Genomic DNA, 57,265 nt, shown 5'->3' with positions numbered 1-57,265 from the left:
CAGCGTGGTCAGCGCGGCCGTTTGCGCGGTGGTCAGCGCGACGATCTGGTCGGTGCTCAGCGCGGCGAATTGCTTGGTGGTCAGCGCGGCGATCTGCGTGGTCTTCAACGCGGCAAAGCCGCCGGTGCCCAGCGCGGCCAGCTGGTCGCTGCCGAGGGCGCCGATCTGCTGGGTCGCCAGGCTGCCGGCCTGGGCGGTGCTCAAGGCGGCCACCTGGCCGGTGGTCAGCGCGCCAAGCAGGCTGGTGCCGAGGGCGACCAGCTGCTGCGTGGCCAGCGCGGCGATGTCTTCGGTGTCGAAGCTGGTCAGCTGGCCGGTGGTCAGTGCTGCGATCTGGTTGGTCTTCAGGGCGGCGCTCTGGCTGCTGCCCAGCGCTGCGATCTGGTCGGTGCGCAGGCCGCGCAGCTGCTGGGTGCTGAGCGAGGCCAGCGCTTGCGTCTTCAGCGCGGCGATGTCGCCGGTGCTGAGCAGGGCCAGCTGTCCGCTGCCCAGCGTGGCCAGTTGAGCGGTCGCCAGCGCGGCGAACTGGGTGGTGGTCAGGCCGTTGACCAGCTGGTTGGTCGTCAGGCTGAGCAACTGCCCGGTCGACAGCGCCTGGATTTGTTGGGTGGTGATGCCATACCCGAGCTGCTGGGTGTTCAGCGCCTGCAGGTTCTGCGTGGACAGCGCGCGCAGCTGGTTGGTACCAAAGTAGCCGAGCTGCTCGGTGCTCCATGCGGTCATTTGCAGGGTCGTGAGCAGTTGCATGTCCGCAGTCGTCAGCGCGGCGATCTGCGTGGACTGAAGGCTGACGATTTGGTCGGTGGTTAAACCAGGTACGAGTGATGGCATGTTAAGTAATCTCCTTACGGAAATATATCTTACCGCCAAACGGCCTCATAAAGAGAGAAGAGCCCTAAAAGTAGTGTAAATCTTGGTCTGAAAACAATGACTTAGCGCGTTTTATGTCATCAGATTGTCATCAATTCTCACCGTTAAAATAATCATTTAGGAAACACTGTAAGATCATGTTTCGTGATTAACCCAGAACTAGCCTGCCATGCTGCTGACGCCCGCCACATTTTCCCCCATGATCCGCCCGCAAGACCATGCGCGACCGTTGACTTTTGTGTTCCATCGCGGGGAGTTGCTTTTGCGCAACGAAATCCTGGGTTTGCCGGACCCGGATGCGGTGGCGGCGCTGAATTTGCCGGCCGAACGCGTGCATGCGCTGGGCGTCTGGGAGGGCCGCTACTACCAGCTGGCGTGGCTGGAGCAGCCCGAGCTGCCGGGGCCGGACTACGGTTATCACGGCCTGCGCTCGCTGTTCGGCGTGGTGGACGACGGCTTCCTCGGGCTGGCCGGACGGGCGTTCCAGCTGGCCGAGTGGGCGCGCACGCATCGCTACTGCGGCGTCTGCGCCACGCCGATGGCGCAGCTGGAGGGCGAGCGCTGCTACAAATGCCCGAACTGCGGCCACTCCGCCTATCCGCGCATCTCGCCGGCGATGATGGTGCTGATCCGCAAGGGCGACTCGGTGCTGCTGGCCATGCACACCAATTCGCCGTACAAGCGCTACACGGCGCTGGCCGGTTTCCTGGAGGCGGGCGAGTCGATCGAGGAAGCGATCCACCGCGAGGTGTACGAGGAAGTCGGGCTGCGGGTGCACAACCTGAAATACTTCGGCAGCCAGTCGTGGCCGTTTCCGCATTCGCTGATGATCGCCTACACCGCCGACTATCTCGATGGCGAAATCCGCGTCGACGAAAGCGAAATCGCCGACGCGCGCTGGTTCGGGCCGGACGATGAATGGCCGGACTTGCCGATCACGGTATCGATCGCGGCGCAGCTCTTAAAGGCCCATCGGCCCCAACGCCAGTCCTGATGCGGTGCCGGCATTTTCTATATACTGTCGGCAATCGTAAAAAAAAGGTGTTTCATCATGTCTCATAAAGAATTCTCGGAAGGCGACTGGCGCCGTCTGATCGCCAGTTTCGGCGAAGATCCGGACCGTCCCGGCCTGCTGGAAACGCCCGCCCGCGTCAGCAAGGCATGGAAACACTGGACCTCCGGCTACGGCCAGGACCCGGTCGAGCTGTTGAAGGCGTTTGAGGACGGCGCCGAGCAATACAACGAATTGATCGTGGTGCGCGGCATCCCGGTCTACAGCCACTGCGAACACCACCTGGCGCCGTTCTTCGGCAAGGCCACGGTCGGCTATGTCCCGAACGGCAAGATCGTCGGCCTGTCCAAGCTGACCCGCCTGGTGGACTGCTTCGCCAAGCGCCTGCAGGTGCAGGAACGCATGACCATGCAGATCGCCAATGCGCTGATGGAAGTGCTGGAGCCGAAGGCGGTCGGCGTGGTGGTCAAGTGCCGCCACCTGTGCATGGAAAGCCGCGGCATCCGCACGCCGGGCGAGGAAACCGTCACCTCCGCGATGCTTGGCGAGCTGCAGCCCAATCTGGCGATGCGCACGGAGTTCCTGGCCCTGGCGCGCGAGTCGTAAGCAACATGGCGGCGATCGAATGGCAGCACGGCGGCCTGGATGCCGTCTTCGCACTGGCGCGTGAACAGCGGCGTCCGGTATTCCTGTACTGGGGCGCGGTCTGGTGCCCGCCGTGCAACCGGGTCAAGTCCGACATCTTTGCCCGCGACGAATTCATCGCGCGCTCGCGCCAGGTGCTGTGCGTGCACGTGGATGGCGACAGCCCCGGCGCGCAGGCGCTGGCTGAGCGGTACAAGTTGCGCAGCTATCCAACGCTGGTGCTGTACGCGCCGGACGGCGGCGAAATCACGCGCCTGCCGTGCGAGCTGGACGGCGAATTGTTCGTCGCCGCGTTCGACGAGGCGCTGGCCGTGCATGGGGCCGGATCGTCGGCCGCGCCGGCGCTGCAAGCGGCGCTGTCGGGCGAGCGGACGCTCAGCGTGGGCGAATGGTCGCTGCTGAGCCATTATTCCTGGGACACCGACGAAGGCCAACTGCTGGGCGCGCGCGATCTGGCGGCGACCCTGCTAGCGCTGGTGCGCGTTTGCGACTCCGCGGATGCGGCGGCGCGCCTCGGCCTGCACGCGCAACTGGCTGCCGCCGGCAAGGACGTCGACGCGGCGGCCAACGCTGGCGCCTTGCTGGCGGTATTTGCGGATGCGCGGTTGGCGCGATCCAATATGGACATCCTCGGCAACAGCGGCATCAACCTGATCAAGCATGCCAGCCGGCGCGAAGAGCTGGTGGCCGCGCTGGGCGGCGTTGCCGCGCAATGGGCCGACGATTTCTGGCTCAGCGCCTCGGACCGTCTGACGGCGGTGCGCCTGCGGATGCGCCTGGCGCGCCTGGTGGCGCCGACGCAGGGCTTGCAGGAGCAGGTGCGTGAGCGGGTCGAGCAGGCATTGGCGGAATCGACCGATCCGTATGAGCGTCACACGCTGGTCAACACAGCGGTCAGCGCGTTGAACGATGCGGGCCTGGCGGCGCAAGCCGAGCAAGTGCTGCTGGCCGAACTGCCGCGTTCGCATTCACCGTATTATTTCATGCTGAGCCTGGCGTCCAGCGCCAAGCGGCGTGGCGACACGGCGGGCGTGCTGGAATGGTACGGCAAGGCCGCGCAAGCGGCGGTGGGACCGGCGACGCGGCTGCAATGGAGCGTCACCTACCTGCTCAGCCTGTTGGACCTGGCGCCGCAGGACAGCACCCGCATCGCGCAAGCGAAGCTGGCGCTGGAAGCCGACATCGCCGCCGCCGGCGCGGATGCCCATCATCAACGCAACCGGTCGCAACTCCAAAAAATCAGCGCTTGAACTCGGCGCCTTCTTTCCACTGGGGCGCGTCCTTGCCTTGGGCGGCCTGGTAGCCGGCCTGGAACAGCAGTTCGATGTCTTCCACCGCGCCGCGCGGGTCCCATTTGGGGTCCACCACGTCGTTGACCGTGTGGTAGCGCTGGGTAGCATATTGCAGCAGCTTGTCGCGGCCGTAGTTGGCAGGCTTGCCGACGAAGTCCACGCTCTTGCCCAGGAAGATCACCGGCACGCCGGCCTTGGCCAGCTCGAACTGGTCGCCACGATAGAAGGTGCCCTGGTCGGTGTTGCTGTCCGCGTGGACCGTGCGGCCCTGTGTACGCGCGACGTTCGTCACAATGGCATCCGCCGTCGACTTGCCCATGCCGCGCAGCTCCACCGTGCGCGTGCGGCCCCACACATTCATGCTGTCGAGATTGATGTCGAGCAGCGTCTTGTTCAACGGGTACAGCGGATTGCGCGCGTAGTACTTGGCGCCCAGCAGGCCGCGTTCCTCGCCGGTGGTCAGCAGGAACACGATGGTGCGCTTGGGCGCGACCGGCAGCGCCTTGTAGGCCTTGGCGATTTCCAGCAGCCCGGCCACGCCGGTGGCGTTGTCCTGCGCGCCGTGGAAGATCTGCTGCGTGCGCGTTCCCGGCAGGCTCTCGTCGATGCCGAAATGATCCCAGTGCGCGGTGTAGAGGATGACCTCGTTCTTCAGCTGCGGGTCCGACCCGGGTATCCTGGCCACGACGTTGTGCGACGGCAGTTCGCGCCATGCGTTCAGCTCGGTCACGTTCAGTTTGACACCCAGCGGCACCGGCTTGAAGCCGCGCGACGCCGCCTGTTTCTTCAGCGCCTCGAAATCCTGGCCGGCGATCTTGAACAGTTCGCGCGCGCGATCGCCTTGCAGCCAGCCCGGCACCGCCGGAAAGTCCGGCAGCGGCGTCTTGCTCTTGATGGTGAAGTTCTCGCGGTCCCAGCTGTTGCGCACCACTTCCCATGGATAGGTCGCGGCCTTGGTCTCGTGCACGACCAGCGCGGCGGCGGCACCCATCTTCGCCGCCATCTCGAACTTGTAGGTCCAGCGGCCGTAATAGCTCATGGTGCTGCCGCCGAAGACGGCCGGGTCCAGTTGCGACGGCTTTTTCGGGTCCGGTACCGGCGGGTCGTTGATCAGCATGACCAGCGTCTTGCCCTTCAGGTCGACGCCCTTGTAGTCGTCCCACTGGAATTCCGGCGCCTGCACGCCGTAGCCGACAAACACCAGCTCCGAGTTGCCGACCTCGATTTTCTTTTCCATGCGGGTGGTCCACGCAACGTAGTCGTCGCCGAATTTCAGCGGCGTGACCTGCCCGTCCTTGCTGTAACTTAGCGTTGGATGGCTGGAGATGCCGACCATAGGCACCGTTTGCAGATAGGTTCCGTCCGGGTTGCCCGGCTCCAGGCCCATCCGTTTGAACTGCTGCAGCAGATAATCGACGGTAACGGTTTCGCCATGCGTGCCGGGTGCGCGGCCCTCGAACTCGTCCGACGCCAAGGTCGTTACGTGCTCCAGCCAGGTGGCGCCATCGATCTTTTGCAGAGCGGACTCGACTGGAGAGAGTTTGGCCGCCTGGGTAGGGCCGGCACACAAGGCCAGCAGCGCCATCGGCAGGAGCAGTTTCATGAGGAAATAATTGTTAAGAGGGAATTCCTCATTTTGACACAGTTTGTTACTTCAGAACACCAGTCAACCAATCTACGAAGACCCGCACCCGCGGCGACAGGTGGCGGTTGTGCGAATAAACGATGTTCAGCGGCAGCGGCGCCGGCCGCCATTGCGGCAGGACTTCCTCCAGTTGGCCCGATTCCAGCAGTGGCGCCAGGCCCTGGCGCGGCGCCTGGATCAGGCCGAGGCCGGCCACGCAGCTGGCCAGGAGGGCTTCGGTGCCGCTGACCGAGACCTGGCTGCGCATGGGCAGGGTGCGTTCGACGCCGTCGGCGTCCACGTATTCCCAGTCGAGGTCGCGCCCGGTCTGGCTGGAGAAGAAATTGACCGCCGTGTGGTGGCGCAGGTCGTCCAGCGTCTGCGGCCGGCCGCAGCGGTCGAGGTAGGCGCGCGAGGCGACGTTGATCTGCTCCATCGAGGCGATATGGCGCGCCACCAGGGTCGAATCGCGCAAGGTGCCGCCGCGCACCGCGCAATCGATGCCCTCGCCGACCAGGTCGGCAAAGCGGTCGTTGGAACCCAGCCGCACCTGGATATTCGGATGGCGCTGGAGAAATTCCGGCAGCCGGGGAATGACGATCAGGTGCGCCAGCCGCTCCGGCAGGTCGACCCGCACCACGCCGCTGAGCAGGCGGCCGTCGCCGGCAAACAAGCCGTTGATGTTTTCCAGGTCGTTGAGCAGCGCGCTGCAGCGCTCCAGGTACAGCGATCCTTCCACCGTCAGGCTGACCTTGCGCGTGGTGCGCTGGAGCAGGCGCACGCCCAGCTGCTGCTCGATCGCCTGCACGGCGTTGGTGACGGTGGGTTTGGGCAGGTCCAGTTGCTCGGCCGCCTGCGTGAAACTCTTGCAGTCGGCTACCGCCTTGAAGATCTGCATAACCTTAAATTGATCCATAAAGCTGATCCATTGTTATTTATTTTCGAATAAAGTAATAGGATAACCTGTATTTATTACCTTTATCGATAAAAGCATAATGGCTCCACCTCACTGACTGGAGATCACTATGCAAACCCGCAAACTTGGCCGCACCGGCCCGCAAGTCGCCCAACTGGGCTTGGGCCTGATGGGCATGTCGGACCTGTACGGTCCGGCCGACCGCGGCGAAAGCCTGGCCACCATCCGCGCCGCGCTCGACGCCGGCGTCACCCTGCTCGACACCGGCGATTTCTACGGCATGGGCCACAACGAACTGCTGCTGCGCGAGGCGCTGGCCGCCGGCGGCCGCGACCGGGTGCAGATCAGCGTCAAATACGGCGCCATGCGCGATCCCGCCGGCAACTGGGTCGGCATGGACACGCGCCCTGCGGCCACCAAGAACTTCGCCGCGTATTCGTTGAAGCGGCTGGGCGTCGAGCACATCGATATCTACCGCCCGGCGCGGCTGGATCCGAATGTGCCGATCGAAGAAACCATGGCCGGGCTGGCCGAGCTGGTCAAGGCCGGTTACGTCAAGCACATCGGCCTGTCCGAGGTCGGCAGCGAGACCCTGCGCCGCGCCCATGCCGTGCATCCGGTCGCCGACCTGCAGATCGAATATTCGCTGATTTCACGCGGCATCGAGAACGGCATCCTGCAGACCTGCCGCGAACTGGGCATCGGCATCACCGCCTACGGCGTGCTGTCGCGCGGCCTGATCAGCGGCCACTGGAGCAAGCAGCGCGAGGGCGAGCAGGATTTCCGCGGCCTGGCCAGTCCCCGTTTCCAGGGCGCGAACCTGGACCGCAACCTGGCACTGGTCGAGAAGCTGCGCGCCATCGCCGGCGAGCTGGGCGTGTCGGTGGCGCAGGTGGCCATCGCGTGGGTGGCGGCGCAGGGGGATGACATCGTGCCGCTGGTCGGCGCCCGCACCCGCGTCCGCCTGCAGGAGGCGCTGGCCTCGACCACGCTGCGGCTGTCGGCGTCCGACCTGGCGCGGCTGGAACAGGCGGTGCCGGCCGATGCCGCCGCCGGCGACCGCTATGGCGCCCATTCGGCATCCTCGCTGGATAGTGAGAAGGGCTGAGCACGCCATTGATCGGATAAGCGGATGGGTTTGTACGGAATATTGCGCTTTTTTATCAGAAAATTTAATACTAAGATGGGTTCATCGACGAAGCAAATGCCGGTAAGCACTCAAAACCGAGCGCTAAACTCAATCTGACAAGGAGCATCAAAATGAACGCCAAATCCATCATTGCATCGGTTTCTCTCCTGGTTGCCGCTGGTGCCGCTTTCGCAGCGCCTACCGACAACGAAGCCACCTTCGACTCCGCTTTCCGCAACCAGGGCGTCAGCACGCTGACCCGCGAGCAGGTCAAGTCCGAGACCATCGCCGCCCTGAAATCTGGCGCACTGGACCGCAACGAAGCGACCGACGACATCGCCTTCCAGGCACCGCGCTCGAAAACGCCTGAGGTCAAGGCGCAGCTGGCAGCGAAGGCAGTCAAGGGCACCGCACAGCAATAATTCGCGCAGTTTTTGCAAGCGGACGCGGCAATTTCCATTGCCACGTCCGCTTATTTTTTTGGCTTGCAAATAAACGACAGTGGCCCTTGACGTCAGTGCCATGTCAGCAGTTTGAATGTATTCTGGTTCCCATAAAAAATATTAGGAGACTGGGGACCATGAACAAACTATCGTTTCAGCAGAAACTTTGGGTACCGTTGATTTGCAGCCTGCTGTGCATCGCGGCGATCTTCATCTACGAAACCATCCAGGCGCGCAACGTGCGGATCGAGGAGCGCAGCAACGACCTGCGCAATATCGACGATGCCGGCCTCAGCATTCTCAAGCTGTTCGGCGACCGGGCAGCCGCCGGCACACTAAGCAAGGAAGAGGCGCAGAAGCAGGCGATGGCCGTGATCAAGGGCCTGCGCTACGGCAAGGACGGCTACATCACCATCACCAGCGGCACGCGCGCGGTGATGAACCCGTTCAAGGCTGAAAACGACGGCAAGGACATGGTCGATTTCAAGGATCCCAATGGCACCTACCTGTACCGCGACATCCAGGCGGCCGGCGCCTCGCCTACCGGCGAAGGCTTCGTCCGCTACCACTGGGCGCGGCCGGGCGCCAAGGACCCGGTGCCGAAGATGAGCCGGGTGATCCACTATGCGCCATGGAACTGGGACCTGGTCACCGGCGTCTACATGGACGACATCGACGCCGCCTTCCGCGAGTCGCTGCTCAAGTCGGCCGGCGTGCTGGCGCTGGTGTGCGCGGTGCTGTGGGCCATCGTCAGCATGGTCAACAAGAGCCTGCGGCACACGATAGGCGGCGACCCCGAATACGTGGGCGAGATCGCGCGGCGCATCGCCGAGGGCGACCTGAGCGCCGCGATCAAGACGCATGAGGCGGACAAGGCCAGCATCTTGTTCGGCATGAAATCGATGCAGCTGCGGCTGGCCGACACGATAGGCGAAATCCGCCGCAGCGCCGACACCATCGCCACCGCGTCAAGCGAGATCGCCTCGGGCAATATGGACTTGTCGGCGCGCACGGAGTCGCAGGCCAGTTCGCTGGAAGAGACTGCGGCCTCGATGGAGGAGCTGACGTCGACGGTCAACCAGAACGCAGACAACGCGGTGCAGGCCAACCAGCTGGTGATGTCGGCCTCGGCGGTGGCGGAGAAAGGCGGGCGCGTGGTGTCGCAGGTGGTGCAGACGATGGACACCATCAACGCCTCGGCCACGCGCATCGTCGATATCATCTCGGTCATCGACGGCATCGCTTTCCAGACCAACATCCTGGCGCTGAACGCGGCGGTGGAAGCGGCGCGCGCGGGCGAGCAGGGCCGCGGCTTCGCGGTGGTGGCGTCCGAGGTGCGCAACCTGGCGCAGCGTTCGGCGGCGGCGGCCAAGGAAATCAAGGAGCTGATCAACGCCTCGGTGGACAGCATCAGCGCCGGCAGCACGCTGGTGGCCGAGGCGGGCACGACGATGGACCAGGTGGTGGCCAGCGTGTCGCGGGTGACGCAGATCATGGCGGCGATCACGGAAGCATCGAGCGAGCAGAGCACGGGCATCGGCCACGTCAACATGGCGATCACGGAGATGGATTCGGTGACGCAGCAAAACGCCGCGCTGGTGGAGCAGGCCGCCGCCGCGGCGGGCAGCATGCAGGAGCAGGCCGGCATGCTGGCCGAGCTGGTGTGCCGCTTCAAGCTCAACGGCGACCAGCAGCCCCCCGCCGGCCGCCCGGCCCGCCTGGCGCTGCGCTAAAATCCGGGGTCAGATCCGACATTTGGACACGAGCTCTGCCGTAACGGCCGTTACGGCAGAGCTCGTGTCCAAATGTCGGATCTGACCCCGGGTTTATTTGACGGGTTCGAGGACGGCGGCTTCGAAGACCAGCTTGCCGCCGTCGGCGCGGAATACGCCGATCAGCTCGCCGCCGTCGCCCTTCACGTCCGGATATTGCGTGCAGGTTTGTGTTTCGACCTGCCACATCTGCTTGCCGGCGCGTAGCGTCCACACGTTGTCGCCGCCGGACAGCAGCTCGATCTCCACCTCGTCGGCCGGCATCTCGTCGAGCTGGATGCGGCGCAGGCAGTCCGGCAGCCGCTGCATGATCAGCTCGACGCTACTGGCGCTGCTCCAGAAATGCTTCTGCGAGCGGTGGATGGTCAACGCGTGATTGCCGCTGCTGTCCGCATAGTACGACGCCGAATCGTCGACGCAGGCGGTCAGCATCAATGAGGTCAGGACAATCAGGATCTTGCGCATGGGCCGGCTTCCGTTGGTGTGTGCTATCGAGTATGCAACATTATAGCGGTCCCCGGCGCCGCCCCGGTTTTGAAGAAGCCCACCACCGCCGCCAGCGCCGCCGCCTGCTCCTGCATGCTTTGCGATGCCGCAGCCGCCTGTTCCACCAGCGCCGCGTTCTGCTGTGTCACTTCATCCATCTGCGTGATGGCCATGTTGATCTGCTCGATGCCGATGGTCTGCTCGTTGCTGGCAGAGGTGATCTCGCCCATGATGTCGGTCACGCGCCGGATGCTGTCGACGATGTCGCCCATCGTCTGCCCGGCTTCGTTGACCAGCCGCGAGCCGTCGTCGACGTTGGCCACCGAGGCCGAGATCAGTTCCTTGATCTCCTTGGCCGCCGCCGCCGAACGCTGCGCCAGGTTGCGCACCTCGGACGCCACCACCGCGAAACCGCGTCCCTGCTCGCCTGCGCGCGCCGCCTCCACCGCCGCGTTCAGCGCCAGGATATTGGTCTGGAAGGCGATGCCGTCGATGACCGCGATGATGTCGACGATCTTGCGCGACGAGCTGTTGATGCTGCCCATGGTGTCGACCACCTGGGCCACGATGGCGCCGCCCTTGGTCGCCACTTCCGACGCGCTGCGCGCCAGCGTGTTGGCCTGGCGCGCGTTGTCGGCGTTCTGCTTGACGGTGCTGGTCAGCTCCTCCATCGACGACGCGGTTTCCTCCAGCGAGCTGGCCTGGCCCTCGGTGCGCGCCGACAGATCCATATTGCCGGCGGCGATTTCATTCGATGCGGTGGCGATGGTGTCGGTGCCTTGCCTCACCTGGCCGACCACCTTCAGCAGGCTGTCGTTCATCGACTTGAGGGCGCCGAGCAGGCGGCCTGTTTCGTCGGTCGCATGCACGTCGATGCGCGTCGACAGGTCGCCGCCGGCCACCGTCTCGGCCAGGTCCACCGCCGCGTTCAGCGGCACCGTGATCGAGCGCGTGATGAACCACGCCACGCCGCCGCCCAGCGCCAGTGCCAGCGCGCCGAGGCCGATCTGCACCATCTGCGCGGTGCGCAGCACCGACTCGACTTCGTCGCTGGCCTGCCTGGCCTGCGCGGTTTCATAGACCAGGATATCGTCCAGCGCCTTCAGCACGCCGCGCAGGCTGGGTGCGGCGGTCTGCGTCAAATAGGACGTGGCGTCCTGGATCTCGCCGTCCTTGCGCAGTTCGATGACCTTGTTGTTCTTTGCGGCGCCTTCCTTCAGCAGGCCGTCCAGCGTCGCCAGCATGGCTTTTTCCTTGTCGTCGATGGCGCGCCCGGTGAGGATCTTCTTGGCCTCGCCATACTTCTTGCGCGACTCGGCGATTTTTTCCACCTCGGCGTTCACTTCCGGCGTGCTCGGTACGACCACGATATTGGTCACCGACAGCGTGATGTTGCGCACGTTGTCGACCATGTGATTAACGGCCTCCATCTTGACGTTCTTGTCGTCGACGATGTCGCGCGTGCGGCTGCCGATGCGGGTCATCGAGCTGAGTCCCAGCACGATCACGGCCACCAGCAGCACCAGCACGATGGCGAAGCCGAAGCCGAGGCGGGTTCCGATTTTGACGTGGTCGAATGACATGGCGGCTATCCTTCACTAAGAAGCGAAAACGGGCACTCAGGGAACTTGATTGTTCCTCAAATTGCCCGCGCATGTCACCTTAATGCTGGGAATGTCGCCATGGAGCAACGTTAGGCGTAGCGCACCAGGTTCAGCACCGGCAGCGGACCGCCGGGGAATTGCGCCAGGCGTCCGCCGCCATCGAGCGTGCCGAGATCGATGCCGGCAAAGCCGAGTTTCTCGATCAGCTGGCCGACGGTGTGCTTGGCATCGGCGTCGTCGCCCGAGTAGAACAGCACGCGGCGGCCGCCTTCCGCTTGCGGATCCGCGGCCAGCAGCGCCGCGACCAGATGGTTGAAGGCCTTGACCACGCGCGCGCCGGGCAGCAGTTCCGCCACCACGGCGCTGGAGGCGCGTCCGCGCAGGTCGACGGCCTTGAACGACGGCGCCTCAATGGCGTTGTTGGCGTCGATGACGATGCGGCCGTTCCAGGCCGGCAGCTCGCGCACGGCGTCCGCGATGCGGCTCCACTGCACGGCGATGAATATCACGTCGGCCTTGGCGGCTTCCTCGAAGGTGACGGCCTTGATCTGCGGGCCCAGTTCCGCGGTCAGCGCGGCCAGCGATTCCGGGCCGCGGCTGTTGGCGATGGAGGCGGCGATGCCGGCGCGGGACAGTTGGCGTGCGATGGCGGTGCCGATGGCGCCCGCGCCGATGATGGCGATGTTCATATTAGCTCCTTGATGTGAGGGTTGGTATGAACCCAGTATGGCCATGCCGGCCTGATAGCAGTAGTATCAGGTATTTAGTATCACTTTCAATCAAACGTTGAAATGTAACGCATGGAAACCCTGTCCAATCTGGAATCCTTCGTCCGCAGCGCGGAATCGGCCAGTTTCTCGGCGGCCGCCCGGCGGCTGGGGCTGACGCCGGCCGCCGTCAGCCGCAACGTGGCGCAGCTGGAGCGCAACCTCGGCGTGCGCCTGTTCCAGCGCAGCACGCGCGGCCTGAAACTGACCGAGGCCGGCGAGCGCTTCCTGCAGTCGGTCGGCGCGGGGCTGGACAGCATCCAGGGCGCCATCGCCGAAGTGACGGCCAAGGCGGGCGAACCGGCCGGCGTGCTGAAACTGAGCGTGGCGCCGCGTTTCGGCCGCGAACAGATACTGCCGCTGATGCCGGCCTTCATGGCGCGCTATCCGGGTGTGACGCCGGACCTGAGTTTCGACAACCGCCCCGTCGATCTGATCGCCGGCGGTTTCGACGCGGCCATCGGCGGTGGCTTCGAGCTGACGCCGGGCGTGGTGGCGCGCGAGCTGGCGCCGGCACATGTGATACTGGTGGCGTCGCCGTCCTATCTGGAGGGGCGCGAACTGCCCGCCACGCCGGCCGGCCTGGCTTCGCTCGATGCGATTGCGATGCGCTCGCCGCACAGCGGCCGCGTGAAGGTACGCATGCTGCGCAACCGTCACGGCGAGGAGATGGCGGCGCAGCTGAAGCCGCGCGTGTTCATCAACGATCCCGATGCGATCTGCGGCGCGGCCTTGCTGGGGATGGGCGTGGCGCCGCTGGTGGTGGCGGACGTGGCGCAGCACCTGGAGAGCGGCGCCTTGCAGCGCGTGCTGCCGGACTGGTATGAGGACATGGGCCCGATCGCGCTCTACTTCACGAGCCAGAAACTGCTGCCCGCCAAAACGCGGGCCTTCGTGGATTTCCTGACCGAGGCGTTGCGCCAGCAAGGACTGGCCCAACGCTACTCGGCTATCTGACTCAGAAGCGGTAGCCGACGCCGACGCCGACCATCAGCGGATCGACCTTGACGCGGCTGGCCTTGGCGCCGCTGATGAAGACGTCGCTGCGGATCTGCACTTTCTTCACGTCGAAGTTGAGCGACCATTTCTTATCGATGGCGTAGTCAACGCCCGCCTGCAGCGCGAGGCCGAAGCTGTCATGTTCCAGGCCGCCCTTGCCGCCGAGGAGATCGACCTTGGACATCGTGGTGTAGTTCACGCCCGCGCCGACGTACGGCTTGACCGGCGCGTCGAGCACGAAGTGATACTGCAGCAGCAGCGTGGGTGGCAGGTGCTTGAAGCTGCCGATTTTCGCGCCGTCCAGCGACACGTCATGCTTTTGCGGATAGGTGAGCACCAGCTCCGCCGCCAGGTTGGGCGTGAAGAAGTAGGACACGTCGAATTCCGGAATCGTCTTGCTGCTCACGCTGAGGCGGTCGAAGGCGCCGGTGCCGCCGACCGGATCGGATTTGTCGGCGGGGTCCAGGTGCACTGCGCGCACGCGCACCAGCCACGGGGTTTCTTCCGCCATCGCTGCGCTGCCTGCGACCAGGCTCAGGGTGGTCAACACTGCTGCTGCTAAAGACTTGCTCATTTCACTTCCTCTTTTGTCGTCGTTAAGTAACGAGACCAAGTCTATTGACGCGGCGCAGTAAAAACTTTGATCCAAGTCAAAATTGAAAAAATATTTTGTGGCGTGTGTAAGTAATGCGGACATGGCGGCGACAGAGGCATGCAGCACCAACCCAACTTACTTTTTGGAGAACCACATGAACAACATCACCCGTTTCGCAGCAATGGCAGCCACCGTCGCAACCATGGCCATGTCGGCATCGGCGATCGCCGCCACGTCGACCGTCAGCGCCGACGACACCGTGCACTGCGCCGGCATCAACAGCTGCAAGGGCCAGAGCGATTGCGCCACCGCCGAAAACGCATGCAAGGGCCAGAACTCCTGCAAGGGCCACGGCTTCCTCGCCACCAAGGCCGGCGCCTGCTTCGCCAAGAAGGGCAAGATCGTCGACCTGGACAAGTAATTTCAATAGCGCCGGCCCGGCCGGCGCTGATCCGCTGATCATCCATGAACACTACACTGTCATCGCCGGGCTTCGGCCTCGGGCTGCGCCCCGCGCACTACCAGGAAATCATCGACGCGCCGTCCGGCGGGCATGACATCGACTGGTTCGAGATCCTGTCCGAGAACTACATGGTCCCCGGCGGCAAGCCGCTGGCCATGCTGGACCGCATCCGCTGGGACTATCCGATGGCGATGCATGGCGTGTCGATGTCCATCGGTACGCCGCAAGGTCCGTCGCAAGACTATCTGCGCGAGTTGAAGAAGCTGATGCAGCGCGTGCAGCCGCTGTGGGTATCCGACCATCTGTGCTGGACCGGCACGCACGGCACCAATATGCACGACCTGTTCCCGTTGCCTTACACCGAGGAAGCCGTGGCCACCGTGGTGCGCAACGTGAAGCGCGTGCAGGATTACCTGGAGCGCCCGCTGCTGCTGGAGAACGTGTCCAGCTATCTGTCCTTTGAGTCGGACACTTTCAACGAATGGGATTTCGTCGCCGCCGTGGCCGAGGAATCGGACAGCCTGATACTGCTGGACGTGAACAACGTCTACGTCAGCAGCGTCAATCACGGTTTCGATCCGCTGGTTTACCTGGATGCGCTACCCGGGCATCGCGTCCAGCAGATCCACCTCGCCGGTCACAGCGTGCAGGAAGGCTGCATCATCGACACGCACGACCGTGAGGTATCCGATCCGGTGTGGGCGCTGTATGCGGAAGCCTTGCGCCGCTTCGGCCCCGTCGCGACGATGATAGAACGCGACGACAATATCCCGCCGCTGGCCGAGTTGACGGCCGAACTGCGGCGCGCACGCGCTTTCGCGGAGGCGGCATGAGCGCATTGCAGCGGCTTCAGGGCGACTTCCAGGACTACATCCTGGCCGACGAGGCGACCGGCGCCATCCACGCCGCCGTGCGCGAGCAGTACGGCCTGAAGGCCGACGCCCGGCTGGCCATTTATCACCGCGCCTACCGCAGCCGCCTGAAACAGGCGCTGTGCGAGGCGTACGACAAGACATGGACCTTCGTCGGCGACGACATGTTCGCGGACCTGGCCGACAGCTACATCGCCGCGCATCCTTCGCGCCACCCCAACCTGCGCTGGTTCGGCGGCGAGTTTGCCGCACACACGGCGGCGCGGCTGGAGGAATATCCCTTCATCGCCGAACTGGCGAACCTTGAGTGGGCCTTGAGCCTGGCCTTCGACGCCGAGGATGCCCTGCCGCTGGGGACCGCCGAGATGAGCGCGGTGGCGCCGGAGGCGTGGGGCGCGCTGCAATTCAGGCTGCTTCCGTCGGTGCACCTGCTGGATCTGCGCTGGAACGCCGTCGCCCTATGGCAGGCGCTGGGCGCGGGCGACGAACCGCCGGAGGCCGCGGAATCCGGCGCCGTGATGCACTGGCTGATATGGCGCCAGGGTGAGCAGCCGCATTTTCGTTCCCTGTCCGCGCTGGAGGCGGATGCGCTGCGCCTTATCGCAGTCGGCGCCACGTTCGGCGAGGTGTGCGAGGCGGCCGGCGAAGAGGCTATGCTGGCGCTGGCCGGCCATCTTCAGCACTGGCTGGCGCAGGGGATTTTGGCGAAATAAGGCAGAAACAATCTCCGTAATGCAAAGTTTTGGTAGCGGGTGTAGTATCACCAGCGGTCTATTCCCGGCAACCGAAATTCAGGAGATCTGCATGGCTAAGTTGAACGTCAATGGCGTCGTACGAGAATATGAGGCGGAGGACGATATTCCGCTGTTGTGGGTCATCCGCGAGCAGCTAGGCCTGACCGGCACCAAGTTCGGTTGCGGCATGGCGCAATGCGGCGCCTGCACCGTGCACATCGACGGCCAGCCCACCCGCAGCTGCGTCTATCCGGCGGCCGCAGTCACGGCCAACCAGAAAATCACCACCATCGAAGGCCTGTCGAAAGACGGCTCGCATCCGATCCAGAAAGCGTGGGCCGCGCTGGACGTGCCGCAGTGCGGTTTCTGCCAGTCCGGCATGATCATGGCGGCCGCCGCCCTGATCCGCGACAAGCCCAAATGTACCGACGCCGACATCGACGCGGCCATGACCAACATCTGCCGATGCGGCACCTACAACCGCGTGCGCAAGGCGATCCATGTGGCGGTGCGCGGCGGCGATCCGGCAACTGCCGGCCTGAATATCCAGCGTATCGAAGGGAGCAAGGCATGAGCGCCGCGACTGTTTCGGCCTCGCGCCGTGGATTCCTGAAGGGGGCGGCCGCCGGTCTGGTGGTCGCCTTCCATATTCCGTTTGACGCGCTGGCGCAGACCATGGTGCCCGGCGTCGCTCCCGGCGCATCGGCCGCCACGCCCGAGGTCAACGCCTGGGTGGTGGTCAAACCGGACGACACCATCCTGATCCGCATCGCCCGCTCGGAAATGGGCCAGGGCACGCTGACCGGCCTTGCGCAGCTGGTGGCCGAGGAACTCGACGCCGACTGGAGCAAGGTCACCACCGAATATCCGTCGCCGGGCCAGAACCTGGCGCGCAAGCGCGTGTGGGGCAGCTTCTCCACCGGCGGCAGCCGCGGCATCCGCGAGTCGCACGAGTATGTGCGCAAGGGCGGCGCCGTTGCCCGTACCATGCTGGTGCAGGCCGCCGCCGATGCGTGGCAGGTGCCCGCGTCCGAATGCAGCGCCGCCGCCAGCGTGATCACGCACGGCCCGAGCGGCCGCACCGTCAGCTACGGCAAGGTGGCCGAAGCGGCGGCCAAGCTGACCGCGCCGGCCGATGTCGTACTGAAGGATCCCAAGACCTGGAAGCTGGCAGGCAAGCGCCTGGCGCGGCTGGACACGGTCGCCAAGACCACCGGCGCGCAGATCTACGGCATGGACCTGAAGATGCCGGGCATGCTGAACGCGGCCATCAAGGATTGTCCGGTCTTCGGCGGCACGGTGAAGAGCTTCGACGCCTCGGCCATCGAGAAGCGTCCGGGCGTGAAGAAAGTGCTCAAGGTCGGCGACAGCGCGGTGGCGGTGGTGGCCGATACCTGGTGGCGCGCCAAGTCCGCGCTGGATGCGCTGCCGATCGAATGGGACAAGGGCCCGAACGCCAAGCTGTCGAGCAAGGATGTCGCGGCCACGCTGAAGGCCGCGCTGGATGCGCCGGAAGCGGTGGTCGGCAATTCGAACGGCGACGCCAAGGCGGCCATCGCCTCGTCGGTGCGCAAGATCGAGGCGGTGTATTCCTTCCCGTGGCTGAACCACGCGACCATGGAAACCATGAACGCGACCGTGGTGTGGACGCCGGAGCGTTGCGAAGTCTGGACGCCGACCCAGAACGGCGAAGCCGCGCTGGCGGCGACGGCCGAAGCGGCCGGCCTGCCGCCGGCCAAGTGCGACGTCTACAAGATGCACCTGGGCGGTGGCTTCGGCCGCCGTGGCGCCACGCACGACTGGGTGACGCAGGCGGTGAAGATCGCCAAGGAGATGCCGGGCACGCCGGTCAAGCTGATCTGGACCCGCGAAGAGGATATGCTGCACGGTAAATACCATCCGATCACGCAGTGCAAGCTGACGGCGGGTCTGGATGCCAAGGGCAACGTGACCGGCCTGCATATGCGCATCGCCGGCCAGTCCATCCTCGCCTCGCTGGGGCAGACGCTCAAGGACGGCAAGGATCCGGTGGTGTTCCAGGGGCTGAACGCGCCGGGGCCGGAAGCGTCGATAGGCTACAGCTTCCCGAACCTGCTGGTGGACCATGCGATGCGCAATCCGCCGGTGCCGGCCGGCTTCTGGCGCGGCGTGAACCTGAACCAGAATACGATCTACCTCGAATGCTTCATGGACGAACTGGCCCACGCGACCAAGCAGGATCCGCTGGCCTTCCGTCGCAAGCTGATGGCTGACCATCCGAAGCACCTGGCCGTACTGAACGCCGTGGCGGAAAAGGCCGGCTGGGGCACGCCGCCGAAGAAGGGCGTGTTCCGTGGGCTGGCGCAGACCATGGGCTTCGGCAGCTACGTGGCCGCCTGCGCCGAGGTGTCGGTGGACAGCAAGACCGGCAAGGTGAAGATACTGCGCATCGTCGCGGCGACCGATCCAGGGTATGCCGTCAATCCGCAGCAGATCGAGGCGCAGATCGAAGGTTCCTTTGTCTACGGGTTGTCCGCCGCGCTGTATGGCGAGTGCACCTTGAAGGACGGCCAGATGGAACAGCAGAACTTCGACACCTACCAGGTGCTCAAGCTGGACGAGATGCCGAAGGTGGAGTCCATCGTCATGCCGTCGGGCGGGTTCTGGGGTGGTGTCGGCGAGCCGACGATTGCGGTGGCTGCGCCGGCGGTGCTGAACGCGATCTTCGCCGCCACCGGCAAGCGCGTGCGCGACCTGCCGCTGAAGAACCACAGTCTGAAGAAGGCTTAGCGATGCGGGGCGGGATGACAGGTCTGTTCGTACTGGCCATCCTGCTCTGCTGCGCGTCGGCCGGTGCGGCGCCGCTGACGGAGCAACCCGGCGATGCGGCACGCGGCCGCGCCATCGTCGCCAACCGGCAGGTGGGGCTTTGCCTGCTGTGCCATACCGGGCCGATACCCGAGGAGCGTTTTCAAGGGAATCTGGCGCCGGACCTGCGGGGCGCCGGCGGACGCTGGAGCGCCGAACAGCTAAGGGCGCGCATCGTCGATGCCAGCCAGTTCAATCCGGCGACGATCATGCCTTCCTATTACAAGACCGATGGACTTAACCGCGTCGCCGCCGGTTACCAGGGCAAGACCATACTGGACGCGCAGCAGATCGAGGACGTGGTGGCGTGGCTGCAAACATTGAAGGAGGGCGGGCAATGAAGCGTCGCGATGTGCTGGCGGCAGGCGCAGGGCTGGCGATGCTGGCGCTGGTGCGCCCCGTTGCGGCCACGCCGGCCGACATGGCCGCCGCCGTCGCCGCCTTCACCGGTGGTGTGGCGCCGCGCGAGGGCAAGGTCAGGTTCGATATCGCGCAGTTGATCGACAACGGCAACGCGGTGCCGGTCACCGTGGCGGTAGAGAGCGCGATGACTGCGGCCGACCATGTCGCAGCCATCGCCATCTTCAATGAAAAGAATCCGCAGACCGACGTGGCGGTGTTCACATTGGGGCCGCGCGCTGGCAAGGCCGAAGTATCGACGCGTATCCGGCTGGCGACATCGCAGCGGCTGATCGCCGTCGCGCGCATGAGCGATGGCAGCTGCTGGTCAAAATCGGTGGACGTGATCGTCACGCTGGCGGCCTGCATCGAAGGCGAGGCTCCCTGATGGCGCGCGCCCTGATTCATATGCCGGCGACGGCGAAGCGCGGCGAGGTGATCGAGATACGCGCCTTGATCGCGCACGTCATGGAAACCGGCTACCGGCCCGGTGCGGACGGCAAGGTGGTCCCTCGCGACATTATCCGCAAGTTCGTTTGCCGCTACAACGGCGAGCAGGTATTCGGCGCCGAGCTGCACCAGGCGGTGTCCGCCAATCCGTATATCGGGTTCTTCACCGTCGCGACGGAAAGCGGCACGCTGGAGTTCACGTGGGAAGGCGACAACGGCTTTGCGCAGACAGAGAAGATGGACTTGACGGTGAGCGCGGCATGAGAGTCCTTGCCGCGCTGCTGCTGATTTTCTGCATCCCGGCCACTGCCGACGATGCGCGGCGCTCCGGCAGCGAATTCATGAGCGCATCCACGCAAGCCATGCAGCGCGACGATACACTCAATCCCGGCATGCTGTGGGTGAGCGGCGGCGAGGCGCAGTGGAACGCCGCCGCCGGCAAGAGCGGCAAGTCCTGCGCCAGTTGTCATGGTGATGCGCGCACGAGCATGCGTGGCGTGGCGGCGCGCTTTCCCGCGTTCGACGGCGCCAGCAAGATGGCGGTCAACCTGAGCCAGCGCATCAACATCTGCCGCGAACGCAAGCAGCAGGCGCCGGCGTTGCGGCTTGAGAGCGAGGAGTTGCTTGGACTGGAGGCTTATGTGGCGATGCAGTCGCGCGGCCTGCCGGTGGCGCCGCCTCAGGATACGGGAACCAAGGCGGCCGCAGCGCGCGGCAAGGAGCTTTACTTCCAGCGTGTGGGCCAATTGAATTTATCGTGCGCGCAATGCCATGACCAGCAGTGGGGCAAGCGACTGGCCGGCAGCACGATACCGCAAGCGCATGCGGCGGCGTATCCGATCTACCGGCTGGAGTGGCAGGCGATGGGATCGTTGCAGCGAAGGCTGCGCAATTGCCTGAGCGGCGTGCGCGCCGAGATACCGCCGCTGGGGGCGCAGGAACTGGTTCAACTGGAAGCCTGGCTGGCGGTGCGCGACCAGGGTATGCCGATGGAATCGCCGGCAGTTCGGCCATAACAGGAGATAGCGATGTTTTCGAAATCCATACTCATCGCCGCGTTGCTGTTCGCGGCAAGCGTGGCGCGAGCCGATGGCGCGTCGGTTTCCTCCGGCGCCCGGCTTGCCGCGACATGCGCAGCCTGCCACGGCACCAACGGCGCCACCAAAGGTGAAACGCTGCCGCCGATCGCCGGCCAGCCGAAGGAGGCGCTGGTGGCCACGCTGCGCGCATTCAAGTCCGGCTCCCGACAGTCGACCATCATGACCCAGATCGCCAAGGGTTATACCGACGAACAGATCGAACTGCTGGCGGCCTATTTCGCCGCCCTCAAGTAAGGAGGTTGCGATGAAACGACGTCAATTCATACAGGCCGCCGGTATCGGTGCCGGCGCCATGTTGGCCGGCTGCGCCTCCATCGGTGGCACGGCGAAACCGCAGGTGGTAGTGGTCGGCGGTGGCTACGGCGGCGCCACCGCCGCGCGCTACGTGCGCATGTGGAGCGAAGGCGCCATTGACGTCACGCTGGTCGAGCCCAACGCCAGTTTTATCTCCTGCCCGCTGTCGAACCTCGTGCTGGGCGGATCGAAGCAGATCGCCGACCTGACCATGTCCTACGACCGCATGCAGGGCATACGCGTGCTGCGCGACACGGTGACGTCGATCGACACCACCAAGCGTACGCTGGCGCTGGCCGGCGGCGCCACACTGTCCTACGACCGCCTGATCGTGTCGCCCGGCGTGGACTTCATGTGGGACCAACTGCCCGGCATGCTCAAACCCGGTGCGCAGGATGCGGTGCTGCATGCGTGGAAGGCGGGCGCCCAGACCGTGGCCCTGCGCGCGCAGCTGGAGGCTATGCCGGACGGCGGCGTGTATGCGATGACGATCCCGGCCGCGCCTTACCGTTGTCCGCCGGGGCCGTACGAACGCGCATCGCAGATCGCTTTCTACTTCAGCCGCGCCAAGCCGAAATCGAAGGTGCTGATCCTCGACGCCAACGACGACGTGGTCTCCAAGGGACCGCTGTTCAAGAAGGTATGGAAGGAGCGCTACGGCGGCATCATCGAATACCGGCCGTCGTTCCGGGCGACGGACGTGGATGCGTCGTCGCGCACCGTGGTCTCGGAACTGGGCGACAAGGTGCAGGCCAATGTGCTGAATGTGATTCCGCCGCAGCGCGCCGGCGCCATTGCCGTGCAGACCGGGCTGGCGAATGCCAACGGGCGTTGGTGCGCGGTCGATTTCCTCACCTTCGAATCGACGCAGGTGAAGAACATCCACGTGCTGGGCGACGCGATCCAGGTATCGCCGCTGATGCCGAAGTCCGCGCACATGGCCAACCAGCATGCCAAGGTGTGCGCGGCCGCAGTGGTGGACCTGCTGGCCGGCCGCGCGCCGGACGGCCATCCGATGCTGACCAACACCTGCTACAGCTTCGTCTCCGACAAGGACGTGATCCACGTCGCTTCGGTGCACGCCTACGATGCGGAGAAAAAAACGCTGCTGGTGGTGTCCGGCTCCGGCGGCGTGTCGGCGGGACCCAGCGCGCTCGAAGGCGGGTACGCGATGAACTGGGCCCGCAACATCTGGAGCGACACGCTGGGATAAATCACCAGCCGCCGCCTGCCGCGCGGAAGGTGGCGACCGCCGCGCGCGCGTTGTCGGCATTGACGCGCGCCATCTGGTCGCGCGATGCCAGCAACTGGCGCTGTTCTTCCAGCACTTCATACAGGCTGACCGCGCCGCCCTGCCACGCCTGTTCGGAGGCGTCGCGGGCGCGGGTGTGGGCGTCCACTTCCTCGCTCAGTTCGTGGTGCTGCAGTTCCAGCTGGGTCAGCGTGACGACGGCGTTCTCCACGTCCTCCGCCGCGCGCAGCACGGCTTTGCGGTAGGCGGCCAGCGCCTCGGCGTTGGCGCCTTTGGCGCGGGCGACGTCGGCGTCGATGCGGCCGAAATCGAACAGTCGCCAGCGCAGGCCGGCCGCCACCTGCGGCTGCAGCGAGGCGGCGCTCAACAGGCCTGAAGATCCGAGGCTGGTCACGCCCAGTAGCGCCGACAAGGACAGCTTGGGGTAGTACTCCGCCATCGCCGCGCCGATCTGCGCGTTCGACGCGGCCAGCCGGCGTTCGGCGGCGATGATGTCCGGCCGGCGGCGCAGCAGGTCCGCCGGGCCTTGCGACAGTTCGATGGCCGGCACGCCGCTCTCCGCGCCCTGGGCCGGCGGCGCCAGTTCGGCCGCGTAGGTGCCGGGTGCGGCGCCCATCAGCACGTCGAGCCGGTTCAGCTGCACATCCAGTTCGATGCGCAGCGGCGGCACTGTGGCGCGGGCTTGCGACACCAGCGCCTCGGCCTGCGCCGTTTCGCGGCTGGACGCCAGGCCGTCCGCCACCCGCAGCCGCACCAGTTCCAGCAGCCTGGCGTTGGTGGCGATCTGCTCCTGCGCCAGCGCGATGCGGCGCTGCGCACCGCGCACGCGGAAGTAGGCGTCGGCCGCTTCCGCCGTCACCGATACCCGCACGCCGAGACGGTCCGCCTCCGCCGCCTGCGCCTCGGCGCTGGCGCCCTGCGCGCCGCGCTTCAAACCGCCCGCCACGTCCAGCTCCCAGCTGGCGCCGATGCCGGCGTTGTACAGCGACTGCTCGCGGTTGTAGCCGGGCGTTGCGCTGGCCAGCCGGCCCTCGGGGCTATTCAGAGATTGCCGCTGATGCGCGATTCCGGCCGACAGCGCCCCCTCCGGCAGCAGCCGCGCATCGGCCAGCCGCGACGCGGCGCGCGCCTGGTCGACCCGCGCCATGGCCGCCGCCAGGTCCAGGTTCTGCTCCAGCACCCGCGTGACGATGCGCTGCAGGGCCGGGTCGTTGAAGCCGTTCCACCAGGTGTCCAGCGCCGGCGCCGGCAGCGCCGTCTTGCGCTCGGCCAGAGCGCCCGAGGTATGAAAACTGGCCGCCAGCGGCGCGTCCGGACGCTGGTATTCCGGCCCCGTTGCGCAGCCGGCCAGCGTCAATAATGCCAGCAGGCTGGCCGCGGCCACCGCTGAAACCCGCATTCCTGCTGGCTTTGCGGCCGGCGCCTTGAGTTCGTTATTCATTTTGCACCTCTTTTGAAAGTTACTTGCAAGTTCGTATGAAGGAGTATATGCTCGTTTCATTGTGATCGCAATTAATAATTTTTTGAGGGAGTAATTCCATGCTAAAGACCGATTTGAGCGCCATGGCGTGCCCGATCGCCCGCAGCCTCGACAAGGTGGGCGAGTGGTGGAGCATCCTGATCCTGCGCGAATGTTCTTATGGCGAGACCCGCTTTGACGCCTTCCAGAAAAACCTCGGCATCTCGCCGAACATGCTGGCCCGCCGCCTGAACGACCTGGTGGATGCCGGCTTGCTGGAGCGCCGCCGCTATTCCGAGCGCCCGCCGCGCGACGAGTATGTGCTGACCGAGGCGGGACGCGATTTCCGCCCGGTGCTGCTGGCGTTGCTCGCCTGGGGCAACAAGCACTTCGCGCCGGAGGGCAAGATGATCGTGCTGCGGGACCGTATCAGCGGCGAGGAAGTGCAGCCGACGCTGATGGACCCGGCGACCGGCGCCGTGATCGACCGCGCGCGCCATGCCGTCGCCGCCGGCCCTGCCGCGCCGGAATCGACCCGCCTTCGCATGCAGCGCATGGCGGAGCGCCGCGCCGCCGCCGAAGCCGCCGCCTGACCCCTTCATTCAATCCACGGAGCACATCATGACCACCACCACCGCCACCGCCGTTCCTGCACAGGTAATTCCTCTTCCCAGCCGCAAGCGCATCATCGTGCGCGCCGTGCTGGCCGCCATCGCGCTGGGCGCCATCGGCTTCGGCTATCACTGGTGGACCGAAGCGCGGTTTTTACAGGACACCGACGACGCCTACGTCGGCGGCAACGTCACCGTGGTCGCGCCCAAGGTGGCCGGCTATATCGCCAAGCTGGAAGTGACGGACAACCAGCATGTGCATGCAGGCGACGTGCTGGCCCGCCTCGACGACCGCGACTACCGCGCCGCGCTGGCCAAGGCCGAAGGCGCGGTCGCGGCCGCGCAGGCGACGCTGGCCAATCTCGACGCCACGCGCCAGTTGCAGGAAGCGGTGATCGGCCAGGCGCGCGCCGGCCTGGCAGCCAGCGGGGCCGAGACAGCCCGCGCGCGCGACGACCAGACGCGCTATAAAAACCTGTCCGCCAAGGCCGCCGTGTCGCTGCAAAGTTCGCAGAAGGCCGACGCCGAATACAAGCAGGCGCTGGCCGGCGATCAAAAGGCGCAGGCGCAGCTGACGGCGGCGCAGCGTGAGCTGGACGTGATCGGTACGCGCAAGCTGCAGGCGCATGCGGCGCTGGAGCAGGCCGTGGCAGAGCGCGATATCGCCCGGCTCAACCTGGAATACACGGTGCTGCGCGCGCCCATCGACGGCGTGATCGGCAACCGCCGCGCGCGTAGCGGCGCCTATGCCACGGTAGGCAACCAGCTGTTGTCGATCGTGCCGTCCAGCGGCTTGTGGGTGGATGCCAACTTCAAGGAAAACCAGCTGGCCAAATTCAAGCCGGGACAGCGCGCGGACATCGTGGCCGACGTGATGCCGGGGCATGTGTTCCATGGCACCGTGGCCAGCCTGGCGCCGGCCACGGGCGCGCAGTTCAGCATCCTGCCGCCGGAAAACGCGACCGGCAACTTCACCAAGATCGTCCAGCGCGTGCCGGTGCGGATCGTGCTCGATGAGCGCGACGCGGCGGTGGCCTTGCTGCGCCCCGGCCTTTCCGTGGCGGCGGAGATCGACGTGCGCAGCGAGGGCGGCAAGCCATGAGCGCGGCCGTTTCAGTCGGCGCGCCTGCGAAGGCCGCACCGGCACCGTGGACACCGCCGCAGCTGACGATGTCGCAGAAGGTGCTGGCCTTCGCCACCATGTGCGTCGGCATGTTCATCGCGCTGCTGGACATCCAGATCGTCTCGGCCTCGCTCAAGGACATCGGCGGCGGCATCTCGGCCGGCGCCGATGAAACCGTGTGGGTGCAGACCAGCTACCTGATCGCCGAGATCATCGTCATCCCGATGTCCGGCTGGCTGTCGCGGGTGGTGTCGACGCGCTGGCTGTTCGCCGGCTCGGCCACCGGCTTCACCATCGCCAGCATGCTGTGCGGCGTGGCCTGGAACATCGAAAGCATGATCGCCTTCCGCGCGCTGCAGGGCTTCATCGGCGGCTCGATGATACCGATGGTGTTCACTTCGGCGTTCTACTTCTTCGCCGGCAAGCAGCGCGTGATCGCTGCCGCCACCGTGGGCGCGTTGGCCTCGCTGGCGCCGACGCTGGGACCTACCGTCGGCGGCTGGATCACCGACAACTTCAACTGGCACTGGCTGTTCTTCATCAACCTGGTGCCGGGCATCTTCGTCGCCGTCGTGGTGCCGATACTGGTCAAGATCGACCGTCCCAACCTGTCGCTGATACGCGATGCGGATTATTTCGGCATCGTGCTGATGTCGCTGTTCCTCGGCTGCCTGGAATACACGCTGGAGGAAGGCCCGCGCCTGGGCTGGTTCGGCGACCACGTGATCCTGACCACGGCGTGGGTGGCCGGGCTGGCGGGCATAGGCTTCGTCTGGCGCAGCATGGTGTACGAGCATCCCATCGTCGACCTGCGCGCGCTGAAGGACCGCAACTTCGCGCTGGGCTGCTTCTTTTCCTTCGTCACCGGCATCGGCATCTTCGCCACCATTTACCTGACGCCGCTGTTCCTCGGCCGGGTGCGCGGCTTCAGCGCGCTGGAGATCGGACTGGCGGTGTTTTCCACCGGCGTGTTCCAGATCATGTCGATTCCGTTCTACTCCTACCTGGCCAACCGCGTCGACCTGCGCTGGCTGATGATGGTCGGGCTGGCGATGTTTGCGCTGTCGATGTGGAACTTCGCGCCGATCACGCACGACTGGGGCGCGCAACAGCTGCTGCTGCCGCAAGCCCTGCGCGGTATGGGCCAGCAGTTCGCCGTGGCGCCGACCGTGACGCTGACCCTGGGCGGGCTGGCGCCGGAGCGCCTGAAGCTGGCCTCCGGCCTGTTCAACCTGATGCGCAACCTGGGCGGCGCGATCGGCATCGCTGCCTGCGCCACCATCATCAACGACCGCACCAATATGCACTTCCTGCGTCTGGCAGAGCATCTGAACAGCGGCAACGAGGCGATGGCGCAGATGCTGTCCGGCGCCGGCGGCAACCTGCTGGCATGGGGGCTGGATGCAGGCAGCGCGCAGGCCGGCGCGCTCAAGCAGTTATGGTCGCTGACGATACGCGAGGCGCAGACGCAAACCTTCAGCGACGTGTTCCTGTGCGTGATGGCCTGCTTTGTCGTGGCGACGGCGATGGTGCCGCTGATGCGCAAGGTGGCGCCGCCGAAGGCGCCGTCAGCCGACGCTCACTGACTCCAGCCACGGCTTGCAGGCCTGCCACTGCTGCTGCGTGAGCGTGGCCATGGCGGCGGAGGCGTCCAGCATGGACTGGACCCAGTCGTCGCGCCGGCCGTAGGCGATCAGGTCGTCGGCGTTGGCGGCGCCGTCGCGGCCGGAGGCGCGCAGCTGGTCCCAGGCCAGGTTGCAGCCCATGGTGGCGATCACGTCTTCCAGGCGGCCCGGCTTCCTGCCGTCCAGATCCACGCGGTCTTCCGACGGCTGCAGGCCGCGCAGCGTGCAGGAGCGGCCGTCCATCGACACCGCGTGCAGGAAGGCGTGATCGACCGCCTGCATGCATTTCTGCACCGTGACCACGCGGGTGGCCTGGTCCGGCCAGATGGGCTGCCTGAAGTGCATGGCGGCCAGGTGCGGCGCCAGCACCGACGGCTTGCATTCCTTGATGTCCAGCAGGTAGTTCCCGTCGGGAGAACCCTTGCCCTCCACCAGCACGACAAAGCGCATCAGTCCCAGGCTGCCGGTTCCGGCGATGCGGCGCGCGGCGTCGAGCATGGTGTAGAAGCCGGCATCGTCCTGTGTCGCGGCGAAGTCGCGCATGAAGGACTCGATCTTTTCGCGCTGGCCCGGCAATAGCGGCAGCGCCTTGGCGCCGTCCAGCTTCAGGCTGCGGCGCTGGCCTTTGCGCTCGCTGCGCTTGTCGAGGAAGTCGGCGCGCTTGCGCGTTTGCAGCTCGCACAGCAGCGTGTTGATCAGGCCTGTGCTGGTTTCCCGTTCGACCCAGCGCGGCTTGCCCTCGGCCAGCGCGGCGCGGTAGGCGTCGGTGCACCGGCGCGACAGCGCCACCGCGTCGCCGGCCGCTATCTTCATGGCCTTGGCGCCGCACTGGATGCTGGCCAGCAGCCGCACCAGGTCCCAGCTGGCGGGCGCCAGCGCGCCTTCGTCGAAATCGTTGATGTCGAAATAGACCTGGCGGTTGTCGCCCTTGTAGCTGCCGAAGTTTTCCACGTGCAGGTCGCCGCAGCTCCACGTCAGCGGCGCCTTGCGGAACAGGGCGTCGTCCGGCAGCGCGTCGTAGAACAGGTGGTCGGCGCCGCGCAGGAACAGGAAGGCGTCTTGCGCCATCTTGCGGTACTTCATCGCCAGCAGCTCTGGATCGCGGCCGGCGTTGTGGGCTTGCAGGGCGGTGATCAGTGCGTTTGCCGGCATGGCGGCCTCCTATCGGTAACGGGCCAGGATCTGGTCTATGCTGCCGTCCTTGAGCATGGCGTCGATGACGCGGTTCGCTTCGGCGAACGGCACCTGCGATTTGCGCGAGAACGCGCACTGCGCCTTGAACGAGGAAAACACCAGCTCGGGCCTCACCTTCAGCCCGGGATGGATGCGCTGCTGGTACAGCAGCGTGGCCTCGCCCACCATCGTGTACTGCGCCTTACCTTCGACCATGCGCTGGACGTTGAGTTCCATGCTGGCCGAGTCGGTGCGGGCGAAACGCTTGCCCAGCACCCGTTCGACGCGCGGATAGCGGTAACCGGCCACGGTGCCGATGGGTTTGTCCTTCAGATCCTTGAGGGAGCGCAGCGGCGGCGCGTCGACGAGGCCGACCACCATCTCGTTGTCGGGCAGCAGCGGCGTGCTCCAGTCGTAGTCGCCGTCGATCCAGAACGGCAGCACGTAGCACATGGCGTCGGCCCGGCCGCCGGCGAGCGCCGGCGTCACGCTCGGCACGTCGACGCTGATGTAGACGGCGCGGCGGCCCAGCCGCTGCGCCAGCGCGTCGCCGAGGTCCTTGATGATGCCGCCGGCCAGCGCGCCGTTCTGGAAGCGGACGATGGGCATGGTCTGGTCCAGCGGCGCCAGCATCACCAGCTCGCCCGGCGCGGCATGCACGGCCGGCGGCAGCAGGGCCGCCAGCAAGACTGTCAGCAGGGGCAGGACTGGCTTCGGCATGCGCGCTTTCGGGTTCTCCGGGAGAGTTCAATTATAGACGCTGCATGCGGCGTGCGGCACTGTCTTCCGGCAGGTGGCAATTGGATAGATTTTCCGGATGGAAACTTTGATATCATGTAAAAATCTCAAAATCCGGGCTCTTTATGCCAATCGACTACCGCTCCGCTTCCTCCTACCGCACTGTTGCCGGCGCCGCCGCGCCCGTTGACGACTTCGGCAATACGCCGGCGACCGCCTCGGTAGTGGCGCTCGATGCCACCGTCAACGGCAAGCTGGAAGCAGACGGCGACCATGACGTGTTCAAGGTCCAGCTAGTCGGAGGCAAGACTTATCGATTTTCCGGGGAGGGACTGAGCCGAAGCGACCCCATTATCGGGATAGCCGGCGACTATGGCCGCCACTATTTGTCGCTGGACATCCTGGACGCCGGCCAAACAGCACTTTTTTCCACCGAAGTCGGTCAGGGCCACAACTATTCCTTTACGCCGACGGCATCGGGCAGCTACTACGTGTCCCTCAGCGCGGTCGCGCAGGACACCGCCGTGCAGGATTACGTTTTCCGCGCCGGTCTGGCCGGCGACAATACCGGTTCGACCAGCGCCACCGCCGGTAGTCTCAATATCGGCGGTGCTGCGGCGAAGGGCCAGTTGGAAGATGGCGGCACCGATCACGACTGGTTCGCCGTGTCGCTGGTGGCCGGCACCAGCTATTGGTTCACGCTGAAGGGGGATGTCGACCGCGCGGGCACCATGGACGCAAGCACCGGCAATCTGCAATTGTTCGACGCCGGCGGCCAGCCGGTGTCGCCGGCTACCGGTCCTGCCAGCTTTTCCGATAACGCCCCGGTTTTGCCCTTCACCGCCACGGTCAGCGGCACCTATTACCTCGATGTCGGCGCCGCAGGCGGGAGCTTCCAGGTCCAGGCCCAGGTGGCGACGCCGGACGAGGCCGGCAGCGATGCCGCCCACGCGGTGACCATCCAGCTTGGCGCCGCGGTCACCGGCGTGGTGCCGGTGCGCACCGATGCGGACACGTACAAGGTCAGCCTGGTGGCCGGAACCACCTATGTGCTGCAGCGCACGGCAGCCGACGGTGCCCTGTGGAACAGCAAACTCGATACTTCGATTCTCAACGCCAGCGGCCAGCAGGCGAATCTTGTGTCCGGCACGGTAGGAAACAAGGAATGCCTGTATTTCGTGGCTGACACGACCGGCGTCTACACGTTGACGGTGGGAAGCACGGGCGCGATCGATCCGTCCAGCGGCGGCTACATGTTGAAGCTGATGGCCAACCCTGACGATTATCCGGCTACGATCCAGACTTCCGGCCTGCTGGAACTGTCCAAACCTGTGCATGGAACGATCAGCGTGGGCGACGTCGACTGGGTGAAGGTACATCTGGACGCCGGCAAGCAGTACGCTTTCGATATGCACAGCGCGAGCACGGCTTTAACGGGGAACAGCCTGGATCTGCTGGATGCGCACGGCGCTGTCCTGACCAACGCCCAGTCCAGCGTATTCCTTCCGCAAGATGCGGTTCTTGTGTACACCGCCGCCAGCACCGGCGACTATTATCTGTCCACGCATGGCAACCAACCGGGTTTCGACTATACACTGTCCGAACAGCTGCTGACCGGCGACACTACCGGTCCAGTGCTGAAATCGGTGTCGATCGCGAACGGCGCCACGAATGCGCCAGTCAGTGGCGGTATCCGGTTCGTGTTTGACGAGCCGGTGACCATGGGGGCGGGCTATGGCGCGGTACTGAAGGATGCCAGCGGCAACCCGCTGACCTGGGGTGTTGGCGGGGTGCAAGCGATAGGCAACAACACGTTGCTGGCGGACGTCGGCGGTCCGCTGAATCCGAATACGACCTATACGCTGACCCTTAGCGAGATACGGGACCTGGCCGGCAATCTGTACACGGGCCCCAGCGTCTTCACCTTTACCACCGGCGCGGACTTGCCGGCCGACCAGCCCGGCAATCTGGCCACGCCCGACGTGCTGGCGGCGGGCGCCACGACAACTGCCTACATCGACAATCAGCTCGACGACGACTGGTTCAAGTTCCACGCCGAAGCCGGCAAGCGCTACGCGGTCACCACCATTGGCGACGCCGTCCGCGGCGTGGTGATCCATGGCGCCAACGGCGAGACGCTGGCGCCGGATGTGCTGCTGAACCGGCCCGCTTCTGCCGACTATGACTACTTCGTCGAAATCTACGGCCGGCCGTTGATCATCGGCGCCTACACGGTTGGCGTAAAGGAAGTCGTCGACGACTACAGCGTCACCGACACCGGCGCCGGCAAGCTCACGCTGGGCACCGCGCTGAACGGCGCGCTGCAATACGCCGGCGACGTCGACCGCTTCAAGGTCACGCTGGCGTCTAATGTTCTCTACAAGATCACGCTCAGCAACGGCGACGCCGCCACGGCCGCCGACAGCGCGCTGGCGCTGAAAATGTTCGACCCGAGCGGCAAGAGCCTGACCCCCGACTATTCCGGCAGCGCCGGCGGCACCATCATGTACCGGCTGACCCCAACCGCCGCCGGCACCTACACGCTGGACGTCGGCGACAGCTACACCCCGCAGCGCGGCTACACCGTCACCGCCACCGCGCTGGTGGACGAGTACGGCAATACCGCCGCCACCGCCGCCGCGCTGGCGCTCGGCAAGCAGATCGCCGGCTCGCTGCAGATCCCGACCGACAAGGACGTGTTCAGCCTGGACCTGGCCGCCGGCGGCAGCTACCTGGTATCGCTGGCGCGCTCGCAAAACTCCGGCGCGACGCCGCACTGGACGCTGACGGACAGCAAAGGCAACGTCGTCGACGCCGATCCCGTCACCGGCACCAAGGACCAGAGCTTCACCGTCGGCGTCGCCGGCAAGTACTACCTGACGGTCGCCAATCCGAGCCCGAATCCTGCCACCGACTGGGACACCGGCTACGGCCTGAAGGTCAGCGCCGTCGTCGACGACTTCGGCGCGGCGGTCGCCACCGCCGGCAAGCTGGCGATCGGTGCCTCCGTCGCCGGCAAGCTGGAGGCGGGCGGCGGCGACAGCGACTGGTTCGCCGTCACGCTGGAGGCCGGCGCCACCTACACCTTCTCGGTCAAAGGCACGCTACAGGAACTGTACGGCGGCGCCGCCACCGATGCGCCCCTGCGCCTGCTCGACGCCAACGGCAAGCAACTGGCCGTGGTCAACCACCCGACCGGCGCCAATAGCGGCAATCCGCCGCTGTCCTACACGGCGGTGACCAAGGGCACCTACTACATCGACGTCGGCATGGGTCACAGCGGCTTGAGCGGCGACTACACGCTGCAGGCGGCGGTGCTCGTGCCCGACGAGTTCGGCAACGACAACGCGCACGCGGCCAAGCTGGCCGACGGCATCGTCGTCAACGGCAAGCTGCAGTCGGCGGCCGACCTGGATGTGTTCAAGATCAGCCTGGCCGAAGGCGCGCTGGTGACGATAGACTTCGGCGCCCCCGCCGGCACGACGGCGAAGATGACCGTCACCTATGGCAGCGGGAACGAGATCAAGGGTACGCTCCATCACGGCGATACCAGCAACGGCGTCTACCTCGACAGCGCCCAATACCAGGTTGGCGCCGCAGGAGACTACTACGTCACCGTCGCCGGCGGCAGCACGCCGCTTCCGGGCACCGCCTATTCGGTGAAGGCCACCATCGCCGGCGGCGACGACTTTGCCGGCGACGCCAGCACCACCGGCGTGCTGGCGGCCGCCAAGCCGCAGCACGGTACGATCGGTGTGGCGGGCGACGCCGACTGGTTCCTGGCGCACCTGGAGGCCGGCCACTCGTACAGCTTCACGCTGCAGAATGGCGGCACGCTGGCGACGTCGGGCTTCGGCAAGGCCGGCGGGCCCGGCATCGACCTCTACGCGGCGGACGGCAGCCGCGTAGCCACCACGCTGAACACGGCCGATGTGGGCGTGAGCGTGAGCGCCGTCGCGACCGGCGACTATTTCGTCAGCGTGCACGGCAACGCCTACCAGACCGGCAACTACTCCTTGCTGGAAACCGCCAAGCCCATCGCCACCGCCGGCGACGACTACGGCGACGCGCGCGAGACCGCCGCCGGGCTCATCCAGGGTAGGAACACCAGCGGCGTGTTGGGCACGGGCACCGACATCGACATGTTCAAGATCGACCTGGTTGCGGGCACGACCTACACCTTCGACGGCGCGCTGAGCAGTGCGCCAAACTCGGCCATCCAACTGAGCCTGATGGCCGGAGACGGCAGCCCGCTCTACAGCACCGACGGAACGACCGTCAGCTACAGCTACACGCCGACGGCCAGCGGCAGCTACTACATGGCGGTGACCGACAGCATGAAGCTCGCGTCCGGCGCCAAATACACGTTGCTGGCTACGCTCACGGTGGACGACTACGGCGCCACCGCCGCCACTGCCGGCAAGCTGGCGGCGGCCGGCACGGCGAGCGGCATCGTCAGCGGCAAGCTGGACGCCGGCGGCGGCGACCGCGACTGGTTCGCCATCGGGCTGGACAAGGGCGGCGAATACACGTTTACGCTGGACGGCGCCACCGGCCACGAAGGCAAGAACACCGACGAGCAGGGTGGCGCGACGCTGCGCCTGCTCGATGCGAACGGCAAGGTTCTGACGGAAGTGCTGGCAGGCGGCGGCACCGGCGCCCTGGCCTACGTGCCCACCGCCAACGGCAGCTACTTCCTCGAAGTGGCGGGCGGCGACGGTCACGCCACCGGCGCCTACACGCTCATCGCCGTCAACGATGCCGACGACTACGCTGGCGACGTCACCACCAAGGGCACGCTGGCGGTCGCCGCGCCAGTCAAGGGCATGGTTGGCGGTCCCGCCGACCAGGACTGGTTCAAGGTCCACCTGGACGGCGGCAAGACCTACGTCTTCGACATGAAGGGCGCCAAGGGCCATGGCGGCACGCTGGACACGGGCAGCGCCGGCACCGGCCTGTTCCTGTTCGACGCCACCGGCAAGACGCAACTGGCCGTCGCCGACGGGCTGAGCGACGCCACCGGCGAAACCCGCATGGTGTACAAGGCGCAAGCCACGGGGGACTTCTACATCTCCACCTACGGCACGGCCAAGGGCAGTTACACGCTGGCCGAAAGCATGGGCGCGGCCGACACCACCGCGCCGCAGCTGATCGTGGCGTCGGTGGTGGATGGCGCCACCGGTGTGCCGCTGGCGAGCAAGTTCCTGCTCGTGTTCGACGACGCCGTCGTGGCCGGCCCCGGCTTGCGCCTGACCGACGAGCACGGCGCCACGCTGTCGTCGGCCATCATCACCGCCAGCGGCAACACGCTGAAAATCGATCCGCACCAGAACCTGACGCCGGGCGCCCAATACACGCTGTCGCTGCCGGAAGGCAGCGTGCTGGATCTTTCGGGCAACCACTATGCCGGCCACGCCAGCTACACCTTCACCACGGTGGCGGCGGCTTCCCCGTCGACGGCCGGCAACGGCAACGACGTCTTCAGCGCCAGCGGCAACGGGCAGAAGATCGACGGCGGCGCCGGTCTCGATTCGGTGTTCTACGACGACACCAAGGTGCCGCTGGAGATCTATGTGCAGGACGGCCACGTGACGGTGTACCAGACCGGTGCGGGCGCGGCCGACACGCTCACCGGCGTCGAGCGGCTGCTGTTCCCGACGCACGCGATGGCGTTCGATGTGAACGGCGCAGGCGGCGAGGCCTACCGCATGTACCAGGCGGCGTTCGACCGCGCGCCGGATATCGCCGGCCTCGGCTTCTGGATCAACGCGCTGGACTCCGGCTACAGCCTGCAGGGCGTTGCGCAAAACTTCCTGATCAGCGACGAGTTCAAGAAGCTGTATGGCGACGGTGTCAACAATACAGACTTCGTCACCAACCTGTACCACAACGTGCTGCACCGCGCGCCGGAGGCGGAGGGCTTCAATTTCTGGAAAAATGCGCTGGACATGGGGGCGGAGCGTTCCCTGATCCTGACCAACTTCAGCGAAAGCCCGGAGAACCAGGCTGCGATGCTGCCGATCATCGGCAAGGGTTTCGCCTACATACCTTACAGCTGATGCAGTCACCGCCGCGATTAGAGGCCGGATTCTAATCGCGGCGGCGCGCCTTGTCCTTTCAAGGCTTTGTGCAAGAATGGACAGCACGAACTCATTGAACGGTAATAACAAAAACATCGTGTTCACCCCACTCGCCATTGCCGCCGCGCTCCTCGCGGCCGCCGCAGTAAATCCCCCACACGCCTGCCTGACCATTGCCAGCCCGCCGCGCTAGCTTCGTCCACGCAAGCACCCGCATCCCCAGCTTTTTCCACAACCGAAAGGTTTGTATGTCTAGCCTGCTTAGCAGTGATGTGATTTCTATCGCCTTGATTTTTGTAGTGGGATTGTTTGCAGCGCTGTTGCTGCTGAAGATATCCGGGGCCATCAAGTACATCCCCAACGACCGCGTCGGCGTGATCGAGAAACTATGGAGCCCGTCCGGCTCGGTGCAGAACGGCCTGCTGGCGCTGAACGGCGAGGCCGGCCTTCAGCCCGACCTGCGCCGCGGCGGCTTCCATTTCTTCGCGCCGTTCCAGTACCGCGTGCACATCCACCCGATGGTGTCGGTCACGCAGGGCACCATCGCCTATGTGTTCGCCCGCGACGGCCTCGACCTGCCGGCCGGCCAGACGCTGGCCGACAACTCGCGCATTGTCGACTTCCGCGACGTGCGCACCTTCCTGCGCGACGGTGGCCAGAAAGGCCCGCAGCGCATGGTGCTGCGCGAAGGCACGCACATCATCAACCCCGCGCTGTTCGTGGTGATGACCGAGGAGTCGACCTATTCGATGTCGCTCGACGCGCTGGAAAAGGCTTACTACCAGCAGATGCGCGGCGTGCTCGACGAGCGCGGCGGCTTCAAGCCCGTGGTTATCAAGGAGGTGACCGGCTCGCATGATTCCGACCAGCTGGCCGTGGTGACGGTGCAGGACGGTCCCGGCCTGCTGAAGGGCGAACTGCTGGCGCCGGACGTGGGCGACAGCCACAACGCCTTCCAGGAGCCGGAAAAATTCCTCGCCGCCGGTGGTCGCCGCGGCCGCCAGGAGCGCGTGCTGGTGGAGGGCACCTACTTCATCAACCGCCTGTTCGCGACGGTGGAGTTCATCAAGAAGACCATCATCCCGGTCGGCTTCGTCGGCGTGGTGGTGTCGTACACGGGCCGCACCGGCACCGATTTGTCCGGCGCCGAGTATTCGCACGGCGAGCTGGTGGAGACCGGCTGCCGCGGCGTGTGGCGCGATGCGCTGATGCCGGGCAAGTACGCCTTCAACACCTACGCCGGCAAGATCGAGCTGGTGCCGACCACGAACTTCGTGCTGATGTGGAAGTCCGGCGAGAGCGGCTCCAACTTCGACAAGAACCTGCGCGAGATCACGCTGATCACCAAGGACGCGTTCGAACCGCACCTGCCGCTGTCGGTGGTGGTGCACATCGACTACCGCAAGGCGCCGATGGTGGTGCAGCGCTTCGGCAACGTGGCGCAGCTGGTCGAGCAGACGCTCGATCCGATGGTGTCGTCGTATTTTAAAAACGTGTCGCAGACCAAGACCTTCATCGACCTGATCCAGTCGCGCAGCGAGCTGCAGAACAACGCGTCGAGCGACATGAAGCTGCGCTTCCAGGCGTATTCGCTGGAGTTCCAGGAAGTGCTGATCGGCACGCCGAAAGCCCAGCCCGGCGACAACAAGATCGAGGACATCATGGCGCAGCTGCGCGACCGCCAGATCGCGCGCGAGCAGGTGGAAACCTTCGCGCAGAAACAGATCGCCGCCGACAAGCAGCGCGAGCTGAACGAAGCCGAGCAGCGCGCCGCCAAGCAGAAGGAACTGACCGGCTCGCTGGTGGATATCTCGATCAAGGAAAACCAGGGCTCGGCCAACGTCAAGGCCGCCGAGAAACGCCGCCAGGAAATCGAATCGCTGGCGCAGGCCGACAAGTTCCGCCAGGAGATGGAAGGCGCCGGCCGCGCCTCGGCGATCCGCTCGGTGGGCGAGGCCGAGGCATCGGCGATCCAGGCCAAGTCCGAAGCGATGCAGGGCGAGGGCGCCGACAAGCAGCTGATGCAGACCGTCATGCTGCGCCTGGCCGAAGCGTTTGAAACAGCCAAGGTGCCGCTGGTGCCGCAAGTGCAGATGGGCGGCGCCGACAGCAACGCCTTCAGCACGCTGCTCGGCCTGATGGGCGCGATCAAGGCCGGCGAACTGGCCAAGACGATCGAACACCAGGCTTGATCGCTTAAGCCCTGAAACGACGTGGCGGCAACCTCCACGTCGTTTTTTTGCATCAGTTAGGAAAACGATTACCAAAATCGTAAACAGTAATTAGAAGATGATAATATTAAAAAATACTAATTTGAGGTAATCGGTTTACTTCTGAAATGTAACCGTCAAAAATTGCCCGAAACCATAAAAACCACCTTAATAGGAGACTTCATGAATCTAAGCAAACTCGCATTCGTGGCGGCGGCCGCCTTGCTGTCGCTGTCGGCCATGGCCCAGAGCAAGCTGGCCATTTCCAACGCCAACATCAGCGCCAGCGCCAGCGACACCAACCTGCCCGTCAATGCCAACGACGGCTCGCTGACGACGCGCTGGTCGGCCGACGCCACCAACGGCGCGCAATGGCTGCAGTACTACCTGGGCGGCTGCTACAACGTCACCTCGCTGAACCTGGCCTGGTACAACGGCGACTCGCGCAAATACAACTTCCGCCTGCAGACCTCGGTGGACGGCAGCGTCTGGACCGACTCCTTCGTCGGCACCAACAGCGGCACCTCGGCCGCGCTCAAGCCTTACGACATTCCGGATGTATCGGCCAAATACGTGCGCGTGCTGGGCACCGGCAGCGACGTCAACAACTTCGTCAGCCTGCTGGAGCTGGAGGTCTACACCAACGGCAGCGGCAGCTGCAGCAGCAGCGGCCTCAATCCCGGCCTGCCGCCGGGCGGCAACTTCAACCTCTCTCCGTTCACGCTGCAGATGCCGACCGGCTCGTCGGGCAATGTCGACACCGTCAGCGGCTCGCAACTGGAAGGCGGCTACACCAACCAGTACTACTTCTACACCGACAGCAGCGACGGCGCCATGGTGATGATGGATCCGCAAGTGGGCTGGACCACCTCCGGCTCGCTGCATCCGCGCGTCGAGTTCCGCGAGAACGCGACCTGGCTGACCGGCGGCACCAACGTGCTGGACGCGACCTTGAAAGTGACCAAGGTGCCGAGCAACACCGCCATCGCCCAGATCTTCCAGGGCAACGGCCCGAGCAAGCCGCTGTGCGAACTGCAATACAGCTCCAGCGGCGCGGTCAAGCTGTTCCTGGAAAACACCAACCAGGGCGGCGGCGGCACCACCACCACGATCGACACGGTACCGCTGGGCACCAAGTTCACCTATCAGATGACGCTCAAGGGATCGACCATCACCGTCAAGGTCAACGGCACCACCAAGACCTTCACGATGGATTCGAGCTTCAACGGCGAAACCTTCTACTTCAAGGCCGGCAACTACGACCAGTCCGCCGTCTCGGGCACGCCGCAGACGACGCCCGGCACCGTCGTGAAGTTCTACGCGCTGAAGATCACGCACTGATAGCAGGGCACTGGCAGCAAGGCGGGCTCCCGGCCCAAGTTCCGGGCCGGGAGCCCGCTAATGTACGTGCGCGCACATGCGGCGCGCGATCGGTATGGCACGCTACTCCGTTCTCACCAGACAGGAGGAATCATGGCTACCGAATTGAAAAACACCAACGTTGCGATCCTGATGACGGACGGCGTGGAGCAGGCGGAATACACCGAACCGCGCCATTTCCTGGAGCAGCAGGGCGCCAAGGTCACGCTGATCTCGACCAAGGCCAAGGGCGAGCATATCCAGGCGTTCAACCACATGCAGCCGGGCTCGCGCTACGAAGTGGAGCTCAACGTGCGCGACGCCAACCCGGCCGACTACGACGCGCTGGTGCTGCCGGGCGGCGTGGCCAACCCGGACCAGCTGCGCCTGCACAAGGACGCGATCACCTTCATCCGCGACTTCGGCCGCGAAGACAAGCCCATCGCCGCGATCTGCCACGGCCCGTGGACCCTGATCGACGCCGGCCTGGCCAAGGGCAAGCACATGACCAGCTGGCCCAGCCTGCAAACCGACCTGCGCAACGCCGGCGCCGAGTGGAGCGACGAGGAAGTGGTGGTTGACGGCAAGCTGATCACCAGCCGCAAGCCGGACGACATCCCCGCCTTCAACCAGGCCTTGCAGCAGCAACTGATGGCCGCCTGAGCGGCTTGAACCATGCAACCCAGTCTGCGCATTTTCCTGCTGGCAAACGAGCGCTACGCCCGCGGCGTAAGACGTAGACTGGAATTGCAGTCGGACACCGTTCGACCGCCAGCGTCTTTATCCAGGAGCCCACCATGACACACACACTCGCAGCAGTTTTTGAAACCCGTGCCGAGGCTAACCGAGCCAAGGACGAGTTGATCCACAGCGGCTACGACCGCGACACCATCACCGTGAGCGACTCCGGCAGCGTGGCGGGGACGCCGCGCATCAACGACGACGCCTCCATCCTCGAGAGCATCAAGCACATGTTCAGCAACCTGCTGGGGCGCGAGCATGCGGACCGGCACGTCTATGCGGAAGCGCTGAACCGCGGCCACGTCGTGCTGACCATCCAGACCCACAGCATGGAAGCGGCCGACCGCGCGGCCGACATCGTGGAGGAATTCAGCCCGATCGACATCGACGAGCACGAAACCATGTGGCGCGCCAGCGGCTGGACCGGCGCCGAAGTACTGCGCAGCAGCGGTGCCGGCATGGCGCAGGGCAGCCTGGGCGCGCAGCAAAGCGCACCGGAACTGCACGGCATCCTGCCGCGCGAGAAAGCGGTGGACTTCGCCCGCTCCGAGCAGGGGCTGTTGACGCCGGGCTCGATGCAGCGCGGCCAGGCGAAGGCTGAGCCGGCAGTCGTGGCGCCGGCCAGCGTGCCGATCTCCGAGCAGAGCACGGTGCAGCGCAGCGGCATGCGCATCTACCCGCGCGAGACGGGCAAGCCGAACCAGGACAGCCTGGACATCCTGCGCGGCGACGAGAGCGGCGACGATGCCGAGTACTTCCGCTCGCACTGGGAGAAGACCTTCTCGTACACCGGCAACACCTATCAGGAATACGACCCGGCGTACCGCTACGGCGAATCGATGGCCGGCAACCCCGGCTACAAGGACAAGCCGTGGGAGCACGCCGAGCCTGAACTGCGCAGCGACTGGGAAAACAAGCACCCGCAGTCGAGCTGGGAGAAGTTCAAGGATGCGGTGCGCGAAGGCTGGGATCGGGTGACGAAGTAAACATCGCATCGCACCTTGAAGCCGGAGTGGGGCTGGCGTATCGGCGATAATAGCCATTCGTTAACCATCAACGTGGGCTAGCCTCACCCTTGCTTCATGCTGTTTACCACCGACGATGTACGCAGTCAGTTTGACAGCGCCACTTACTCTCGTGGCGCCGATTACCATCGCCGTAACCTGGTCAAGGAGGCCAGTCTCGACGGCGGCGTCATCAAGGGCAAGGTCAGTGGCAACTCGGCCAGCCCCTACCGGCAATCCATCAAGATGGTCTACCGCGGCCAACGGCGCCACTTCGACGGCGACTGCAGCTGCCCCATGGCGCATAACTGCAAGCACGTGGTGGCGGTGTTGCTGGCGGTCTGCGAGGCGGAGGCCGGTGCCGAACTTCTGCGGGCCGACCAGGGGCTGCCTTACGAGATGAGCAAATGGCTGGCCAACGTCGAGTACCAGACTGAATTGGCGCGACGCCAGAAAAAGGTGGTCAAGCCGCCTCCCAAGGTCAACCACCGGCTTGTTTTTGTGCTGATGCCGCAGCCGGGCAACGGTCCGCTGCGCTTGGGGATGTACAAAGGACGCATTGCGGCCGACGGCGTAATCCGCACGGCGACGCCGATCAGTGATCTGTATGGCTTCCACAACACGCCACCGGCATTTCTGCGGGAGGAAGATCGCGTTCCAGCCTCGACCTTTATCGGCTTGATGACGAGTATCTGGGGGACCCCGACACTGGAACCGGCCGGTCACGGCGCGGCCCGGCTACTATCGCAGTTGTGTGAGATGGGCGTGCTTTACCAGGCCGGAGACAAGGAGGATCTGCGTTCAGGGCTGCGGCAACTGCGGCACGGCCCAATCCGCGCCGGCCGGTTGGGGTGGCACGCCACCCAGGACGCCCAAGCCAGCCTGCGGCTGCATTGGGAATTCGAGGACGGCGCCGCCATCGAGCACGTGTTGCCGTCCTCGCCGCCGATGTATGTGACGGCGGGCAATATCGGAGCGCTGAACCTGCCCGATGCCTTCGCCGTGCTGTCGATGAAGGAATGGCTGGCACTGGTCGCCGGCGCACCGCGGCTGGCGCCCGCCCATGTGGCGCCGTTCGCCGTCGAACTGCTGTCCACCAGCCTGAAAGGCCTGTTGCCATTGCCCGGGCTGGATGCCGTGTCGCGTACTGGCATAAAGCCCAAACCGGTGCTGACGCTGGGCAGCGCGCCGTTGTATGCCGCGCCAGGCGGCGCGACACATGGGGATTACGGCATGCTGGCCTTCGAATATGACGGCCAGCGCGTAGGTGCCGATCCGCACATCGAGTTGATACGGGTGGGCGATACGGGCATCGAAACAATTGTTCGTCACCAGGAGGATGAAGCGGCGGCGTGGTCTGTGCTGCGGGCAGCCGGCTTCCATGAACCGGCGACGGAGCGGCTGGTGCCTGGGGCCCCGCAGGGCGAACTGCACCTTGTGTCCGAACGCGCATGGCTGGACGTTGTCGGCCAGACGCTGCCGTCATTGCGGGCTCAAGGATGGCTGATCGAACTGGCGCCGGGCTTCCGCTTCGACCTGGCCGGCATCGACGACTGGTTTGCGCAGGTGGGCGACGAGGATAGCGGTAGCGCCTGGCTGGAACTGGAGCTGGGCATCGTCGTCAACGGCAAGCAAGTGCCGCTGCTGCCGGTGCTGGTGCAATTGATACGCCAGGCGCCGCGCGATTTCGAACCGGCTGCGCTGGAAGCGCGCGGTGACGACGAGCCGCTGCTGGCCGCCTTGCCGGACGGCGTGCGGGTGGCGCTGCCATGGGGCCGCGTCAAGCCCATCCTGCGTACGCTGGGTGAGTTGTACTTCACCGACCGCATCGGCGATGCGCTGCGCCTGCCGGCGCTGGATGCGGCGCGGCTGGCCGAGTTGGAGGCCGTAGCGCAACTACGCTGGATGGGCGGCGAACGCTCGCGTGCGCTGGGCCGCAAGCTGGCCGCGTTCGAGCGCGTACGGGTGGTGCAGGCGCCGGCCGGCCTGCAAGCGCAGCTGCGTCCGTATCAGGGCGAGGGACTGGCATGGATGCAGTTCCTGCGCGAATACGGCTTGGCCGGCATCCTGGCCGACGACATGGGACTGGGCAAGACCATCCAGACGCTCAGCCATATCCTGACCGAAAAGGAGGCTGGCCGCCTCGACGTTCCGGCGCTGGTGATCGCGCCGACCAGCCTGATGACCAACTGGCAGGAAGAGGCGGCGCGCTTCACGCCCGGACTGCGGGTGCTGGCCTTGACGGGACCGGAACGTCTGCAGCGCTTTGACGAAATCGGCCAGGCCGACCTGGTGCTGACGTCCTACGCGCTGCTGCCGCGCGACGAGGAAGTATTGCGCCAGCTGCGCTTCCATCTGTTGATACTGGATGAGTCCCAGTACATCAAGAACAGCCGTTCCAAGGCGGCGCAGACAGCCGGCCTGCTGCAGGCACGGCACCGTTTGTGCCTGACCGGCACGCCGATGCAGGATCACTTGGGCGAGCTGTGGTCGCAGTTCCATTTTCTGATGCCGGGGCTGCTCGGCGACGAAAAAATCTTCAACGCCGATTTCCGCAAGCCGATCGAAAAGGACGGCGACGGCGAGCGCAACGCCTTGCTGATACGTCGCATCAAGCCGTTCATGCTGCGGCGGACCAAGGACAACGTGGCCAAGGAGTTGCCGCCCAAGACGGAAATGGTGCGCGTGGTCGAACTGGCCGGCGCCCAGCGCGATCTATACGAAACGGTGCGGTTGGCGATGGACAGCAAGGTGCGCGAGGAGATCGCCCGCAAAGGCGTGGCGCGCAGCCAGATCGTCATCCTCGATGCGTTGCTCAAGCTGCGCCAGGTGTGCTGCGATCCGCGCCTGCTGAAGGCGGGCGGCGCGCTAAAGGCCAACGCGCCATCGGCCAAGCTGCAGGTGCTGATGGAACTGGTCGACGAATTGCTGGCCGAAGGCCGCAAGTTGCTGGTGTTTTCGCAGTTCACCAGCATGCTGGCGCTGATCGAGGCGGAATTGCAGGCGCGGGCGGTGCCATATGCCTTGCTGACCGGTGACACCGGCGACCGCGCCGCCCAGGTCGACGCGTTCCAGGGCGGAGAGGTGCCGGTGTTCCTGATCAGCCTGAAGGCGGGCGGCGTGGGCTTGAACCTGACTGCGGCCGACACGGTGATCCACTACGACCCGTGGTGGAACCCGGCGGCGGAAAACCAGGCCACCGACCGCGCCTGGCGCATCGGCCAAGACAAGCCGGTGTTTGTCTATCGCCTGATTGCGCGGGGCACGCTGGAGGAGAAAATCCAGGAATTGCAACGCACCAAGGCCGGCTTGGCCGACGCGGTGCTGGCCGGCGGCGAAACGCAAGGCTTGCAGATCACGGCGGAGGATTTGCTGGGAGTGTTGTCGGGTGGGTGAGCGGCGGCTTTGGCTTTAAGCCGAAGCCCCGATGCCGCTAGTCCGCTGTCGCAGTGTCTGATCCGCCAATACGCGAAGCAACTGAAAGCCATCGTTCTTAATGAAACGATAGACCTGCCGAGCCTGGGTTTCGTCATAGGCATGACTGGCGAGATTACGCATCCGATGCAGCTGACTCAAGCCATTTCCGTCAACTAGCAATCCTTGCTCAAGCGCTGCTTGCAAGGTGTCTTTAGCGTTCAGTGCCGAGATGTCCTTGGTCTCCAGCCATAGCTTGAGCGACCTCCATGCGAGCTCGTAGGTGAATTCGAAACGTTGAATCGTGGCGTCGCGCATGAAGGAGTCTTCGGGCTGCGCGAGGGCTTCTTCCAGCCTTGTCATGGCGGTCAGAAAATCGTTAACGCGTTCGGCCAGACACTTGCTCATTATGATGATTGTGAACGTTGTCTTTTACATTATAGGCTCGTCACCTCACGTCCGCGATAGCGCTGGCTAGGGACGATGCTGGGTCGCGCCGCCTGTGACTCCGTCTCACCTATTGCTCAATATCAACAAGCGGCATTCGCGTTCTGACATCATCGGCAACCTGTGCAGGCCATTTGGGTTTGCACTTTTGCGACGGATGCCACGATGGAAAAACTGTTGCCTTACTTCGAACGCGAACTGAGCATGCTGCGGCGCACCGGCGCCGAGTTTGCGGGGCGCTATCCCAAGCTGGCAGGCAATTTGCAAATCAGCGGCGAGACTTGCGCCGATCCCCATGTCGAACGGCTGATCCAGGCATCCGCCTTCCTCAACGCACGTGTCGCCAAGCTGCTCGACGACGGCTACGCTAATTTCACCGAAGCGCTGCTCGGCATGCTGTACCCGCATTACCTGCGACCGATTCCTTCCTGCTCCATCGCCCGCATCGACTACAGCGGCGCCAAGGCCAACGCAATCAGTAGCGTCACCACGCTGCCGCGCGGCACGGCGATGAAGTCGCTGGGGCGCAGCGCAGTCACCTGCCGCTTCCGCACCGTCTACGACGTGACGGTGGCGCCCGTAGCCATCAGCACCGCATGGTTCGAGCCCTACATCCAGACACCATCGACGCTGCCGCTGCCGGGCGAAGCGGGTTCCGCCATCTGCATCACCATCGAAAATACCGCCGCAGGGCGCGGACTGGCCTCGTTGGGCTTGTCGACGCTGCGCGTCTTTATCGACGGCGAGGCTACCTTGCGGGCGACCCTGCGCGATACGCTCTTCATGCACGCGGCCTGCGCTTGCGTGGAGGCGGATGGACAATGGCGCATGCTGGACAAGCTGCCGATCGCCCCAGCCGGTTTCTCCGCCGAAGAAGCGTTGCTGCCAGCAGCGCCATCGGAGCACAGCGCCTACCGTCTTCTGAGCGAATACTTCGCCTTCCAGGAAAAATTCGATTTCTTCGATATCGACTTGTCCGCGCTGCTCGCCGCCTGTCCCGTCGACAGCTCGCGCCTGACGCTGCGGATCGCGCTGGACGACGTCCGTGCCGATGCCCCGGCCGCGCGCATCTTGCGCACGCTATCGGAAGATAACCTGGTGCTGGGCTGCACTCCCGTCATCAACCTGTTCACGCAGCCGGCCACGCCGATACGCATCAACCACCGCAGCAGCAGCTATCCACTGACGCCGGACGAAATGCCGGGCAGCGCCTGCGAGATCTACAGCATCGATTCGGTGCAGCTGCTGCGCAAATCTCAGCAAGGTAGTTCGGTGACGGAATTCTTTCCCTATTATTCATTGCGCCACAGTGAGGAGGCCAGCCGCAAAGGCCACTACTGGCTCGCCCATCGCGACGAGGAGCTGGCCGATGCCGAGGCAGGTCATGAATATTCGCTCACGCTGGTGGACCGCGATTTTTCGCCGCTGAAATTGGACGAAGGCACGGCATCGGTGCGCGTCACCTGCACCAACCGCAATCTGCCGCATGGCTTGCAATACGGCCGGCCGTGCGGCGACCTCAGTACCGAAGCGTCAGCCGGCAGCTTCCCGATCCGCATGCTGCGTCGCCCCACGTTGTCGTACCGGCAGGCGACTGTCGGCGGCAATCAATGGGGATTGATCACGCACCTGGCGCTGAACCACCGCTCGCTGACGCAGGAAGGGCTGCCGGCGCTGACGGCCATGCTCAGGCTGTATGCGCAGCAGGACAGCGCCGTCTCGCAGCGGCAGATCGACGGCATCATGGCGCTGTCGCACCAGCCGGCCACCGCGTGGGTGCGGCAGGCGCAGGGCAATGCTTATCTGCGTGGAATTGAAGTGCGCGTGTCGCTGGACGAGGAGGCGTATGCCGGCACCGGCTTGCACGCCTTCGCGCAATTGCTCGACCATCTGTTTGGCCTGCACGTGCATTTGAACAGTTTTACGCAGCTGGTCGTGCTGTCCCATGTCAGCGGAAAGGAGTTGATGCGATGCCTGCCTCGCAACGGCGCACTGACGCTGGCTTGATCGGCGAACTGCTGGCGGAACCGCAGCAGTTCGAGTTTTTCCAGGCGGTGTGCCTGGTCGAACAGGCGCAGCCGACGCGCCGGCTGCGCTATCGCAACCGGCTGTCGCTGGCCTTCCCGCCGAATCAGATCGAGAACATCAGCGACGATGGCGATGACCTGATTCGCCTCACGCCGGCTTTCATGGGCTTGTTGGGCAGCCATGGTGTGCTGCCGCTGCACTACTCGGAACGCATCAACCGCCACGAACGGACCAGCAACGACGGCGGCCCGCGCGCCTTCCTGGACGTGCTGTCGCAACGGCCGCTGGCCATGTTCTACCTGGCGTGGGCCAAGCATCGGCCTGAATGCATGGCGACACCGGATGGCGATGACGGCTTTCTCGCGATGTTGCTTGCCTTGTCCGGCGCCGAACCCGACGGCACCGTCGCCCGCGAGACGCTCGCCCGCTACGCCATGCAGATCAGGAGCCGCAGCGTTTCTGCGCCGCTGCTGGCGGGAATCTACTCGGAATACTTCAATGTGCGCTTTGTGGTGGAGCAGTTGATCGGACAGTGGCAACCGCTGGCGGCCGGGCACCAGGCGCAGCTGGGCAAGGCCAATGTCGATCTCGGCGCGGGAGTGATGCTGGGTGAACACATCTACGGCTGCGACGTGCGCGTGCGCCTGCGTATCGGTCCGCTGGATAAGGAAGCCTACGAAGGCTTCCTGTCCGGCCGCGGCGCGGCCAGGCAGCTGGAATCGATGCTGGGACTGCATTGCGGGATCGGCATGACTTATGAAGTACGCCTGATCCAGCAGGCGGATGACGTGTGTGCACCGCGCCTGGATGGAGAACGCCGGCTGGGCGTCAATGTCTGCCTGGTTGGCGGCCCGCAGCGACAAGATCGCGAAGAGCTGATGTACCTGCTGCATACCTGAGGAGCGACCGTGGAAAACGATAACGAATTCTTCAGCTTCATGGGCCTGGCCAAGGAACTGGTGACCAGCAATCGGCCTTTGCGCCTGCGGCTGGATCTTCCCGGAGGCGTCAACGATGACATGCTTCTGCCGCAGCGCGTGTTCGGCTCGGAGGCGCTGTGCGGCGGGATCGAGTATCGCGTGCTGTGCGTGTCGTCCAACGCCTGCCTGCCCCTGAAGGAAATGATTGCCGTCCCGGCCGCGCTGGAATTCGTCACCGATACCGGAGAGTTGCGCAGCGTCTGCGGCATCGTCACCGAGGCCAGTTCGGGCGACAGCGACGGCGGCCTGGCCAGCTATCAACTGGTGCTGCGCGACGCGCTGTCGATACTGGAAAAACGCATCAATACGCGCGTGTTCCGCAACATGGACGAGGTGGAGATCGTCCAGCGGATCTTGAACGAGTGGCGGCAGAAGAGCCCCATCATCGGTACCTGCTTCAAGCACGAGGTGGACGAAGCCTTCAGCCAGCGCGAATATCCGAAGCGCGAATTCACCATGCAGCACAATGAATCGGATGCGGCGTTCATCCGGCGCATGCTGAAGCGGCGGGGCATAGGCTGGTACGTGCGGGCCGAGGGTGGCGGCGAAGTGCCGATGCATACGCTGGTGCTGTTCAATAACGCCGACAGCCTGCGCCAGAACGCTGCCGGCACCATCCGCTATCACCGCGATGCCGCAACCGAGGAACGCGACACGATCACGTCGTGGAGCGCGGTGCGCAGCCTGCAGCCTGGCGTGGTGACTCGGCATAGCTGGGACTATCGAAACTCCCAAGGCCAGGACTTCATGATGGCGGAGGCCAGCAGCGGCGTCGATCAAGGCGTCAGCGGCAACGAGCTGGCCGCGAGCCTGGACGATTATCAAATCCTTATGCCGCATGCTGGGGATGACAATGAGGACCTGTGCCGCCTCGGGCAGTTGCGCATGAACCGGCACGACTACGAATCAAAATGCTTCCACGGCGAAGGTAGCGTGCGCGATCTGTGCGCGGGAGAGTACTTCACGCTGGCCGAGCATCCGGAGGTGGATGAGCATCCGGCCGAGGAGAGGGACTTCGTCGTCACGGCCTTGCAGGTGAATGCGCAGAACAATCTGCCCAAGGCGTTGGCGGCGCGCGTGGAGCGGTTGTTCGCCCGCAGCCGCTGGATGCAGGGCGCGCAGGAGCTGCAGATGCAAAGGGATGTGGCGGACAAGGTGGCGTCGGGGCCGCTGCGCATGCATATCCAGTTCACGGCGGTACGGCGTGGGGTGATCATCGTGCCGGCTTACGATCCGCGCACCGACCTGCCGCAGGCGTTGATGCAAAGCGCGATCGTCGTCGGGCCGGAAGGGGAGGAGGTTCACTGCGATCAAATGGGGCGGGTGAAGATCCGCTTTCCCGGTACCAGACAAGCCGATCACGAAGAGGCAGCCAACGCAGGCGCCTCAGATACCGAAACCGATTCCGCCTGGGTGCGTGTTGCCTCGAACTGGGCCGGCAACGGACCCGGCAGCCTGCAGCAATGCGGCACCGTCGGTTTACCACGCATTGGCGCCGAAGTGCTGGTCAACTTCCTTGGCGGCGATCCGGACAAGCCGGTGATTGTGGGTCAGCTCTACAACCAGCAAGCCCAGCCGGCCGCATTGAGCAACAGGGGAGACCTGCCAGGCAACCGCTATCTTTCCGGCATACGGAGCTGTGAAGTGAAAGGCGATAGCGCCAATCAGCTTCGATTTGACGATACAAACGGTCAGATCAGTGCGCAGCTGGCAAGCGATCACGGCGCGAGCCAGCTGAATCTTGGTTGGCTATCCCAGCCAAGAGCTGATGGACACGCCGAGCAACGTGGTTCCGGTGCTGAGCTGCGCAGCGATATGAACGTGGCAGTACGTGGTATGAAAGGCGTCCTGATCACCGCCGAGCCAGGTAATGCAGAGACGGGTAAGCACCTTGAGCGATCTGAACTCATTCGCATTGCGGAAGACTTGCAAAAGCTGGTCTCTCAGCTAAGCGAACAGGCAGAGCAGCATGCCGGCGACAAGGCACAAACCAAAGACCTTTCAAACTTGATTGAGAAGTTGAAGAGTCTCGGTGATGGTGGAGCGCCTATTGTTGCGCTTAGTGGTCCGGCGGGTTTGATCTGCACTAGCACCCAGAATGTCGCAATAGGTGCCGCTACCACAGTCGATATCGTAAGCGCGGCCGCGACATCTCTGGTATCGGGAGATACGGCATCAATGCGCTCCGTACAGGCGATGAGCCTGTTCGCAAATGAGGGCGGTATCAAGGTAACTGCGGCAAGTGGCGCAGTCGCCATACAAGCTCAAGACGACCAACTGCAGGTGCTGGCCAAGAAGGTCGTGGAGATCATCAGCAATACCGACTGGATCACCATCAAGGCAAAGAAGGGCGTACGCATCAATGGTGGCGGCACAGAGTTGGAATTGAGTGCCGGCGGGATCAAAGGCTACACCTCGGGCAAGCACGAAATGTACGCTGCAGATCATCAAACCTTCCCTGGGCAAAGTCGAAATATCTCATTCGCTGGCGATAAAACGCCGCACAAGATATGTGTGCCGTGCTTATTGATTGCCGCGGATGCTCACAGCCCATTCGCTAAATCGGGAGCTTAACCATGGCATCGACATATATCCTTATCGATACAACGTTGATCGGTCGCCCTCTCAACAAACCTTGGATAAAGAGATGCCGCAAGCCAAGCTGGGTTGCGGCACTATATGAACGCGAGGCGATAGCAGTCAGCCCGATTTTGATTGATATCGAACGCGCCGTCGCTTGCAATCGCGTCGACGCGATGATGGAGCTGGTCAATGCCATGCCCCTGCAGTTGGGGATATCGTTCATTGACACGGACCTGACCTTGGCGCAGCTTCAAGCGCATCTGCGGCAGTTCATTTATATCAAGACGGAAGATGATAGTGAACTGACGTTGCGATTTGCTGACTGCACGGTGCTGCCGGCGTTGTTTACGTTTCTCACAGAGGAACAATGGTCATCCATCGTAGCGCCGTTTCACTATTGGAAAATCCATGGACGTGACGGAAAAATAAAGTCACTGCCGCTCTTAAAATGTGATGCATCGTTGACGCCACCCTTATCGTTGAGCGAGGCCCAGATCGCATCCCTTAGAGACGCCATGGGCACGGATCAGTTGCTCGCAAATTTGTGGAAAATGCGAACAGATCAGTCCTGCAATTACTCAACTTTAAAGTCGTACAAATATGCTGGGCAGATACGTGAGATGTGGCTTGCTGCGGGTCACGTTGAGGATACGGAACTCCTGCTATTTGCTCGTGACGTATTTGACACCGATGGCCGATTGCTGCGCCAACCCGGCTTGAAAAAGGTGCTCGAGCAACCGGATCCACTTTTGCGACGCAAGGATTTGCACCGCATGGCTAGTAATCATTCGAGCGGAGCCTGAGATGAAAAGGTATGTATCTCGCTCTCTGCTTCTTCTGGCCGTTGGCATCGTACTCTATGTTGGACACTCCGCATATTTTTCATCTGTTCGCGAAGATGAATTTGCGCCCACTGGAATTGTTGGAGTTCAGCACCTTGGCCACGACTACAACATCTCAGAATTTTATGTAAATAAGTACAACGGCACTAACGTTGGACGAGAGGGCGGCGGCGGCGGATCAGTTTGCTGCATTATGATTCCCGTGAAGTGGCGTCCTGGCCTGATCGTTGAAGTAAGGTGGGCGGTGGCAGATTGGTCGCATGAAAATCGTAAAGAAATAGCGGCAGGCAACTTTAACAGCGTTACGACAAAAGGCATGTATATCGCAAAAGTCCCGGTTGAAAAGTACGAAGTCGCTGGTGATGTGTTCGTCCACTTTTTTCCGCGAGGTAGGGTCCGCGTGGTGTCCACAATGTATTCGGTTTTGAGCTCATCGCATCCCGTATCGTATGGTCCAACAGATGGCGGTCCAATGGCAACTGCCGGCTTGCCTATCAAGGAGATGTTTACGCCATCCGAGCTACGAGAACGGGGGCGGAGGGTGAACTCATGGAAATGAAGGACCAAACTGATAAGTTTAGTGTGACAAGGACTGCCCCAGTTCAAAAAATCAGGCCAGCACGACCTGTTCAATATGTCAGTGCTTCCGCATGCGAAATGACTATGCAGGTAGGTATCTTCTTTGATGGTACCGGCAATAATCTCGACCTGGACAAAGGCAAGAGTGCTCACTCCAATGTGGCCCGACTTTATGCCACCTACTTTCGTAATCCTGAGAGAGGTAGTTATGCAGAATATATTCCTGGACTAGGTACGCCCTTCCCGCTGATAGGTGAGGACACGGAAAGCACTTTGGGCAGTGCATTCGCTAGCGGAGGCGACTCACGGATCTTATTCGCATTATTGCGGGTGTTTGATGCGATCCACCAAAGTCTTTTCCATGTCGAAATGTTTAACCGAGAGCTACGTAAAGCGCTATGCAATCCTACTCCTTCGAAGACTGACAAGATGCAGCTTCAGAAAGTGGGATTAGATACCAGTCTGGTAGATGGTGACGCAAGGACGAGGAGCGGTCACTACTTAACCCTATGTGCAAAAAGCATCCAAAATAAAATGCAGGCACAGCGTACTCCTAAGGTTTGCGAATGCTTGCTTGACATATTCGGCTTCTCTCGAGGAGCGACTGAGGCTAGGGTATTTTGCCACTGGTTGAATGATCTGCTGAGTAGCTCGGGGCTCGCTGGTATACCTCTTCGGTTCCGCTTTTTAGGCGTGATGGATACCGTTGCATCGGTCGGGATATGGGAAGGGATTAAAAATGATCAGTTACATTCGACAGGAGGACATTCAGACTGGGCGACACCCGACGTTTTGCGAATCCTGCCAAGCGTTGAAAACTGTGTCCACTTTGTAGCTATGCATGAACTGCGCAAAAACTTCCCGTTGGATACCGTCTTGTTCAATCATGGCCTTCCTTCCAATTGCGTCGAATTCGTTTACCCAGGTTCCCACAGCGATGTTGGTGGAGGGTACCAGCCTGGGGAGCTGGGTGTTTCTGCGATGGACGCGCTCAAGCTTTCGCAAATTCCGCTAAATCATATGTATGGATGTGCTGTCGCGGCAGGTGTTCCACTTTCAAAGGAACGATTGGGCGCCGAGAGTGAAGCTGCCTTTGCGGTGCATGATCAGTTGTCGGTAGCGTTCACGCAATTCATCGAGGCATCAACCGATGCGCCAAGATCATTAGGTGATTGGACGCTTCCATATCTCGTTTGGCGTTGGCAGACAAGGAATTCCTATGAAAAAACGGGACAGTTCATGAGGTCAAATGCAGAGGATCGCCGTCACTTGATAGCTTCGAACCAGCAGTTTTGCGGGGCCGACGAGCAAATGCAAACTTACGCTTATTCTAAAACAGCTAAGTGGCTTAAGCGCCCTTACGACCGTGATGGAACTCAAGTCACGTTGCCTACCCTGGAGCCGGAGGCGCCGGAATTGCGCGCTCGTGTTGCGCAACAATCTAAAATCTCACCTGTGCTTGCAGCATTCTTTGATAACTTTGTGCACGACTCCGTTGCTGGCTTCCGCAAGCAACTTGTGGAGCCGACTGGACATTGGCGCTATCGTCGAGTGTTTCGCGGAACCGCAACACCTTACATCGGATAGCAGAAGGACGATAGCTATGAATAATAGTAAAGGATACGGAGTAGTTCGCTTGGGCGATAAGACTACGCATGGCGGGACGGTCGTCTCTGCCCAGCCCACCTTTAAAGTGTTGGGTAAAGCGGTGGCGGTGGAAGGGGATTTGACTGCATGCCCGCAATGTAAAGGAACCTTCCCCATTCAAACCGCAGGTAGTGAACGTCACCACAACGGTCGAGCCGTTGCCTACAACGACGATAAGGCCACCTGTGGCGCAAGGCTAATCTCGTCAATCTGATTGTCCGCCCTCGCACTTGTTGCGAGGGCCGCTTCGTCTTTCCGTGCTAGAACACTGTTGATTTGCAGCGGAATTTGACCCACTTTGCCGCATAATTTGCAATCGGAACTGACCCACGTTTAAGACACAATCCTGCTCATGACAATGAGCGGGGAATCGGAGTGATCAACGTGGCATTACTAGGCATTATTCGACGCTGGCACATTCGCGAGCAGATCCCATTGAGAGAGATAGCCAGGCGTTTGGGCATCTCCAGAAACACCGTCCGACGCTACCTGCGCTCGGAAACCATAGAGCCAGCCTACGCTGAGCGGCGCTCGACCCGCGCCATCGACAAATACGCGTTCCAGCTTTCCGCGCTCCTCAAGACCGAGGCGGCGAAGTCGCGCAAGCAGCGGCGCACGCTGAAACAGATCCACGAGGACCTAAAAGAATTGGGGTTCGAGGGGTCTTACGACAGGGTCGCGGCGTTCGCGAGGACCTGGAGGGCGGGTCAAACTGAGAGGGTCAATCCGGCCAGCAAACGAACACTCGGCGTTGTACCTCAAGTTATGGACCTCCACCCCTGCATGGCGTAACTGCCGTTCAACTGTGCGTCCGAGAGCTATGTCGAGGCGTTCGAGGGAGATCGGAAGAGAGGGCGTGAAAGACTGTGCCCCTTCGAGCCATTTTGCATGCGGTGTGGTTCCGATTCCACGATGGACAGTTTGGGCATAGACGTCCACGATCCAGCGGAAGAGAATTGAACGCAGCACATTTAGCGGGATAATCGCTTGTTTCTGCGAGTCGTAGTCTTCCCTGTGGAACCACCTGGCAAAGCTAGTGCCAGGAAGACCATGTGCGAATTTATAGTTGACGGTCTTCAGAAAACGCTCGACTGCACCTTTGTAGTAAGGCTCTCTCCGCGGGCAAAATGTCAGTGTCATGCCCGTCTCAAACGCAAGGCGTTCGAGCTCTAGAGCATGGAACTCTAGACCGTTGTCGCAGATAAGTTCTAATATCGAGCCATAACATGGCCATGGGTTTTCGATATCCGGATACTCAGTCTTGAGATTTGTCTTCGGCAGTATTGCGTGACGAAGGCATGCAAAGACAGCTTCTAACGACGGGCCTTCAAATCCAATGTGGATACCGAGGACCATACGAGAGAATTTGTCCAATGCGACAGTCACGGTAGGACGCCCCATTGGGAGGTGAGTTCTATCGCATATTACAAGAGATCGAGCGGTGTATGGTCGATCTCAACTCGCTCCAAGATTCTGCTGGCTTGTGGCCCTCGCCCGCTGACACGGAACTCCATGTTCGCGACTTTGATCCCATGCCGGGCAACGGCGGTATCGTATTTGTCCAAGCCTTTAATAGCGCGCCATACAGTTACTCGGCCCGGAGCAACTAGCTGATTGTCGAGGTCCCTGAATTTGTTTGCATTGGCGATTAGACTATCTAGGTGAGAGCAGGTTTCTTCGACAGTGTTGCGCTGAGGACTGAGATACACTTGTTCGATTGCCTCTTGCAACAGCATTTGGATCTCCGGCTTTAAGCGACTACCTGAACCGCCTCTCAAGTGGAATCGGCAGATCAATGAACGCATATCATCTTGCGCCATGGTTAGCTGTCGATTCCAGCGATAGATCGAGGATGGGCTGGGTGGGGTAGGATCGTTAATGCTTGTTGCGCATAGGGTGATTAGGGGGCGTAGCAATTGGGGAGTTGATGGGATTGGCCCATACTGCCGGATGAAGTCGATGTACTTTTTTCGGCGTATTGCTTGTGCTTGAATCTTTTCTGGATAGGTGAACAGTGGGCGGTAGAGTGCCTTCGCCATTTCGCCTCCGGCACTGCTGTTGGCGACAAAAGTGAGCCGGCGCTGAGAATACATCTCAAGCAGTTTCGCGTGCGACTCGCTCGACATACTTCCATCAGGCCGCTCAAGCAGCAGGCGACCGTCTTCCATCATACGACCGATCTTGAGGGCTTGGCCGTCGATGCAAATCTCCGCACCACTGTTAAAAGTAAACTTTTTCATCTTGGCTGTCCTCGTCATTGATCGTGTAGAACGTCCCTGGGTGAACCGCTTCTGAAAGGTTGATCGAAATTTTTTCAAGAGCGACTAATCGCCAGAATGTGCGTTCAGAACCAAGTGCCCGAACAGCTCCTTCAAATGTCGATGGCTTGACTGATCCAAGCATCGTTACAAAGTGGTCAGCCTCGGTTTCCGATAGCTGTGGTATTCGATGGCTGATGAGAAGGCGGAGATTGCCAAATAGCGGATTTCTTCGTATCTGATTTTCGTCCAGAAGTGTGAACGTCAAGCCTCGGGTTTCAAAGTGTGAGCGGATCGCTGCAAGGCGTTTTTGCTCTTTCTCCCGTTGTAATTTGCACGAGGGTTTGACCTCGATAAGTGCTACGCGGCCGCATCGAAATGTGACCTCGAAGTCGGGTGTGTAGCGCGGCATTCGACCTTGGTGATAGTAATAAGTGGAAAACGGCTGTTCTCTGAACGCGGTCACTCCCGGCGAGAACTCGAACAACATGATTGCGTCTCGTTCCAAGAGACTTTCCCAGTGAATCATTCTTCCGTTTTTGAGAGACGGAAATTTCCCCCGAAAGAGTCCGGAGAAATTCTTGGTGGGCTGTCGAGCTCGCGAAGCACGAGCGACAGATGCGGGCGTGACGATGCAGGGTGGCCGACTTTGGTCGGTCACTTTGGACGATTTTTTTGACATGGCTATCCCATAGCGCTAGCAAGCATGGGCGTGAATAGACGCCAAACTTGGAGCGCAATTTGGTTAACAGAAAAGTTGGGGGCTTGACCGTTCGAGGATAGTTGACGATACTTGGGGTGCGAAACCGGAGTTGCGTCAGCTATTCCGCGAACGGGGCAAACTGTCAGAGGTTTGTCCCGTTGATTGTGCCCCCAGGCGTGGTGTATGAGTTGTGATTCCTGGGAGGCTGGGCTCCCGCTCAGCTGATCACGGCGGAAAGCCGTGTCGGCTGCGTTTCATAGAGCGACTGCAGGCCTTCGAGCTGCATGTAGCGCCGCTGTAAAGACCATTCATCGTTCTGTTCCAACATGATAGCGCCGACAAGGCGGATGACGGCGCGCTCGTTGGGGAAGATGCCGACGACGTTGGTGCGTCGCTTGACCTCGGCGTTTAATCGCTCCAGGGGATTAGTGGTGCGTAGCTGTACCCGATGCGCGCTGGGAAACGCCATGTAGGCCAGCACGTCCTGCTCTGCCGCGTCCATCATATCGGCCAGCTTGGGCAATTTGGCGCGCAGCTGATCGGTGACGTTGCGCCACTTGGCGCTGGCCGCTTCCGCCGTCTCTTCGGCGAAAATCGTATTGATCAAGGCCACCAGCGCTTGGCGCTGGCCCTTGTTGGCGTGCACCAAGGCGTTGCGCATGAAATGCACACGACAGCGCTGCCAGCTCGCGTTCATGACCTTGGCGACAGCGGCCTTGAGCCCTTCGTGGGCATCCGAGATGACCAGCTTGACGCCGCGCAGGCCGCGCCGCGTCAGCCCGCGAAGGAACTCACTCCAGAACGGCTCGGCTTCCGAGGCGCCCGTTGCTATGCCGAGAATCTCCCGCACGCCGTCGGTGTTAACCGCCACGGCGATTATTACGGCCACGGACACGATCCTCCCAGCCTGGCGGGTTTTGACGTAGGTCGCGTCGATCCAGAGATAGGGCCAGTCTCCTTCGAGCGGCCGATTCAGGAATTCGTCCACGCGTACGTCGATCTCCTGACACAGACGTGACACCTGACTCTTGGAGACGCCGCTCATGCCCATGGCCTTGACCAGTTCATCGACCGACCGCGTCGAGATGCCTTGGAT

50 protein-coding genes and 1 pseudogene (1 of these 51 cut by a window edge) are annotated in these 57,265 nt (G+C 63.4%); 35 read left to right on the top strand and 16 right to left on the bottom strand.

Features of this window, described 5'->3' with window-relative positions:
- Positions 1-831, bottom strand: partial view of an SPM autocatalytic domain-containing protein gene (locus ABWW33_RS30420; RefSeq protein WP_353405193.1) — the start only. 9,063 nt of this gene lie to the left of the window's left edge; 831 of the gene's 9,894 nt are visible here — the first part of the coding sequence; its start codon is at positions 829-831; the stop codon falls past the left edge of the window.
- 208 nt (positions 832-1,039) lie between these two features.
- On the opposite strand from ABWW33_RS30420, the gene nudC reads away from it, so the two are divergent.
- The 3 genes from nudC to ABWW33_RS30405 are packed head-to-tail and all read left to right on the top strand — an operon-like array spanning position 1,040 to position 3,777.
- A complete protein-coding gene (gene nudC, locus ABWW33_RS30415) occupies positions 1,040-1,864 on the top strand; it encodes an NAD(+) diphosphatase (protein ID WP_353405192.1) in 825 nt (274 codons plus the stop codon).
- 57 nt (positions 1,865-1,921) lie between these two features.
- Positions 1,922-2,488 carry a GTP cyclohydrolase I FolE gene (gene folE, locus ABWW33_RS30410; protein ID WP_161097328.1) on the top strand — a complete coding sequence of 189 codons (567 nt, stop codon included), beginning with the start codon at positions 1,922-1,924 and terminating at the stop codon, positions 2,486-2,488.
- Positions 2,489-2,493: 5 nt separating this feature from the next.
- A complete protein-coding gene (locus ABWW33_RS30405; protein ID WP_353405191.1) occupies positions 2,494-3,777 on the top strand; it encodes a thioredoxin family protein in 1,284 nt (427 codons plus the stop codon).
- On the opposite strand, the gene ABWW33_RS30400 is transcribed toward ABWW33_RS30405, so the two are convergent.
- Both ABWW33_RS30400 and ABWW33_RS30395 read right to left on the bottom strand, forming a co-directional pair.
- Positions 3,767-5,422 (bottom strand): M20/M25/M40 family metallo-hydrolase, encoded by a 1,656-nt coding sequence (locus ABWW33_RS30400; protein WP_353405190.1) that lies wholly within the window; start codon positions 5,420-5,422, stop codon positions 3,767-3,769. The genes ABWW33_RS30405 and ABWW33_RS30400 overlap by 11 nt on opposite strands.
- Positions 5,423-5,468: 46 nt before the next feature.
- A complete protein-coding gene (locus ABWW33_RS30395; protein WP_353405189.1) occupies positions 5,469-6,359 on the bottom strand; it encodes a LysR family transcriptional regulator in 891 nt (296 codons plus the stop codon).
- A 109-nt stretch (positions 6,360-6,468) separates the two neighbouring features.
- Between ABWW33_RS30395 and ABWW33_RS30390 the strand changes: the two genes are divergently transcribed.
- The 3 genes from ABWW33_RS30390 (at position 6,469) to ABWW33_RS30380 (ending at position 9,664) form a co-directional block, all read left to right on the top strand.
- Positions 6,469-7,467: an aldo/keto reductase gene (locus ABWW33_RS30390; protein WP_353405188.1), complete on the top strand. Its 999-nt coding sequence runs from the start codon at positions 6,469-6,471 to the stop codon at positions 7,465-7,467.
- 152 nt (positions 7,468-7,619) lie between these two features.
- Positions 7,620-7,910: a DUF4148 domain-containing protein gene (locus ABWW33_RS30385; RefSeq protein WP_176655902.1), complete on the top strand. Its 291-nt coding sequence runs from the start codon at positions 7,620-7,622 to the stop codon at positions 7,908-7,910.
- 158 nt (positions 7,911-8,068) lie between these two features.
- Entirely contained in the window at positions 8,069-9,664 is a 1,596-nt protein-coding gene (locus tag ABWW33_RS30380) for a methyl-accepting chemotaxis protein (RefSeq protein ID WP_353405186.1), read from the top strand.
- A gap of 93 nt (positions 9,665-9,757) precedes the next feature.
- Here the strand turns inward: ABWW33_RS30380 and ABWW33_RS30375 are convergent, their stop codons facing one another.
- The 3 genes from ABWW33_RS30375 to ABWW33_RS30365 form a co-directional block, all read right to left on the bottom strand.
- Positions 9,758-10,168, bottom strand: a complete 411-nt coding sequence (locus ABWW33_RS30375) for a hypothetical protein (protein WP_176655900.1) — start codon at positions 10,166-10,168, stop codon at positions 9,758-9,760.
- A 23-nt stretch (positions 10,169-10,191) separates the two neighbouring features.
- Entirely contained in the window at positions 10,192-11,772 is a 1,581-nt protein-coding gene (locus ABWW33_RS30370; RefSeq protein WP_353405185.1) for a methyl-accepting chemotaxis protein, read from the bottom strand.
- Between the two features lie 110 nt (positions 11,773-11,882).
- Entirely contained in the window at positions 11,883-12,482 is a 600-nt protein-coding gene (locus ABWW33_RS30365; RefSeq protein ID WP_444551021.1) for an NADPH-dependent F420 reductase, read from the bottom strand.
- Positions 12,483-12,593: 111 nt separating this feature from the next.
- Between ABWW33_RS30365 and ABWW33_RS30360 the strand changes: the two genes are divergently transcribed.
- Positions 12,594-13,517 (top strand): LysR family transcriptional regulator, encoded by a 924-nt coding sequence (locus tag ABWW33_RS30360; protein WP_353405183.1) that lies wholly within the window; start codon positions 12,594-12,596, stop codon positions 13,515-13,517.
- A gap of 1 nt (position 13,518) precedes the next feature.
- Here ABWW33_RS30360 and ABWW33_RS30355 read toward each other — a convergent pair whose 3' ends face one another.
- Positions 13,519-14,133: an OmpW/AlkL family protein gene (locus tag ABWW33_RS30355; RefSeq protein WP_353405182.1), complete on the bottom strand. Its 615-nt coding sequence runs from the start codon at positions 14,131-14,133 to the stop codon at positions 13,519-13,521.
- 175 nt (positions 14,134-14,308) lie between these two features.
- Between ABWW33_RS30355 and bufA2 the strand changes: the two genes are divergently transcribed.
- From bufA2 to ABWW33_RS30300, 11 genes are all read left to right on the top strand, one after another.
- Positions 14,309-14,575 (top strand): BufA2 family periplasmic bufferin-type metallophore, encoded by a 267-nt coding sequence (gene bufA2 / locus ABWW33_RS30350; protein ID WP_176655895.1) that lies wholly within the window; start codon positions 14,309-14,311, stop codon positions 14,573-14,575.
- A 44-nt stretch (positions 14,576-14,619) separates the two neighbouring features.
- Positions 14,620-15,450 carry an MNIO family bufferin maturase gene (gene bufB / locus ABWW33_RS30345; protein ID WP_353405180.1) on the top strand — a complete coding sequence of 277 codons (831 nt, stop codon included), beginning with the start codon at positions 14,620-14,622 and terminating at the stop codon, positions 15,448-15,450.
- Positions 15,447-16,202, top strand: a complete 756-nt coding sequence (locus ABWW33_RS30340; RefSeq protein ID WP_353405179.1) for an HvfC/BufC N-terminal domain-containing protein — start codon at positions 15,447-15,449, stop codon at positions 16,200-16,202. The genes bufB and ABWW33_RS30340 overlap by 4 nt, the downstream gene beginning before the upstream one ends.
- Positions 16,203-16,293: 91 nt before the next feature.
- Positions 16,294-16,797 carry a (2Fe-2S)-binding protein gene (locus ABWW33_RS30335; RefSeq protein WP_353405177.1) on the top strand — a complete coding sequence of 168 codons (504 nt, stop codon included), beginning with the start codon at positions 16,294-16,296 and terminating at the stop codon, positions 16,795-16,797.
- A complete protein-coding gene (locus ABWW33_RS30330) occupies positions 16,794-18,992 on the top strand; it encodes a xanthine dehydrogenase family protein molybdopterin-binding subunit (RefSeq protein ID WP_353405176.1) in 2,199 nt (732 codons plus the stop codon). Before ABWW33_RS30335 ends, ABWW33_RS30330 begins: the two co-directional genes overlap by 4 nt.
- Positions 18,993-19,006: 14 nt before the next feature.
- Complete coding sequence (soxX, locus tag ABWW33_RS30325; protein WP_353405175.1) at positions 19,007-19,411, top strand: sulfur oxidation c-type cytochrome SoxX; 405 nt, start codon at positions 19,007-19,009, stop codon at positions 19,409-19,411.
- On the top strand, positions 19,408-19,857 hold the full coding sequence (locus ABWW33_RS30320) for a SoxY-related AACIE arm protein (protein ID WP_353405174.1): 450 nt from the start codon (positions 19,408-19,410) through the stop codon (positions 19,855-19,857). Before soxX ends, ABWW33_RS30320 begins: the two co-directional genes overlap by 4 nt.
- A complete protein-coding gene (soxZ, locus tag ABWW33_RS30315) occupies positions 19,857-20,183 on the top strand; it encodes a thiosulfate oxidation carrier complex protein SoxZ (RefSeq protein WP_353405172.1) in 327 nt (108 codons plus the stop codon). The genes ABWW33_RS30320 and soxZ overlap by 1 nt, the downstream gene beginning before the upstream one ends.
- Positions 20,180-20,935, top strand: a complete 756-nt coding sequence (soxA, locus tag ABWW33_RS30310; RefSeq protein WP_176655887.1) for a sulfur oxidation c-type cytochrome SoxA — start codon at positions 20,180-20,182, stop codon at positions 20,933-20,935. The genes soxZ and soxA overlap by 4 nt, the downstream gene beginning before the upstream one ends.
- 12 nt (positions 20,936-20,947) lie before the next feature.
- The gene (locus tag ABWW33_RS30305) at positions 20,948-21,253 is read left to right on the top strand and encodes a c-type cytochrome (protein WP_353405171.1); all 306 of its coding nucleotides are present in this window, start codon (positions 20,948-20,950) and stop codon (positions 21,251-21,253) included.
- Positions 21,254-21,263: 10 nt separating this feature from the next.
- The gene (locus ABWW33_RS30300) at positions 21,264-22,526 is read left to right on the top strand and encodes an FCSD flavin-binding domain-containing protein (protein ID WP_353405170.1); all 1,263 of its coding nucleotides are present in this window, start codon (positions 21,264-21,266) and stop codon (positions 22,524-22,526) included.
- Position 22,527: 1 nt separating this feature from the next.
- Here ABWW33_RS30300 and ABWW33_RS30295 read toward each other — a convergent pair whose 3' ends face one another.
- A complete protein-coding gene (locus ABWW33_RS30295; protein ID WP_353405169.1) occupies positions 22,528-24,006 on the bottom strand; it encodes an efflux transporter outer membrane subunit in 1,479 nt (492 codons plus the stop codon).
- A 98-nt stretch (positions 24,007-24,104) separates the two neighbouring features.
- Here ABWW33_RS30295 and ABWW33_RS30290 point away from each other — a divergent pair, with 98 nt between their 5' ends.
- The 3 genes from ABWW33_RS30290 (at position 24,105) to ABWW33_RS30280 (ending at position 27,344) form a co-directional block, all read left to right on the top strand.
- Complete coding sequence (locus ABWW33_RS30290) at positions 24,105-24,617, top strand: winged helix-turn-helix transcriptional regulator (protein WP_176655884.1); 513 nt, start codon at positions 24,105-24,107, stop codon at positions 24,615-24,617.
- A gap of 28 nt (positions 24,618-24,645) precedes the next feature.
- Positions 24,646-25,737 carry an HlyD family secretion protein gene (locus ABWW33_RS30285; RefSeq protein ID WP_353405167.1) on the top strand — a complete coding sequence of 364 codons (1,092 nt, stop codon included), beginning with the start codon at positions 24,646-24,648 and terminating at the stop codon, positions 25,735-25,737.
- 68 nt (positions 25,738-25,805) lie between these two features.
- Positions 25,806-27,344: a DHA2 family efflux MFS transporter permease subunit gene (locus ABWW33_RS30280; RefSeq protein WP_353405196.1), complete on the top strand. Its 1,539-nt coding sequence runs from the start codon at positions 25,806-25,808 to the stop codon at positions 27,342-27,344.
- Here the strand turns inward: ABWW33_RS30280 and ABWW33_RS30275 are convergent.
- Together ABWW33_RS30275 and ABWW33_RS30270 are read right to left on the bottom strand one after the other, a co-directional pair.
- Positions 27,327-28,535: a DUF2252 domain-containing protein gene (locus ABWW33_RS30275; protein ID WP_353405166.1), complete on the bottom strand. Its 1,209-nt coding sequence runs from the start codon at positions 28,533-28,535 to the stop codon at positions 27,327-27,329. The genes ABWW33_RS30280 and ABWW33_RS30275 overlap by 18 nt on opposite strands.
- A 9-nt stretch (positions 28,536-28,544) precedes the next feature.
- Complete coding sequence (locus ABWW33_RS30270) at positions 28,545-29,276, bottom strand: substrate-binding periplasmic protein (protein WP_353405164.1); 732 nt, start codon at positions 29,274-29,276, stop codon at positions 28,545-28,547.
- A 143-nt stretch (positions 29,277-29,419) separates the two neighbouring features.
- On the opposite strand from ABWW33_RS30270, the gene ABWW33_RS30265 reads away from it, so the two are divergent.
- Positions 29,420-35,353: a pre-peptidase C-terminal domain-containing protein gene (locus ABWW33_RS30265; RefSeq protein ID WP_353405163.1), complete on the top strand. Its 5,934-nt coding sequence runs from the start codon at positions 29,420-29,422 to the stop codon at positions 35,351-35,353.
- A gap of 91 nt (positions 35,354-35,444) precedes the next feature.
- On the opposite strand, the gene ABWW33_RS30260 is transcribed toward ABWW33_RS30265, so the two are convergent.
- Positions 35,445-35,720 (bottom strand): hypothetical protein, encoded by a 276-nt coding sequence (locus tag ABWW33_RS30260; RefSeq protein ID WP_353405161.1) that lies wholly within the window; start codon positions 35,718-35,720, stop codon positions 35,445-35,447.
- On the opposite strand from ABWW33_RS30260, the gene ABWW33_RS30255 reads away from it, so the two are divergent.
- The 5 genes from ABWW33_RS30255 (at position 35,695) to ABWW33_RS30235 (ending at position 44,084) form a co-directional block, all read left to right on the top strand.
- On the top strand, positions 35,695-37,566 hold the full coding sequence (locus tag ABWW33_RS30255) for an SPFH domain-containing protein (protein WP_353405159.1): 1,872 nt from the start codon (positions 35,695-35,697) through the stop codon (positions 37,564-37,566). The genes ABWW33_RS30260 and ABWW33_RS30255 overlap by 26 nt on opposite strands.
- A gap of 201 nt (positions 37,567-37,767) precedes the next feature.
- Positions 37,768-38,925 carry a polysaccharide lyase family 7 protein gene (locus ABWW33_RS30250; RefSeq protein WP_353405158.1) on the top strand — a complete coding sequence of 386 codons (1,158 nt, stop codon included), beginning with the start codon at positions 37,768-37,770 and terminating at the stop codon, positions 38,923-38,925.
- Between the two features lie 132 nt (positions 38,926-39,057).
- Positions 39,058-39,606 (top strand): type 1 glutamine amidotransferase domain-containing protein, encoded by a 549-nt coding sequence (locus ABWW33_RS30245; RefSeq protein WP_353405157.1) that lies wholly within the window; start codon positions 39,058-39,060, stop codon positions 39,604-39,606.
- Between the two features lie 134 nt (positions 39,607-39,740).
- Positions 39,741-40,670, top strand: coding sequence for a general stress protein (locus ABWW33_RS30240; RefSeq protein WP_353405155.1), 930 nt, complete (start codon positions 39,741-39,743; stop codon positions 40,668-40,670).
- A gap of 96 nt (positions 40,671-40,766) precedes the next feature.
- Positions 40,767-44,084: a DEAD/DEAH box helicase gene (locus ABWW33_RS30235; protein WP_353405153.1), complete on the top strand. Its 3,318-nt coding sequence runs from the start codon at positions 40,767-40,769 to the stop codon at positions 44,082-44,084.
- A 15-nt stretch (positions 44,085-44,099) separates the two neighbouring features.
- Here the strand turns inward: ABWW33_RS30235 and ABWW33_RS30230 are convergent, their stop codons facing one another.
- Positions 44,100-44,510, bottom strand: a complete 411-nt coding sequence (locus ABWW33_RS30230) for an HI0074 family nucleotidyltransferase substrate-binding subunit (protein WP_353405150.1) — start codon at positions 44,508-44,510, stop codon at positions 44,100-44,102.
- A gap of 204 nt (positions 44,511-44,714) precedes the next feature.
- On the opposite strand from ABWW33_RS30230, the gene tssF reads away from it, so the two are divergent.
- The 8 genes and pseudogenes from tssF to ABWW33_RS30190 all read left to right on the top strand — a co-directional run.
- A complete protein-coding gene (gene tssF / locus ABWW33_RS30225) occupies positions 44,715-46,556 on the top strand; it encodes a type VI secretion system baseplate subunit TssF (RefSeq protein ID WP_353405149.1) in 1,842 nt (613 codons plus the stop codon).
- Positions 46,520-47,476: a type VI secretion system baseplate subunit TssG gene (tssG, locus tag ABWW33_RS30220; protein ID WP_353405148.1), complete on the top strand. Its 957-nt coding sequence runs from the start codon at positions 46,520-46,522 to the stop codon at positions 47,474-47,476. The genes tssF and tssG overlap by 37 nt, the downstream gene beginning before the upstream one ends.
- Positions 47,477-47,485: 9 nt before the next feature.
- Positions 47,486-50,131, top strand: coding sequence for a type VI secretion system Vgr family protein (locus tag ABWW33_RS30215; protein ID WP_353405147.1), 2,646 nt, complete (start codon positions 47,486-47,488; stop codon positions 50,129-50,131).
- A 2-nt stretch (positions 50,132-50,133) separates the two neighbouring features.
- Positions 50,134-50,943: a DUF4123 domain-containing protein gene (locus ABWW33_RS30210; RefSeq protein ID WP_353405146.1), complete on the top strand. Its 810-nt coding sequence runs from the start codon at positions 50,134-50,136 to the stop codon at positions 50,941-50,943.
- Position 50,944: 1 nt separating this feature from the next.
- Positions 50,945-51,541, top strand: a complete 597-nt coding sequence (locus ABWW33_RS30205) for a DUF3304 domain-containing protein (RefSeq protein ID WP_353405145.1) — start codon at positions 50,945-50,947, stop codon at positions 51,539-51,541.
- Positions 51,532-53,148 carry a Tle1 family T6SS lipase effector gene (locus ABWW33_RS30200; RefSeq protein WP_353405144.1) on the top strand — a complete coding sequence of 539 codons (1,617 nt, stop codon included), beginning with the start codon at positions 51,532-51,534 and terminating at the stop codon, positions 53,146-53,148. Before ABWW33_RS30205 ends, ABWW33_RS30200 begins: the two co-directional genes overlap by 10 nt.
- Positions 53,149-53,164: 16 nt before the next feature.
- Positions 53,165-53,422: a PAAR domain-containing protein gene (locus ABWW33_RS30195; RefSeq protein WP_353405143.1), complete on the top strand. Its 258-nt coding sequence runs from the start codon at positions 53,165-53,167 to the stop codon at positions 53,420-53,422.
- 161 nt (positions 53,423-53,583) lie between these two features.
- A pseudogene (locus ABWW33_RS30190) lies at positions 53,584-53,925 on the top strand (helix-turn-helix domain-containing protein); the annotation flags it as partial.
- Here ABWW33_RS30190 and ABWW33_RS33170 read toward each other — a convergent pair.
- The 4 genes from ABWW33_RS33170 to ABWW33_RS30170 all read right to left on the bottom strand — a co-directional run.
- Positions 53,848-54,633 (bottom strand): TnsB C-terminal domain-containing protein, encoded by a 786-nt coding sequence (locus ABWW33_RS33170; RefSeq protein ID WP_353405194.1) that lies wholly within the window; start codon positions 54,631-54,633, stop codon positions 53,848-53,850. The pseudogene ABWW33_RS30190 and the gene ABWW33_RS33170 sit on opposite strands and share 78 nt — an antisense overlap.
- Positions 54,633-55,448 (bottom strand): hypothetical protein, encoded by an 816-nt coding sequence (locus tag ABWW33_RS30180; protein ID WP_353405142.1) that lies wholly within the window; start codon positions 55,446-55,448, stop codon positions 54,633-54,635. The genes ABWW33_RS33170 and ABWW33_RS30180 overlap by 1 nt, the downstream gene beginning before the upstream one ends.
- Positions 55,429-55,956 carry a TnsA endonuclease N-terminal domain-containing protein gene (locus ABWW33_RS30175; RefSeq protein WP_353405141.1) on the bottom strand — a complete coding sequence of 176 codons (528 nt, stop codon included), beginning with the start codon at positions 55,954-55,956 and terminating at the stop codon, positions 55,429-55,431. Before ABWW33_RS30175 ends, ABWW33_RS30180 begins: the two co-directional genes overlap by 20 nt.
- A gap of 430 nt (positions 55,957-56,386) precedes the next feature.
- A partial coding sequence (locus ABWW33_RS30170; RefSeq protein ID WP_353405140.1) for an IS256 family transposase occupies positions 56,387-57,265 on the bottom strand: 879 nt, incomplete at its 5' end.

It is taken from the genome of Duganella hordei, from assembly GCF_040369125.1.
In the GTDB taxonomy this organism is placed as follows: Bacteria; Pseudomonadota; Gammaproteobacteria; order Burkholderiales; family Burkholderiaceae_D; genus Rugamonas; species Rugamonas hordei.
The sequence above is the reverse complement of the archived record's forward strand: the minus strand, read 5'-3'. Positions and strand labels throughout refer to the sequence as shown.

Bases quoted from the DNA above. Each gene is read 5' to 3' on its own strand.
- nudC (WP_353405192.1), top strand. From the start codon at position 1,040: ATGCTGCTGACGCCCGCCACATTTTCCCCCATGATCCGCCCGCAAGAC.
- folE (WP_161097328.1), top strand. From the start codon at position 1,922: ATGTCTCATAAAGAATTCTCGGAAGGCGACTGGCGCCGTCTGATCGCC.
- ABWW33_RS30405 (WP_353405191.1), top strand. From the start codon at position 2,494: ATGGCGGCGATCGAATGGCAGCACGGCGGCCTGGATGCCGTCTTCGCA.
- ABWW33_RS30400 (WP_353405190.1), bottom strand. From the start codon at position 5,422: ATGAAACTGCTCCTGCCGATGGCGCTGCTGGCCTTGTGTGCCGGCCCT.
- ABWW33_RS30395 (WP_353405189.1), bottom strand. From the start codon at position 6,359: ATGGATCAATTTAAGGTTATGCAGATCTTCAAGGCGGTAGCCGACTGC.
- ABWW33_RS30390 (WP_353405188.1), top strand. From the start codon at position 6,469: ATGCAAACCCGCAAACTTGGCCGCACCGGCCCGCAAGTCGCCCAACTG.
- ABWW33_RS30385 (WP_176655902.1), top strand. From the start codon at position 7,620: ATGAACGCCAAATCCATCATTGCATCGGTTTCTCTCCTGGTTGCCGCT.
- ABWW33_RS30380 (WP_353405186.1), top strand. From the start codon at position 8,069: ATGAACAAACTATCGTTTCAGCAGAAACTTTGGGTACCGTTGATTTGC.
- ABWW33_RS30375 (WP_176655900.1), bottom strand. From the start codon at position 10,168: ATGCGCAAGATCCTGATTGTCCTGACCTCATTGATGCTGACCGCCTGC.
- ABWW33_RS30370 (WP_353405185.1), bottom strand. From the start codon at position 11,772: ATGTCATTCGACCACGTCAAAATCGGAACCCGCCTCGGCTTCGGCTTC.
- ABWW33_RS30365 (WP_444551021.1), bottom strand. From the start codon at position 12,482: ATGAACATCGCCATCATCGGCGCGGGCGCCATCGGCACCGCCATCGCA.
- ABWW33_RS30360 (WP_353405183.1), top strand. From the start codon at position 12,594: ATGGAAACCCTGTCCAATCTGGAATCCTTCGTCCGCAGCGCGGAATCG.
- ABWW33_RS30355 (WP_353405182.1), bottom strand. From the start codon at position 14,133: ATGAGCAAGTCTTTAGCAGCAGCAGTGTTGACCACCCTGAGCCTGGTC.
- bufA2 (WP_176655895.1), top strand. From the start codon at position 14,309: ATGAACAACATCACCCGTTTCGCAGCAATGGCAGCCACCGTCGCAACC.
- bufB (WP_353405180.1), top strand. From the start codon at position 14,620: ATGAACACTACACTGTCATCGCCGGGCTTCGGCCTCGGGCTGCGCCCC.
- ABWW33_RS30340 (WP_353405179.1), top strand. From the start codon at position 15,447: ATGAGCGCATTGCAGCGGCTTCAGGGCGACTTCCAGGACTACATCCTG.
- ABWW33_RS30335 (WP_353405177.1), top strand. From the start codon at position 16,294: ATGGCTAAGTTGAACGTCAATGGCGTCGTACGAGAATATGAGGCGGAG.
- ABWW33_RS30330 (WP_353405176.1), top strand. From the start codon at position 16,794: ATGAGCGCCGCGACTGTTTCGGCCTCGCGCCGTGGATTCCTGAAGGGG.
- soxX (WP_353405175.1), top strand. From the start codon at position 19,007: ATGACAGGTCTGTTCGTACTGGCCATCCTGCTCTGCTGCGCGTCGGCC.
- ABWW33_RS30320 (WP_353405174.1), top strand. From the start codon at position 19,408: ATGAAGCGTCGCGATGTGCTGGCGGCAGGCGCAGGGCTGGCGATGCTG.
- soxZ (WP_353405172.1), top strand. From the start codon at position 19,857: ATGGCGCGCGCCCTGATTCATATGCCGGCGACGGCGAAGCGCGGCGAG.
- soxA (WP_176655887.1), top strand. From the start codon at position 20,180: ATGAGAGTCCTTGCCGCGCTGCTGCTGATTTTCTGCATCCCGGCCACT.
- ABWW33_RS30305 (WP_353405171.1), top strand. From the start codon at position 20,948: ATGTTTTCGAAATCCATACTCATCGCCGCGTTGCTGTTCGCGGCAAGC.
- ABWW33_RS30300 (WP_353405170.1), top strand. From the start codon at position 21,264: ATGAAACGACGTCAATTCATACAGGCCGCCGGTATCGGTGCCGGCGCC.
- ABWW33_RS30295 (WP_353405169.1), bottom strand. From the start codon at position 24,006: ATGAATAACGAACTCAAGGCGCCGGCCGCAAAGCCAGCAGGAATGCGG.
- ABWW33_RS30290 (WP_176655884.1), top strand. From the start codon at position 24,105: ATGCTAAAGACCGATTTGAGCGCCATGGCGTGCCCGATCGCCCGCAGC.
- ABWW33_RS30285 (WP_353405167.1), top strand. From the start codon at position 24,646: ATGACCACCACCACCGCCACCGCCGTTCCTGCACAGGTAATTCCTCTT.
- ABWW33_RS30280 (WP_353405196.1), top strand. From the start codon at position 25,806: ATGTCGCAGAAGGTGCTGGCCTTCGCCACCATGTGCGTCGGCATGTTC.
- ABWW33_RS30275 (WP_353405166.1), bottom strand. From the start codon at position 28,535: ATGCCGGCAAACGCACTGATCACCGCCCTGCAAGCCCACAACGCCGGC.
- ABWW33_RS30270 (WP_353405164.1), bottom strand. From the start codon at position 29,276: ATGCCGAAGCCAGTCCTGCCCCTGCTGACAGTCTTGCTGGCGGCCCTG.
- ABWW33_RS30265 (WP_353405163.1), top strand. From the start codon at position 29,420: ATGCCAATCGACTACCGCTCCGCTTCCTCCTACCGCACTGTTGCCGGC.
- ABWW33_RS30260 (WP_353405161.1), bottom strand. From the start codon at position 35,720: ATGGCCCCGGATATCTTCAGCAGCAACAGCGCTGCAAACAATCCCACT.
- ABWW33_RS30250 (WP_353405158.1), top strand. From the start codon at position 37,768: ATGAATCTAAGCAAACTCGCATTCGTGGCGGCGGCCGCCTTGCTGTCG.
- ABWW33_RS30245 (WP_353405157.1), top strand. From the start codon at position 39,058: ATGGCTACCGAATTGAAAAACACCAACGTTGCGATCCTGATGACGGAC.
- ABWW33_RS30240 (WP_353405155.1), top strand. From the start codon at position 39,741: ATGACACACACACTCGCAGCAGTTTTTGAAACCCGTGCCGAGGCTAAC.
- ABWW33_RS30235 (WP_353405153.1), top strand. From the start codon at position 40,767: ATGCTGTTTACCACCGACGATGTACGCAGTCAGTTTGACAGCGCCACT.
- ABWW33_RS30230 (WP_353405150.1), bottom strand. From the start codon at position 44,510: ATGAGCAAGTGTCTGGCCGAACGCGTTAACGATTTTCTGACCGCCATG.
- tssF (WP_353405149.1), top strand. From the start codon at position 44,715: ATGGAAAAACTGTTGCCTTACTTCGAACGCGAACTGAGCATGCTGCGG.
- tssG (WP_353405148.1), top strand. From the start codon at position 46,520: ATGCCTGCCTCGCAACGGCGCACTGACGCTGGCTTGATCGGCGAACTG.
- ABWW33_RS30210 (WP_353405146.1), top strand. From the start codon at position 50,134: ATGGCATCGACATATATCCTTATCGATACAACGTTGATCGGTCGCCCT.
- ABWW33_RS30205 (WP_353405145.1), top strand. From the start codon at position 50,945: ATGAAAAGGTATGTATCTCGCTCTCTGCTTCTTCTGGCCGTTGGCATC.
- ABWW33_RS30200 (WP_353405144.1), top strand. From the start codon at position 51,532: ATGGAAATGAAGGACCAAACTGATAAGTTTAGTGTGACAAGGACTGCC.
- ABWW33_RS30195 (WP_353405143.1), top strand. From the start codon at position 53,165: ATGAATAATAGTAAAGGATACGGAGTAGTTCGCTTGGGCGATAAGACT.
- ABWW33_RS30180 (WP_353405142.1), bottom strand. From the start codon at position 55,448: ATGAAAAAGTTTACTTTTAACAGTGGTGCGGAGATTTGCATCGACGGC.
- ABWW33_RS30175 (WP_353405141.1), bottom strand. From the start codon at position 55,956: ATGTTGTTCGAGTTCTCGCCGGGAGTGACCGCGTTCAGAGAACAGCCG.